This is a genomic window from Amphritea sp. (genome assembly GCF_048266285.1).
Classification (GTDB): Bacteria; Pseudomonadota; Gammaproteobacteria; order Pseudomonadales; family Balneatricaceae; genus Amphritea.
The window spans coordinates 1-44,693 of sequence record NZ_JBLWZV010000028.1; the positions used below are offsets into that span (position 1 = coordinate 1).

The 44,693-nt window shown below is 48.7% G+C and carries 36 protein-coding genes; 10 read left to right on the forward strand and 26 right to left on the reverse strand.

Annotated elements, in window-relative coordinates; all coding sequences use genetic code 11:
- Window positions 1-442 precede the first annotated feature (442 nt).
- Window positions 443-1,138: a hypothetical protein gene (locus tag ACN0T0_RS18745; protein WP_417228262.1), complete on the forward strand. Its 696-nt coding sequence runs from the start codon at window positions 443-445 to the stop codon at window positions 1,136-1,138.
- 245 nt (window positions 1,139-1,383) lie between these two features.
- Here ACN0T0_RS18745 and thiM read toward each other — a convergent pair whose 3' ends face one another.
- The 3 genes from thiM to ACN0T0_RS18760 are packed head-to-tail and all read right to left on the reverse strand — an operon-like array spanning window position 1,384 to window position 3,177.
- Entirely contained in the window at window positions 1,384-2,202 is an 819-nt protein-coding gene (gene thiM, locus ACN0T0_RS18750) for a hydroxyethylthiazole kinase (protein WP_417228263.1), read from the reverse strand.
- Window positions 2,203-2,222: 20 nt separating this feature from the next.
- Complete coding sequence (locus tag ACN0T0_RS18755) at window positions 2,223-2,867, reverse strand: LuxR C-terminal-related transcriptional regulator (RefSeq protein WP_417228264.1); 645 nt, start codon at window positions 2,865-2,867, stop codon at window positions 2,223-2,225.
- 10 nt (window positions 2,868-2,877) lie between these two features.
- Window positions 2,878-3,177, reverse strand: a complete 300-nt coding sequence (locus tag ACN0T0_RS18760) for a DUF6506 family protein (RefSeq protein ID WP_417228265.1) — start codon at window positions 3,175-3,177, stop codon at window positions 2,878-2,880.
- Between the two features lie 300 nt (window positions 3,178-3,477).
- Between ACN0T0_RS18760 and ACN0T0_RS18765 the strand changes: the two genes are divergently transcribed.
- Window positions 3,478-3,615, forward strand: a complete 138-nt coding sequence (locus tag ACN0T0_RS18765) for a hypothetical protein (protein WP_417228266.1) — start codon at window positions 3,478-3,480, stop codon at window positions 3,613-3,615.
- 1 nt (window position 3,616) lies between these two features.
- On the opposite strand, the gene pta is transcribed toward ACN0T0_RS18765, so the two are convergent.
- The 4 genes from pta to ACN0T0_RS18785 all read right to left on the reverse strand — a co-directional run bounded on the left by pta (window position 3,617) and on the right by ACN0T0_RS18785 (window position 10,190).
- The gene (gene pta / locus ACN0T0_RS18770; RefSeq protein ID WP_417228267.1) at window positions 3,617-4,615 is read right to left on the reverse strand and encodes a phosphate acetyltransferase; all 999 of its coding nucleotides are present in this window, start codon (window positions 4,613-4,615) and stop codon (window positions 3,617-3,619) included.
- Between the two features lie 238 nt (window positions 4,616-4,853).
- Window positions 4,854-6,617, reverse strand: a complete 1,764-nt coding sequence (gene xsc, locus ACN0T0_RS18775; protein ID WP_417228268.1) for a sulfoacetaldehyde acetyltransferase — start codon at window positions 6,615-6,617, stop codon at window positions 4,854-4,856.
- A 338-nt stretch (window positions 6,618-6,955) separates the two neighbouring features.
- Entirely contained in the window at window positions 6,956-8,431 is a 1,476-nt protein-coding gene (locus ACN0T0_RS18780) for a PLP-dependent aminotransferase family protein (RefSeq protein ID WP_417228269.1), read from the reverse strand.
- Window positions 8,432-8,798: 367 nt separating this feature from the next.
- Entirely contained in the window at window positions 8,799-10,190 is a 1,392-nt protein-coding gene (locus tag ACN0T0_RS18785) for an aspartate aminotransferase family protein (RefSeq protein WP_417228270.1), read from the reverse strand.
- 350 nt (window positions 10,191-10,540) lie between these two features.
- On the opposite strand from ACN0T0_RS18785, the gene thiS reads away from it, so the two are divergent.
- Both thiS and ACN0T0_RS18795 read left to right on the forward strand, forming a co-directional pair.
- Complete coding sequence (gene thiS / locus ACN0T0_RS18790) at window positions 10,541-10,744, forward strand: sulfur carrier protein ThiS (protein ID WP_417228271.1); 204 nt, start codon at window positions 10,541-10,543, stop codon at window positions 10,742-10,744.
- Between the two features lie 51 nt (window positions 10,745-10,795).
- Window positions 10,796-11,593 carry a thiazole synthase gene (locus ACN0T0_RS18795; protein ID WP_417228272.1) on the forward strand — a complete coding sequence of 266 codons (798 nt, stop codon included), beginning with the start codon at window positions 10,796-10,798 and terminating at the stop codon, window positions 11,591-11,593.
- Window positions 11,594-11,665: 72 nt separating this feature from the next.
- Here the strand turns inward: ACN0T0_RS18795 and rarD are convergent, their stop codons facing one another.
- Together rarD and ACN0T0_RS18805 are read right to left on the reverse strand one after the other, a co-directional pair.
- Window positions 11,666-12,571: an EamA family transporter RarD gene (gene rarD / locus ACN0T0_RS18800; protein WP_417228273.1), complete on the reverse strand. Its 906-nt coding sequence runs from the start codon at window positions 12,569-12,571 to the stop codon at window positions 11,666-11,668.
- Window positions 12,572-12,921: 350 nt separating this feature from the next.
- Window positions 12,922-13,953 carry a YeiH family protein gene (locus ACN0T0_RS18805; RefSeq protein ID WP_417228274.1) on the reverse strand — a complete coding sequence of 344 codons (1,032 nt, stop codon included), beginning with the start codon at window positions 13,951-13,953 and terminating at the stop codon, window positions 12,922-12,924.
- A 308-nt stretch (window positions 13,954-14,261) separates the two neighbouring features.
- On the opposite strand from ACN0T0_RS18805, the gene thiC reads away from it, so the two are divergent.
- The gene (gene thiC, locus ACN0T0_RS18810) at window positions 14,262-16,163 is read left to right on the forward strand and encodes a phosphomethylpyrimidine synthase ThiC (protein ID WP_417228275.1); all 1,902 of its coding nucleotides are present in this window, start codon (window positions 14,262-14,264) and stop codon (window positions 16,161-16,163) included.
- Window positions 16,164-16,584: 421 nt separating this feature from the next.
- Complete coding sequence (locus ACN0T0_RS18815; protein ID WP_417228276.1) at window positions 16,585-16,935, forward strand: DUF3127 domain-containing protein; 351 nt, start codon at window positions 16,585-16,587, stop codon at window positions 16,933-16,935.
- 104 nt (window positions 16,936-17,039) lie between these two features.
- Here ACN0T0_RS18815 and ACN0T0_RS18820 read toward each other — a convergent pair whose 3' ends face one another.
- Window positions 17,040-18,944, reverse strand: a complete 1,905-nt coding sequence (locus ACN0T0_RS18820) for a diguanylate cyclase (RefSeq protein WP_417228277.1) — start codon at window positions 18,942-18,944, stop codon at window positions 17,040-17,042.
- Between the two features lie 546 nt (window positions 18,945-19,490).
- Between ACN0T0_RS18820 and ACN0T0_RS18825 the strand changes: the two genes are divergently transcribed.
- The gene (locus tag ACN0T0_RS18825) at window positions 19,491-21,425 is read left to right on the forward strand and encodes an FAD-dependent monooxygenase (protein ID WP_417228278.1); all 1,935 of its coding nucleotides are present in this window, start codon (window positions 19,491-19,493) and stop codon (window positions 21,423-21,425) included.
- Window positions 21,426-21,903: 478 nt separating this feature from the next.
- On the opposite strand, the gene ACN0T0_RS18830 is transcribed toward ACN0T0_RS18825, so the two are convergent.
- The 5 genes from ACN0T0_RS18830 to ACN0T0_RS18850 all read right to left on the reverse strand — a co-directional run bounded on the left by ACN0T0_RS18830 (window position 21,904) and on the right by ACN0T0_RS18850 (window position 27,120).
- Window positions 21,904-22,557 carry a peroxiredoxin gene (locus ACN0T0_RS18830; protein ID WP_417228279.1) on the reverse strand — a complete coding sequence of 218 codons (654 nt, stop codon included), beginning with the start codon at window positions 22,555-22,557 and terminating at the stop codon, window positions 21,904-21,906.
- 168 nt (window positions 22,558-22,725) lie between these two features.
- A complete protein-coding gene (locus ACN0T0_RS18835) occupies window positions 22,726-24,444 on the reverse strand; it encodes a SulP family inorganic anion transporter (protein WP_417228280.1) in 1,719 nt (572 codons plus the stop codon).
- Between the two features lie 25 nt (window positions 24,445-24,469).
- A complete protein-coding gene (locus ACN0T0_RS18840) occupies window positions 24,470-24,892 on the reverse strand; it encodes a TIGR01244 family sulfur transferase (RefSeq protein WP_417228281.1) in 423 nt (140 codons plus the stop codon).
- Window positions 24,893-24,905: 13 nt separating this feature from the next.
- On the reverse strand, window positions 24,906-25,796 hold the full coding sequence (locus tag ACN0T0_RS18845) for an MBL fold metallo-hydrolase (RefSeq protein ID WP_417228282.1): 891 nt from the start codon (window positions 25,794-25,796) through the stop codon (window positions 24,906-24,908).
- A 112-nt stretch (window positions 25,797-25,908) separates the two neighbouring features.
- Window positions 25,909-27,120, reverse strand: coding sequence for a TsoY family (seleno)protein (locus tag ACN0T0_RS18850; protein WP_417228283.1), 1,212 nt, complete (start codon window positions 27,118-27,120; stop codon window positions 25,909-25,911).
- 433 nt (window positions 27,121-27,553) lie between these two features.
- Between ACN0T0_RS18850 and ACN0T0_RS18855 the strand changes: the two genes are divergently transcribed.
- A complete protein-coding gene (locus tag ACN0T0_RS18855; RefSeq protein ID WP_417228284.1) occupies window positions 27,554-28,147 on the forward strand; it encodes a class I SAM-dependent methyltransferase in 594 nt (197 codons plus the stop codon).
- A 184-nt stretch (window positions 28,148-28,331) separates the two neighbouring features.
- On the opposite strand, the gene ACN0T0_RS18860 is transcribed toward ACN0T0_RS18855, so the two are convergent.
- The 5 genes from ACN0T0_RS18860 to ACN0T0_RS18880 form a co-directional block, all read right to left on the reverse strand.
- Window positions 28,332-29,909, reverse strand: coding sequence for an aldehyde dehydrogenase (NADP(+)) (locus ACN0T0_RS18860; protein WP_417228285.1), 1,578 nt, complete (start codon window positions 29,907-29,909; stop codon window positions 28,332-28,334).
- A gap of 119 nt (window positions 29,910-30,028) precedes the next feature.
- Window positions 30,029-31,558: a tripartite tricarboxylate transporter permease gene (locus tag ACN0T0_RS18865; protein ID WP_417228286.1), complete on the reverse strand. Its 1,530-nt coding sequence runs from the start codon at window positions 31,556-31,558 to the stop codon at window positions 30,029-30,031.
- A gap of 3 nt (window positions 31,559-31,561) precedes the next feature.
- Complete coding sequence (locus ACN0T0_RS18870; protein ID WP_417228287.1) at window positions 31,562-32,041, reverse strand: tripartite tricarboxylate transporter TctB family protein; 480 nt, start codon at window positions 32,039-32,041, stop codon at window positions 31,562-31,564.
- A gap of 54 nt (window positions 32,042-32,095) precedes the next feature.
- A complete protein-coding gene (locus tag ACN0T0_RS18875) occupies window positions 32,096-33,061 on the reverse strand; it encodes a Bug family tripartite tricarboxylate transporter substrate binding protein (protein ID WP_417228288.1) in 966 nt (321 codons plus the stop codon).
- A gap of 116 nt (window positions 33,062-33,177) precedes the next feature.
- On the reverse strand, window positions 33,178-33,897 hold the full coding sequence (locus tag ACN0T0_RS18880) for a ribonuclease activity regulator RraA (protein WP_417228289.1): 720 nt from the start codon (window positions 33,895-33,897) through the stop codon (window positions 33,178-33,180).
- Between the two features lie 383 nt (window positions 33,898-34,280).
- On the opposite strand from ACN0T0_RS18880, the gene ACN0T0_RS18885 reads away from it, so the two are divergent.
- A complete protein-coding gene (locus ACN0T0_RS18885; RefSeq protein ID WP_417228290.1) occupies window positions 34,281-34,985 on the forward strand; it encodes a FadR/GntR family transcriptional regulator in 705 nt (234 codons plus the stop codon).
- 145 nt (window positions 34,986-35,130) lie between these two features.
- On the opposite strand, the gene ACN0T0_RS18890 is transcribed toward ACN0T0_RS18885, so the two are convergent.
- From ACN0T0_RS18890 to ACN0T0_RS18915, 6 genes are all read right to left on the reverse strand, one after another.
- On the reverse strand, window positions 35,131-35,562 hold the full coding sequence (locus ACN0T0_RS18890) for a universal stress protein (RefSeq protein WP_417228291.1): 432 nt from the start codon (window positions 35,560-35,562) through the stop codon (window positions 35,131-35,133).
- 71 nt (window positions 35,563-35,633) lie between these two features.
- On the reverse strand, window positions 35,634-38,261 hold the full coding sequence (locus ACN0T0_RS18895; RefSeq protein WP_417228292.1) for a TRAP transporter permease: 2,628 nt from the start codon (window positions 38,259-38,261) through the stop codon (window positions 35,634-35,636).
- 158 nt (window positions 38,262-38,419) lie between these two features.
- Window positions 38,420-39,403, reverse strand: coding sequence for a TAXI family TRAP transporter solute-binding subunit (locus tag ACN0T0_RS18900; RefSeq protein WP_417228293.1), 984 nt, complete (start codon window positions 39,401-39,403; stop codon window positions 38,420-38,422).
- A 93-nt stretch (window positions 39,404-39,496) separates the two neighbouring features.
- Window positions 39,497-40,315, reverse strand: a complete 819-nt coding sequence (locus tag ACN0T0_RS18905; protein WP_417228294.1) for an enoyl-CoA hydratase-related protein — start codon at window positions 40,313-40,315, stop codon at window positions 39,497-39,499.
- Entirely contained in the window at window positions 40,312-42,456 is a 2,145-nt protein-coding gene (locus ACN0T0_RS18910) for an acetate--CoA ligase family protein (protein ID WP_417228295.1), read from the reverse strand. The genes ACN0T0_RS18905 and ACN0T0_RS18910 overlap by 4 nt, the downstream gene beginning before the upstream one ends.
- A gap of 1 nt (window position 42,457) precedes the next feature.
- A complete protein-coding gene (locus ACN0T0_RS18915; RefSeq protein ID WP_417228296.1) occupies window positions 42,458-43,252 on the reverse strand; it encodes an enoyl-CoA hydratase/isomerase family protein in 795 nt (264 codons plus the stop codon).
- 201 nt (window positions 43,253-43,453) lie between these two features.
- Between ACN0T0_RS18915 and ACN0T0_RS18920 the strand changes: the two genes are divergently transcribed.
- Window positions 43,454-44,359 carry a MurR/RpiR family transcriptional regulator gene (locus ACN0T0_RS18920; protein ID WP_417228297.1) on the forward strand — a complete coding sequence of 302 codons (906 nt, stop codon included), beginning with the start codon at window positions 43,454-43,456 and terminating at the stop codon, window positions 44,357-44,359.
- Window positions 44,360-44,693 lie beyond the last annotated feature (334 nt).

Genomic DNA, 44,693 nt, shown 5'->3' on the forward strand with positions numbered 1-44,693 from the left:
GGAAAGTATTTCGATCCACAGAATTCCGCCACAGGCGCAACACTCGATACCGGCTGCGGGCTTAGCTTTACCGGACGAGGACTTTCACCTCGCAAGATGCACCAAGCTTTGCTTGGCGCTCTAACATTTTAATCGCTGGTATGTGCATTATGCCAATTTCAATAGCCCGACAATTTTGGAGGAAGGTTTTGATTAGAAAGGAAAAATCCATTTTTTGGCCTGACGGTTTCCCTGCTAAATACGCATGCGCGTTTTCACCAATAACAGTGCGCCTGTTCTTTAAAGCACGGTTTTCATAATGCATTGATTTTACAGCTTATCCAATTTCTGCACGCTGGTAAACCGCGGACGCTTGGCCCTAAGCAGAACCTTAAGCTGGTGCTTGGGCAATAGCCTGGGTATTTTTATAGTGTGATATCTTTTGACAACGAGTGACCAGATAATGAACACAGATATCTGTAAAGTAACAGCCCAACGCACAATCGAAGAATGGCATCAGCCTAGCCCACGCGTTGGCAGTGGCCATGATGCCCGCAGTAGCAGTAACGGTTTACTGTCCATCTTTTATGGCAGCCTTGAACATGCGGCGCATTATCAGTGGCTTAACGCCGGTAGAACCCTCGTTGATAAAACCTATCTCAATATTCTGTGGCAAGCGGCCGAGCTAGCGCATAACGGCTATGACTTTACCAACATGGCCTCAAACTTAGACGCCTTTGTGCGCGCACAACTTGAGCCTATCTGGTACGAGCTTGACCTACTCAGCCACGAGGAGAAGCAGCAACAAGCAATCAAGTTGATTCAACAGGCGGCGGCCGAGGTGTTTGGCAGTGGCTACCATGAACAACATGCTGCTTGGCTACTGTTCTATCTCTGCCCTCAGCTGCCGGTCTTCCCTTTTAACGCTGCGCTACAAACCCGCATCAGCACACGCTTACATCAGCCACAAAGCGCCACGAATTACCTTGAATACCAGCAGCAGTGTCGCCAGCTCTATTCTCGGATGCTGCCCTTGATTCAAGACTTCAACGCCAGCGTGGAATACGGCAACGAACAGGAGCGAAAAACGGTTAGCAAGGTTTTGCGAGGCAGTGACTGGTGGCAACGCTACTGTTTTATAAAGCAGCTATTAGCCTAACCGGCGAGAGCTTGGGACTATTCGTTCTATTGTTACCATTCGGGGGGTATGAGTGGCCGACTAGCCCAAAATATGCTGCATAAAGACTTGGCACGCTAAGAGCGAACCAACCTTTTATTTACCAACAGGCTCCGTTATCACCTTCACCAAGCAGGCCCGATAGCGTTGTGATGAGTTAACGCTATCGGGCCTACCTTTGACGATATGAACATTCAAAATCCAACAATAAAACGTCTATCGCCGGCTTATGCCGCCACTTCTTCACATTTCAGCAAGTGACAACGGCTCTCCAACTGTTCCTGATTCAGCCCATAGAGCGTATCCAAAATATGCATCTGCAAACTGCCTGGCCCATTGGCGCGCTGCGCGGCAATTTCTGAAGCAACCGAGATCGCCAGTAATGCCTGTACCGTCGCATCAAACGCCCGGCGATTGACCGATAAAAAGGTAGCGATCAGCGCCGTGGCGGCACAGCCGATCGCAGAGACCCGGGTTAGTAGGTGATGACCATTGGCAATCACCAGTGTGGTATTACCATTGGTTACCAGCACCGTATCACCGGTTTGTGCGACTACCGCGCCGGTTTGCTGGGCGAGCAGCGATGCAGCTTCCGGCGTATCCTGACCGAGCAGTGCCTTAATCTCAGCACTATTGCCCCGAATCACCGTGGGCTTAAGCTCGAGTAATTCCCGGGCATAATCGCAGCGGGTATTTGACGCTTGCACTGAAACCGGGTCGAGCACCCAAGGGCGCTGATAATCCAACGCAGTTTCTATCGCCGGCTTGATAGCCATCTTCCGCGCACTATCTAATGTACCGATATTGATACTCAAACCGTCGCTGCTAGCGACAAACTCTCGAATTTCATCAATCCCCATCGTCAATGAGGGTCGGGCACCCACAGCCATCAAAATATCCGAGGTAAAATCCATCGCCACGGTATTGGTAATACACTGCACCCGCGGCTTCTGGCTAACAATGGTCGCCAACATAGCCGCACAAGAACGGGCATAATCAATATTACTCTGGGGTTCAATATCAAATGTTTTAAATGTAATCGGCATAAGTCACCTTTGAATCAATATTAGGCCGTTGCAGACTGCGGCTGATCGATATCAACCCGTTTAATCGCCACCACCAGCTGGGTTCGATTTTCTATCTCGAGCTTGCGCAGGATATTCGACATATGCGTTTTAATGGTGTGTTCGGTTAACGCCATCTTGGAAGCAATTTGCTTATTCCGTAGCCCAGTACAAGCAAAGCGCAGCACATTATTTTCCTGATGGGATAACTTCTTCATGGCATAACCTAAACGCCCTACCGGATCAACCTTAGCGCCTTCGCTGCCCAGTGCATAACCCCAGCGATGCCCCTGCAGCACCGCTTTAATCGCTTGCTGTAGTTCCTCAAGTGGGGCCGTTTTGGCAACCGTACCCTGAACCCCGTGAGCCAACAAACGACGCATAAAGCGAAGATCTTTATGATCCGAGAGCATCAGCAAGCGCCCACGACGCTCACCTAACAACGATTGCAGTTTTTCGAGGCTATCTAGCCCCGGTAACCGCGCATCAACGATCATCAGCACCGCCCCTTGCCGCTGCGTTAGTGCCTGCTGCAGGGTGTCAAAATGACTAAAGGATGCAATCGCCGCCGCTACCCCCAGCTGTTTCAGTAACTGCTCAATACCGGCACAGTACAGAGGGGAGTTATCCGCGATATAGATCTTCATAAACACCGGATCAACTCAGCTCTTCAGCCAAGCGCTGCCGCTCTGCTTCACTATATTGCACCACCCCAACCGGGATATGATCATTAATCGCATCACGCACTAACTGAGCATCATCGGTGGAAAACCCACCGCACATCTCGATTAGCTGAATACCTTTGGTGATCATCTCTTGGGCGACCATCTGTGCCTGAGCAACATCGGCGACACCGGCAATCGACATATCAAAATTGTCACTGTGCAGCCGTGAGTGATGTTTGAACATTTCAAGGTCTGCGCTTTTAACGATAAAACCGTAACGACTTAAAGCCATCGTTAATCTCCTAGTCTGATTATTGTTATTGTCTGTCGATGTCTGACATTAAAGACCGGTTGCCGCAGCCTGATTAGTGCCAGTCTTTATAAGACTTTAGAACCAACAGCTGCAGAGCTTATAGCGACGTTATTTGGCCCTCTAACGAACGCCGTAATGAGATCAGCACCAGAGTGTAGCGATCATCGTTTGCGGCTTGCATTAGCAATGCTGTGCATTAAAAGGTTTGAATGAGGAGGGGTTAAATAAAGGCCAGCATTCAGAGCGGTAGGTTCAACAACGAGGAATGAAACAATTTTAGTGGCGGCACTCAGCATACTGCGCGCTGAAATTGATGCACTTCGCGAATTCAACGCCGAAGTGCGATACAGCGACCCTACCGGGTATAACTCCCTCGATGGGCAGACAGGCGCAGCCAGTGAGCCTGCCCCAGTGTAGATTAGAGGCTCTGTGACTGCACCACCGTAATCGCAATCACATTCACAACATCGTTGGCACTGCAGCCCCGAGAGAGGTCATTAGCCGGTTTTTTCAGTCCCTGGAGAATAGGCCCAATAGCATCAGCCTGACCAATTCGCTCGGCTAACTTATAGCCGATATTACCCGCCTCTAGATTGGGAAAAACAAGCACATTCGCTTTGCCATGCGTGGCAGAATCGGTCACTTTGCGCTCGGCAATCTCCGAGACAATAGCGGCATCGAGTTGCACGTCACCATCGATCGCCAAATGAGGCATCTGCTGCTTGACGATCTTAGTTGCTTCGACCACCTTATCCACGGCAGCATGGTGGGCACTTCCGCTGGTCGAGAAAGATAACATGGCCACTCTTGGCTCTTCATCCAGCAAGGTGCGGGCACTGTTGGCCGCTGACATCGCGATCTGTGCTAACTGTTCTTTATTGGGATCGATCACCAAACCGCAGTCGGAGAAGATCACCCCACCTTTCAATTGATGAAAAGGCTCACACAGCATCATCAAGAAAAAGCTTGAGATCATCTTCGCATTGTCGGCCATACCTATAATCTGAATAGCCGCGCGCACAGTTTCGCCCGTGGTATAAACAGCACCACACACAGAACCATCCGCATCATCGAGATGCACCATCATCTGGGCGTAATGCAAAGGGTCTTGCATCAGTTCTACCGCTTTATCGAAAGAGATCCCCTTGTGCTTACGCAATTGATAAAAGGTTTTAGCGTAATGCTGGATAGCATCAGACTCAGGTGGGTTGATGATATTAATACCATCGAGGCTATATCCCGCCGCCGCCACTAGTGAGTTAATTTTATCAGCGTCACCTAACAAGGTAATCGCGGCGATACCCCGCTGGGTCGCCGTGACTGCTGCGGCAATAATACGAGGGTCTTCGCCCTCAGCTAACACGACACGCTTTGGGTTCTCTGCAGCCCGAGTAAAAATTTTATTTAACGCTTTCATTCGCAGCGGCCTTAATTTTAATTGTTATTAAGAAGATACTTCCAAGAAAACCTGTGAATAAAATACTGAAACCGCATGCTGTCAGTCGTCAAAAAACCGGAAGCAAAACTTATATATCAATCACTTATTCGCAGAAAACTTGAAAAATCGGAGACCATAAGCCTCCGATTAAAAACCTGTGAGTCTCCATTGCGAAGACTCTGACGCTAGGTTTTAGACGTTATATAAGTACTGTGACTTATACGTAGTCTTTATATTTTTCCAGATGACGAACAGGCTTAGACAGCGCATCACGACGGAACGGGTCGCCCAGTTCACGGGTACACATGATCTCGATAACAGTCGTTTTACGGTTTTCCATCTGATCGTTCAACGCCGCTTTCAGCGCTGGACCGACGTCTTCCAGTTTATCGACGGTTACACCCTGAGCACCCATAGAGCGGGCAATCTCAGCAAAGCTTGGGTTTTCCAGTTCGCCAGCAACGAAGCGACGGTTGTAGAAATCAACCTGGTTCTTCTTCTCAGCGCCCCACTGACGGTTATGGAACACGATAGAGGTGACCGGAATATCTTCACGGACACAGGTCATGATCTCCATCATCGACATACCCCAAGCACCATCACCCGCGTAGGAAATCCCTGGGCGCTCTGGCGCAGCAACTTTAGCACCGATCATCGTTGGCAGAGCGTAACCGCAGTTACCGAAAGCCATTGCCGCAAAGAATGAACGTGAACGCTCAAAGCGTAGGTAACTATTAGAAACAGAGTTGATGTTACCGATATCGGTAGACACCATCACGTCGGCAGGCATCGCTTTTTCAAGCTCACGCAGCACCTGACGTGGGTGCAGGTAGTTACCCTCTTCACCAGACTGCTCTTCGATCATCTCCATAGAGTAATCGTCGCGCTCGTGGATCCACTCATCCAGCTCTTTTTCCCATGCCGCTTTTTCCGCTGCCACTTCAGCTTCACGTTCAGCGCGGTTTTCCAGACACTTAGCCTGCTTGCCTTCCATTAAGCCCATGATCGCTTGAGCGGCTGCTTTAGCATCACCACAGATAGCCACATCAACTTTCTTAACCAGACCCAGCATTTTAGGGTTGCAGTCGATTTGGATGATCTTAGCGTCTTTTGGCCAGTAATCGAGACCGTGCTGAGGCAACGTACCGAAAGGCCCCAAACGCGTACCCAACGCCAAGACAACATCGGCCTTAGCGATCAGTTTCATACCGGCTTTAGAACCCTGATAACCCAGAGGACCACACCAGTTAGGGTGAGATGCTGGGAATGAGTCATTATGCAGGTAGCTGTTTACTACCGGCAGACCCAGCTGTTCAGAAATAGCGATCGCTTCATCATAGGCATCGCCCAGAACCACACCACCACCGGAGATCATCACTGGGAATTCAGCATTCGCCAGCAGTTCTGCCGCCGCTTTCAGTGCTTCAGCACCACCAGCAGCCCGTTCGATACGGATCGGTTCTGGAATTTCACAATCGATATCGCCGTAGAACAGGTCACGAGGAATATTCAGCTGAGTTGGGCCGTTTTCCAGCATCGCACGATCGAAGCAGCGCGCGGTATATTCAGCCATACGACTGTTATTTGTTACGGTCACTTGATACTTGGTAATGGTTTCGAAGAATGGCAGTTGCTGTGCTTCTTGGAAGCCACCGAGCCACTGAGTGTTAGTACCGGTTTCCGGGGTAATACAAACAACCGGAGAGTGCGCCCAATATGCCGCGGCGATGGCGGTAACAAAGTTAGTGATACCCGGTCCATTCTGAGCAATACACACACCATGACGACCTGATACACGGGAGTAGCCGTCAGCCATATGGCCTGCACCCTGCTCGTGTACAACCGGAATCAATCGGATACCCGCTGGAGTAAAGATGTCCATTGCGTCCATAAACGCTGAACCCATGATACCGAAACTGTCGGTTACACCGTTAGCAACGAGGGTTTCTACCATCGCTTCACTAGGAGTCATTCGAGCCATATTTGAATTCCTTATTATTGTACTAGACGAAGGGGCAACCATCGCCAAAGCCAAATTAAACGATTTAAGTGCTACAAGGCTGCGATTCACCTTAGAGCAACGATAATTTCCGTCCCGGGGCTAATGCCAAACAGCATCGCTTTAACGGATAACGTGATTACAGATTAGGAGGCGGGCCGAATTCTCAGTAGAACCAGATTTGAGAAACAGGTTGAGCCAGACTAGATAAGCCTGACTTAAAACAGGTAAATCTTTATAAAACAGTTAGTTAACCAATAGAACCAGATTCAGACTACCGCCTACGCCAGACGGTAGTGTGTACCTGTATGAGCGAACAATTAGCTCATTTCATGAATAAGCTCAGCCAGTTTGGCAATCCCCGGCTCAATCCTGTCGGTCGAAATGGATGAGTAACCTAAGCGAAAATAGTTCTTAGGCGCAGGGCTTTGCAAAAAGTGTACTTCGCCGGATTCGATCAAGATTGAATGCTCCCGCGCGCGGCGACGCAAGGCATCGGCATCTAAACCTTCCGGGCCTTTAACCCAGAAACAGGAGCCACCAAAGGTAGGCAGGTTATGGGACTCAGGCAGGTGCTTCGTCAGAGCTTCGTCCATGGCACGCCAGCGGGTCTGATAGTTACGGGTGATATTCATAATCAGTGAGTCGTGATAGCCCCGTTCTAAAAACAGCGCCACCGAACGTTGATTATTGGCGGCCGGATGACGCACCATCAGCCGACGCAATGCCCGCGCCTCTTTAATTAGCTCGGCAGGCCCCACCAGATACCCTAAACGCAAGCCCGGCGCCAGGGTCTTCGATAAGCTACCGATATAGAGCACCCGATCATTCTTATCCAAGCTTTTTAAAGCCGGTATTGGGTTCGATTTAAAGTTGGTTTCACTCTCATAATCATCTTCGATAATCAGAAAGTCATCTTCATTGGCCCGGCGTAATAGTTCATAACGTCGCTCGATCGGCATCGTGACGGTGGTTGGGCACTGGTGGCTCGGGGTGGTGTAAATAAGATCGCAATCACTGAGCCGTTCATCAACCAACATGCCATCCTGATCAACGGGTATCGGCTTTATCTGCGCTGGATTGAGGCTGGCGATATTACGAATATCCACATAACCCGGGTCTTCCAAGCCGATGGTACTTTGTTTATCTAGCAACAGTTTGGCGATCATATAGAGCGACTGCTGCGCCCCTACCGTTACCAAAATCTGATCCGCCGAAGCCCAAACACCACGACGGGGTAATAGTCGAGTTCTAATCTGCTCCACCAGCATCGGATCATCATTATCAACCCGATCAGCGGCCCATTCACTGATTGAAGGGCCACTGACCGCATCCCGACAACATTCACGCCAGTTGATCGTAGGAAACAGCGAGGCATCGAACTGTCCGTAGATAAACGGATATTCATATTTTTGCCAATCACGGGGTTTAACAATATTAGTTTGCTGGCTAGGACGAAGTTTAAAACGCTGATCCCAATCGGGTGAAGAGTGCTCACCAACGTCATCATCGCTACCAAGCGACGCTTCAGTCTTTACCTGGCCGTTGAGAATATCACCATTAACATAATAACCGCTGCGCTCGCGCGCAATCAGATAGCCATCATCGAGCAGGTGCTCGTATGCCAATACCACAGTGTTACGTGCAACATTTAACTGTTGCGCTAGCTTACGGCTGGAGGGCAACGAACGGTCCAACGGAATATTACCGTTCAGAATAGCCGAGGCAATCTGTTCCCGTAACTGCTGCTGCAGGCTTCCGCCCTGCTTAGGTGTCAAATGGAAGAGCTGAAACATGGAATCTACCTTTTTCAGTAGCACATTCATCAACCGGCCAAACACTCAGGCATTGGGACTTATCTATCAGCTTCTTCCAAATAGCTGAGAAACGATAAATCCGATTACTGCGACTCAGTACTGCGGGTTGTTGTGCTTTTTATTATTGTGAATATCACCACTTAACAGTGATACAGAGTCTATCGCTAATAACAGTGACGACTCAAACGATTAAGCATAGCCTTCATATATATAGAAAAACCGACGCTTTAACCAGCGCTTGGACGCATAAATCCGGCCCAGGTGAACCCCGTCCGGATCTATAAAACCGCCGCCTCAGCGTTGTAACAACCTGAGGCGACGGCCTAACAAAGAATACTCTCAGAGATTAGCTATTCGGTGCTAAATCCGCCAATGCGTTATCCAGTGCATCCACAATCTTATCGATATCAGCGCGCGTAGCAATTAGCGCAGGGCTCAAACAGATCGTATTGTTGTACTCTTTAAACGAGCGGTTAGTACGACCAATGATCACGCCATTTGACATACAGTGCGCCCCAATCTGCATCGACAGCGCCTCATCAACAGGCTCTTTGGTTAAGCGATCCTTCACCAGCTCAAAGCCTGCAAACAAACCTTTACCACGCACATCGCCGATCACCTGATATTTGTCCATCAACTGATGCAAACGTCCACGAAGATACTCACCCTGCTCAACCACGTTATCCAGCAGTTTTTCATCTTCGATAATCTGCATGTTAACCAGTGCCGCTGCAGGCCCAGCAGTACAGCCGCCAAAGGTTGAGATATCACGGAAGTAATCCATCCGGCCATCTTCAGGCTCTTTAAACAGGTCGAATACCGCTTCAGTGGTCACCGTACAAGAGATGGCTGCATAGCCAGAAGCCACACCTTTAGCCATCGTGACCATATCCGGCTTGATACCATAGTGCTGATAACCAAACCATTTACCGGTACGACCCAGCCCACACACGACTTCGTCGATATGCAGCAACACATTATATTGCTTGCAGATCTCCTGCACCCGTTCCCAATAGCCATGAGGCGGCTCAATCACACCACCACCTGCGGTAATAGGTTCAAGACAAAGGGCGCCAACAGTATCCGGTCCTTCAGCGAGAATGACTTTTTCAATCTGATTGGCCGCCCATACGCCGTAGTTTTCCAGATCGGCACCTTCCTGAGCACGATACTCACAGCAGTGCGGCACTTCAACAAAGCCAGGGGTAAACGGGCCATATTGATTTTTACGCTCAAACTGACCGGTCGCACTCAATGCCGTAATGGTCGTACCGTGATAATCACGCTCACGGAAGAGAATTTTATGCTTCTTACCGCCGTAGTTCTTCTCGGCAATTTGGCGCACCATCTTAAACACTTTCTCGTTCGCTTCAGAACCCGAGTTTGAATAGTAAACCCGGCTCATGCCCGGCATCTTATCAATTAGTTTCTCAGCAAACTGTGCTGCTGGGACGTTACCGGCGGTCTGAGCAAAGTAGTTCAAGGTAACCAGCTGGTCACGCACGGCATCGGCAATTTCAGTACGGCCATAACCGACGTTGACTGTCCATACGGCACCGGAAACGGCATCCAGATATTCATTGCCTTTCGCATCCCATACCCGCATCCCTTCGCCCTTAACAATCACCATCGGGTCATTTTCTTCATAGGGTTTATGCTGCGAAAGGTGATGCCAAACGTGCTTACGGTCGTTATTAACTACTTCTTTCGCATCAAATTCGTTAGAGCTATAAGTCATACAAGCCTCCACTGAGGGTACTGTGTTTCATACGAGCCTGTGACTTCAATGGCAGGCTGTATATTCAGAGGAGAGAGCAGCAACACTCCCATTCCTATCACTCGGTTAGTCATAAGGCACTGTTGCGTCCCTACTTCGTATCCATGCTTATAAACTACTTGGCTTGAGTAAAACCCCGTTAGAACCAGTTAACTGACTGATATGATGCCAGCCGCCATAACCGGCGAATTCACTTGGCTGGACTCACCGGGAGAGAATATCTGGCTCTTAAAGATAAGCCCGATATTTCCGAGTATGACTACCAGAAAAGAACAAAGCGCCATTACATAGCGACAACATGAGGTTCCACCATGATTCACATCACCGTTAATGGAGAACAAATGCAGTGGGCCAGCAGCAAGCACTTACAAGAATTAATTGACGCGCTTGAACTGACAGGCAAACGTATTGCGGTTGAGGTTAACCAGGAAGTCATTCCCCAGAGCCAGCACTCAAATACTCACTTGAGTAGCGATGATCGGATCGAAATCGTTACCGCCATTGGGGGCGGTTAATCGCCATTCACCCCCGCTATGTTTCGTAATCCGTGCCCGCAGGAGCCCCCCATGTCCCATGATTTACAGCGTAATGATCCACTCATCATTGGCGAACGCCGCTTCAATTCACGCCTGATGGTAGGCACCGGAAAATATCGTGACCCGGAAGAAACCGGGGCCGCTATTCGCGCGAGTGGCGCAGAAATTGTCACCGTTGCCCTGCGTCGTACCAATATTGGCCAACACCCCGATCAGCCCAACCTGTTGGATGTTATCTCACCGGATGAATTCTGCATTCTACCGAACACCGCCTTCTGCTATACCGCCGAGGAAGCGGTGCGCACTTGTCGATTAGCACGAGAACTGCTGAACGGACACGACCTAGTTAAGTTAGAAGTGCTCGGCGATGATAAAACCCTCTATCCTAATGTCACCGAAACACTGGCGGCGGCGGAAACCCTGATCAACGATGGTTTCAAAGTGATGGTTTATACCAGTGATGACCCGCTCATCTGTAAGCGTTTAGAAGAGATGGGCTGCGTCGCCGTGATGCCTCTCGGCGCCCCGATAGGTTCAGGACTGGGACTGCAAAACCCTAATAATATTCGCTTGATCTTAGAAAATGCCAAAGTGCCGATCATTGTCGATGCCGGCGTTGGCACACCCTCCGATGCCGCCCTCGCGATGGAGCTCGGCTGTGAAGGGGTTTTGATGAATAGCGCCATTGCCCATGCTAATAATCCCGTATTGATGGCGCAGGCGATGCGTAAAGCGGTGGAGTGTGGCCGAGAGGGCTATCTGGCCGGACGGATGGCGAAAAAGATGTATGCTAGCGCGTCATCGCCGATTGACGGCGTCATTGGCTAATGTTGTTTAGCGTTGGGCAGTGATTTCCAGCACAGCCCAACGTTAAACCGTAGACTAAGCTCAAACCTAAGTTCAAGCTTCAGCTAGCAGCAATCGACGTGCTTTACGGTGACGATGCAGACTATCCAAGGTAAATAGAAAAAAGCCCACCCAGACCAAACCAAAGGTAATCAAGCGGTCATTATCCACCGCTTCTTTAAACACAAACACCGCCAACAAAAAGTACAGTGTCGGCTCAAGGTATTGCAGTATCGCGATACTGGTTAGACTCTGCATCCGCTTAACGCCAAACGCAAACAACCCCAGCGGCAGAATGGTCATCGGTGCCGTGAGCATCAATAAGATTCTTACATCTCCCTGGTTCTCAGCATAACTCCTGCTGCCCGCCACGCCGATCAGATAGAACAGTGCAAAAGGCACCATCAAAATTGCTTCTGCCGCCAAACCATTGAGCGTATCGATCTTTACCTGCTTTTTAATCAAGCCATAACTACCGAATGACAGCGCAATCCCGATGGTTAACCAAGGAAACGAATCCAGGCTGACACAGGCATAGAGAAAGCCGCCTAAGCAAAACAGTAGTGCCAATAACTGAAACGGCGTTAACCGCTCTCGCAGATAAAATACGCCAATCAGAATACTGATCAATGGCGTGAGAAAAAAAGCGAGACTTACCAGCAATACCTGCCCGTGGGTTACCCCCCAAGTGTTTAAAAACCAACTCGTTGAGATACACCCTGTCGATAAGAACAACCAGAAAAATGTGTGGGGCTCCCGTAGTAACATAAACACCCGTACCGGCGTCACCGTTAGCCACAATAATAAGATCATCAACGGCACCGACCAGAGCACCCGAAACGCAAAGATTTCCATCGCCTCAACACCTCGCAAGTATTGATAAAACAGCGGCATCAGCCCCCAAACGATATAAGCTAAGGTCGTCCAAAACATACCGTTTTGATCATTCTGCTGTGACATTCAGGGGCTACCATTGATGAGGTTAAAACTAAACGAGGACGGCATTATCCGAGTACTGCCGTCAGAGTCAATTCAACAACCGTGTATTCGCCATAAAACCGACCTATATCCCCATAAAAGAGTACCTCTCATCACGGCACAATGGTAAACGACTCGTCAGTAACGTATTAAAATATTGGCAAGGCTAATCTAATACCGATAAAACACGGTTTTAGTCTTTTGCGGGATGAATAAAAGGCCGCAAGAAACGGCCATTGGTAGGGCTGCATCAGCAACGGTATTAGAAACGATAGCCCTTTTGACAGAGTGACAGACACATCCACTCTGCCGCAGGGGCAAATGGGCGGTACTTAACGCGCCGCGAACAACCAGATTGTGACCAGCACCGCAAGAAAGACGGTTTCAGAAATCAACAGTGCGATGGGTTTCCAGCCGAGTTCTGACAACTCTTTAAAAGACGCCTTCATACCCAGACCCACCATCGCCGTTACTAAACACCAGCGTGATAATTCAGTCATACCATCCAACACTGGCTGAGGAATATAACCGGTACTGTTGACCGATACGATAATAATAAAGGCAACTAAAAAGCCCGGTAATGGCAGCTTCGATGCGCCCTCTTTTTGTGCCCCACCCCGGCGGGATACAAGCAGCGAGATCACAATCACCACCGGCACCAAGGCGGCTACCCGTAGCAGTTTGGTAAAGGTCGCCACATCACCAACACCGTCAGACATCATATACCCGGCACCGACCACCTGAGCAACATCATGAATCGTTGCACCAAGGAAAATACCACTCTCCGTCTCGGAGAGATTCAACCCAGTAACGATCAGCGGATAAGCAATCATCGCGACCGTACTCAGGGCAGTGACGCCAATCACCGTAAAAATCAGATTACGCTCAGAGTCTTTATTCTCGGGTAATACGGCAGAAACCGCCAAGGCCGCCGACGCGCCACAGATACCGACCGATGCGCCTGATAAAATACTTTGCGACTTACTCAGTTTTAACCAACGGCCACAAACATAACCAAAGAGAATCGTCGCAGGCACCCCCACCATGACAATAGCGATCGGCGTAAAACCAAGGCCGAGCAACTGTTCAAAGGTAATACGAGCGCCGAGTAAGGCGATGCCAAAACGAAGAACCGACTTCGCCGCAAACTGAATTCCCGCCATGCAGCGACCTTCCTGCGACAGATAATTAAGCGACATCCCCATCAGCAAGGCATACAAAATAATCGGGCCGCCGTAGTGTTCCGAGACAAATTTCCCAGCCATTCCCACGACAAGACAAAGCATCAAGCCCGGCATAATTAAAGCGAGCCACTGTTTTACTGCTGTATTAGAAAACGGCAGCGCCTTCTGTATAGCCGACATAGGTACCTCCTAAACGTTGGGGGGAATCAATAAATTGATTCTGATTCGCATCCCAGTATATGGAGCTGCGTCAAAAGCCATAGAGACAGAACCCAGTCGCATATAGTGCCAGTCATGCCCACTAGCATAAGATCAGCTGCTCAATCGATACCGTTAGTAACTGGCCCTGAGCAGCAACCATTTCTGGCACTAATCAGAGAGCTGCCGGTGTCGTTATAGTGATTCGCAAGAGCGACAGATTTACCTAAAGGCCAGTTAATCTCTGGCTAGCTTCATCAATAACAACAAACAAATAAGGTGGTTGTACTATGTCCGATAACGCTACAAGCCAAAACCATAGCACCCTCGCGCTTAGCCGCAGCGCACAGGTCGACGAAGCATCCGTGCAGCCTTTCCCCTGCTCGCGTAAAGTGTTTATTGAAGGCAGCCGTCCCGATATCCGTGTACCGATGCGTGCAATAAGCCTCGATGACACCCCTACGGATATGGGCGGCGAGAAAAACGAGCCCTTATACGTTTATGACACCTCCGGCCCATACACCGACCCGCAAACTGAAATCGATGTGCGTAAAGGTCTACCGACGCTGCGAACCGCTTGGATTAAAGAGCGTGACGATACCCAACAACTCGTGGGGCTAAGCTCGGAATATGGCCGTGGTCGTGAGCAAGACCTACGCCTTGATCATTTACGCTTTGAGCTGACCCGCAAACCGCTCAAAGCTAAGCCCGGTGAAAACGTCACCCAGCTACACTATGCCCGCCAAGGGATTATTACCCCAGAGATGGAGTTCATCGCCATCCGCGAAAACATGAAACTGGCTAAATCCCAAGCTGAAGGCAATATTGTCGCGCAGCAGCACCCAGGCCATAGCTTTGGCGCGAAACTGCCTGATCAAATCACCCCTGAATTTGTTCGCCAAGAAGTGGCCGAAGGCCGAGCGATTATTCCTGCCAACATTAACCATCCGGAACTGGAGCCGATGATTATTGGCCGCAACTTCTTGGTGAAAATCAATGGTAATATCGGCAACTCGGCGCTAAGTTCGTCGATTGAAGAAGAAGTTGAGAAGATGACTTGGGGAATCCGTTGGGGTTCTGACACCATTATGGATCTGTCCACCGGTAAGAACATCCATGAAACTCGAGAATGGATTCTGCGCAACTCACCCGTGCCTATCGGCACAGTACCGATCTATCAAGCACTGGAAAAAGTTAGTGGCGTAGCCGAAGACCTGACCTGGGAAGTATTCCGCGACACCCTGATTGAACAAGCTGAACAGGGAGTCGATTACTTTACCATTCATGCTGGTGTCTTGCTGCGCTATGTACCGATGACTGCGAAGCGGATGACCGGTATCGTCTCCCGTGGTGGCTCTATCATGGCTAAATGGTGTTTGGCGCACCACAAAGAGAACTTCCTTTACACGCACTTTGAAGATATCTGCGAGATCTGCAAAGCCTATGATGTCTCGTTCTCACTCGGGGATGGCCTACGTCCGGGTTCTGTTTACGACGCCAACGACGAAGCTCAATTTGCCGAACTCGAAACACTAGGCGAACTGACCAAAGTAGCCTGGAAACATGACGTGCAGGTGATGATTGAAGGCCCAGGTCATGTGCCGATGCACATGATCAAAGAGAACATGGATAAACAGCTGACCGAGTGCCAAGAAGCGCCCTTCTATACGCTTGGGCCCCTGACTACCGATATTGCACCCGGCTATGATCATATCACCTCAGGGATTGGTGCAGCGATGATCGGCTGGTATGGCTGTGCCATGCTTTGCTATGTAACACCAAAAGAGCATCTTGGGTTACCGAATAAGGACGATGTTAAAACCGGCATTATCACCTATAAGATCGCCGCTCATGCTGCCGATCTGGCCAAAGGCCATCCCGGTGCACAGATCCGTGATAATGCAATGTCCAAAGCACGTTTCGAGTTCCGCTGGGAAGATCAATTTAATATTGGTCTAGACCCGGATACCGCCCGCGCCTACCACGATGAAACCTTGCCGAAGGAATCCGCGAAGGTGGCGCATTTTTGCTCCATGTGTGGGCCAAAGTTCTGCTCCATGAAAATATCCCAAGAGGTTCGTAATCTCGATGCTAGCCAGATCGCAACACTAGAGGCCGCGGCCGATAAAGGGATGCAGGAAAAATCGCAGGAGTTCAAAGAAACCGGCGCTGAAATCTATCATAAGGTCTGACGCAACCGCCGAATCAAATCCACCATAGCGGAGCCCGTAGATGAAAACGGGCTTATAAAGACCCGCTTCATTCTCTTCCGCCCTTAGCCATTCTGGCCACACCCTCACGCCGCATCACTTCCCAACGCGCGTCGTGAGAGTGTTTTTTTAATGCCAACAGATGCTTACCACCAAACCTACAACACCGTTTAGAGCCCTTAAGTTTTATCTCGGCGGCCTAAATCCCCTCTCTTTCGTCATCACTGTTGATACATCCAAACACCATCTATCAAGCATATAGCCCTCTCAACCTAGTGAGCAGGCTGACATAGCGAGTTAAACCCTCGCCCTTAAAACAGGTATAAAGCAGAAGCAATATGCGTCACTTTCTGGTTTAATTCATTCTCGAAAGAGACTTATTAAAAGTAGGGTGCAAGTAATAATGGCTTACGAATTGTCAGGCAAAGTTAAAGTAATTCAAGACCCCCAAACGTTTAACAGCGGCTTCACAAAACGGGAAATGGTGGTGACCGTCGAGGATGGTAAATATCCGCAGGACATAAACCTTGAGTTTGTTCAAGATAAGGTAAGCTTGCTTGATTCACTGCAGATAGGACAAAGTGTCACCGTAACCTTTGATATCCGCGGGCGCGAGTATAACGGCCGCTATTTCAACAACCTTCAGGCTTGGAAAATTCAAACCGAAACCTCTGGCGGTCAACACATTGATCAGCAACCCGCCTATGATCAAAGTGTGCCCGATGTCACCTTCGATGACGACGTGCCGTTCTGACCGATAGTGATGATGCCCACCTAGCGCTGGGAGGGCATCATCACAGCAAGGCAATCGTACATTAGTACGCGTAAGTAGTTATCCAGCTATCTATTATCACAACCTTAAGCTTTCTTTTCTAAATGACCGACGTTAGATACCTGCTCGGAGGCATCCGCTTGCTCAACACGATTGCGGCCATGGGATTTAGCACGATAAAGCGCGGCATCTGCTCGATGCATTGAATCAGCTAGCGATTCGTTGGCGACATCAACCGCCGCCACACCGAAACTGGCGGTGACGTTAAGTGTCAGTTCACCGACACTGACCTCCATCTGCGCTAGCGCCAGTCTGAGGCGTTCAGCTAGCTCGGTTGCATCATTCAAACTCGTCTGCGGCAGAAGCACGGCAAACTCTTCACCACCAATACGCCCAATAATATCGACGTCGCGCATGATCGTTTGTAGTGCATTGATTGCCGCCATCAACACCATATCCCCTGTCGCATGGCCGTAGTTATCATTGACCCGCTTGAACATATCTAAGTCAATCATAACCACCGCCAGCGACGTATTAAACCGCTGGGCCCTGCTGACTTCTCGCTCACTAAATTCATAGAAAGCTCGGCGATTAAAGACTCCGGTTAACGAGTCAGTCTGCGCCAGCAACTCGGCATGCTTCATCGCCTTTTCGAGCTCTACCGTTCGCTCCGACACCAATCGCTCAAGCATCACCTGTTCCTGCTGTAGGTGCTCAATATGCTGCAGCTCTGCCGTCTCTTTCTCTTGTGTCAGATGGTTAATACGATCCGCTAACGCCAAGGAGAGCAGCACCCCCTCAATACACAATCCCAGCGGCGGGGAAAAGTTGGTACTAAACTCAGCAGGAATGAGACCAACATTACGCGTCACGGCAATAAAAACGGCCAAACTCCAAACACTCCAACCCAGCACATAAAACCGAGCATCCCCCCTACCCTTTTTATATTGCCATATTCCAATCAATGGAAATAACACCGTCAACAACGCATATAGCAGGGTAAGCTTTAACGCATTTTCTCGACCACCCAAAAGATAACAGAGCACGCAGAGGCCGCCTAAAACCAGAAGGAATTGCAGTAACCGATCAACGACCACTGACTCTCGGGTGTTCAGAAAACAACGTGTAAACTGCGTTGCCAACACCAGCGTCAACACGGCAAAAATGATCGGAGCAAAATCGGCAAACCAATGATACTCTTGCCACAAATAACGATAGCCAAGGCCAGTATTGGTCAGCAACACCAGCATCGCCGAGATAATGTATAAGGTATACCATTTATATTCCGGCAGACGTGTGGAATAACCAATCAAGAAATTAGAGAACACCAGCAGCAGACCGATGCCGATAAAAGTGCCAATAACGAAATAACGATTGGCGTAGTGTTGCGAAAAGGCATCAGGGGTCCATAGTAATAGCTGCGTCTCAGCCTTGCCGGGTTGTACGTAGGAAAGCTTAACCCATATTCGCTGTACCGCACCGGCGGGAGTGTTCACAGGATAAAGATTGCTTTCGGCAGCGACCGCACGTTCCACAAATGGGATATGATCGCCGCCTATTTGGGGCGCAACACCTTGCCTATAAAAGGTGACGAAATCCCAGTTGGGGTGAACCACTTCCAACAACCATGATAACGGTTCCTGACCGCTATTTTTCAAATCAATACGCAACCAGTAATTGGCACCTGTGATACCAAAATTACTTTTATTATTCGGCAACGGCGCAAAATGTGAAGCCAGCGGCTCGCTCTGCACTTGCTCGAAGGTATAAGCTTGGCTGGCATCTTGGAGATAAAACACATTCATACGGGTGCCAACCCCTGCCATATTCGATGACAAATTGATTGGCGACTGAGCCTGACAAACAGCACTGAGCATAAGTAACATGAATAGCACGCAAACGCGCGTTAGATGCTCAGCCAAAAGACCCACACGAAGTCGGTTACTCATCTCCCGGCGGCCATTGATAATACTAAAATCTGGAATACCCATGATTATAATCAAAATGCCTAAAAGTGCGGTTCGGATGGGTATAACTATGAATAACCAACAAGTAGCATCATATAACCCTCAGCCTATTGAGACTCTCTGGTAGACTATCACTGACTTAGTACTGATTAGCCCCCTTCATGCGTTTAGTCTCTCCATTTTGGGTACTCTATTCACTGGATCGATTTAACCGAACCTAGTTCATGGGCCTCTTGGCTGGCGCATCACTATTTAGCCAACGCCTCGCTGAGGTGTCACAAAGGTAAAATTAGAAGCGCAATCCAGGCTAATCGATCAGATCAACTGCACTTGTTCATCAACCTATAGCCAAGGTGCTTGAGGGTTTGAAACAATAGATAGTCTCTTTGATACTCCGAAAACGCTTACTGGTAACGCTCCGACGGCCCCGCACCCGGCGATGAACTACACTTTATGATACGCCACTGCTCATAATGTACTTGCATTGTGTAGCACTCTCTTAATATCATTAATATATTAACTACTGGTCAGTACATCAATAATAAGGCCATAAATAAGGAGGATCGCGTAATGCAATATCATCTGAATGGGTTCAAACCCGGTAATTACCAGGTTCCCGATGAGGCTCGAAAGCCATACCCTGAGCCACCGATTGTAGACCTACCTAATGAAGTTGATGTGCTGATCATCGGTACTGGGCCTGCGGGTTTGACCATGGCTCGACAGTTATCTGAGTTCTCCGACATCAAAACATGTATTGTTGATATGGCTCCGGGTCCTCTACTGTTTGGCCGCGCGGACGGTATATCCTGCCGTACCATGGAGATCATGGAAGCCTTTAATAGCAGCGAAATGGTGGTTAAAGAGACCTACCAACTGAAGCAAAACACCTTCTGGGAGCCGGATGAGGCCAACCCTGAGAACATCAAGCTCACGCACAAGATTGCCGATGCTCGTGCTGGGCTTTCCGAGTTTGTTCACGGTATTGTCAACCAAGCACGCCTGCATGAGCTACTGCTTGATGGCATGGAAAGGTCGGTTTCCCATCTCCGTCCTCATTACAGCCGCGAACTGATAGAGCTGAAGATTGACGACAATCTCACCCAAGACCTTGATGCTTATCCGATCACAGCAACCTTCAAGAGAGCCGATAAGGCTGGCGCGGGTAAAACAGAAACAATTAAAGCCCGCTACATCGTCGGCTGCGATGGTGCCAGAAGTAATGTTCGTAGAAGTATGGACATCCCGCTAGAAGGAGACTCCGCCAATAAAGCCTGGGGCGTTATGGATATTCTGTTGAATACAGACTTCCCAGACATCCGCGTTAAGAGCTTTATCCAGTCCAAAGATCATGGAGCTGTCATGACTATCCCACGTGAAGGCGGCTATCTTTGCCGGTTCTATGTTGAGATGGATTTACTGGGTAAGGACAAACGCGTTAAGGATACCAACCTGACCGAACAAGACCTCATCGCCAAAGCTCAAAAGATTTTTCACCCCTACACTCTCGATGTAAAAGAAGTGGCTTGGTGGTCGATCTACGAGGTTGGCCAACGCTTGGCAGAGCGCTTCGATAACCGCCCAGTCGGCAGTTCAGACGATATTATCCCCCGTGCATTTGTCGCCGGTGATGCCTGTCATACGCACAGCCCTAAAGGCGGCTGGGGGTTGAACACCTCTCTGCCTGACACCTTTAACCTAGGTTGGAAGATGGCTGCGGTACTCCAAGGGAAAAGCCATCCCAAGTTGCTCAGCACCTACAGCACGGAGCGACGCAAAGTAGCGCAACAGTTGATCGACGCTGACCGCGAACTGTCTAGACTGGTGGCAACACGTCCTACCGCAGGCGATGACTCTCAGCAATCAACCGTGGATACGGCCAAAATCGAAGCCTTCATGAAACGACAAAGCGGCTTTGTCTCTGGCACATCGATTGAATACTTCCCGTCCTACATTTGCACACATCAGGAACACCAACATTTAGCCAAAGGCTTCCACATTGGCCAACGTATCCACTCCGCTGAAGCGACCCGTGTCGCTGACGGTCGAAGTCAGCACTTGGGTCACTTGGTAAAAGCGGATAGCCGCTGGAGGATCTTCCTGTTTGGCGATACCCAAGACCCGAGAGAGCCTTCATCAGCGGCTTACCAACTCATCGACTTTTTGGCCAACGATGAGTCTTCACCAGTGCAAAAATACACACCAAAAGGTGCTGACGTCGATTCGGTAATTGACACCTATGCTGTATTCCAGCAGCAGGATTTGTCGATGCATGAGCTGCATGACTTCCTCTGGCCGGCTAAAGGAAAGTACGGGCTGCGTGACTACGAAAAAGTATTCCAAGCGGAACCAAGCAATGACATCTATGACCTACGCGAAATAGACCGCTCCGCGGGCTGCATAATGATTGTCAGACCTGACCAGCATATCGCGTCTATCCTACCCTTGACGGCACATCAGGAGCTTAAGCAGTTCTTTGATGTCTTTATGATTGAACAGAAATAACCCAACCATCCTGACATAAAATGCACATCTAAGCCCACCAGGTAGAATCTTGTGGGCTTTTTATTTTCCAGTAGGCGCAAACTTCCACTACAACACTATCGAATACAGCGATTAGCATTATCAAATTGCTTATTAAAGCGGCCACCTTTCTACAAATGCCTTAACTTCAAAATTTGCCAGTAACCGCTCTACTCGACATAAAGGCTGAGGACTTTTAAGAGCCAACGGTGATTAAGACGCTAAGAAGATCATTAACTAACCCGAGGAAAGCGTAGGAAGGGACTAATACGTATTAAAGTAACTGACATTGACACCGACACACTGGTTTGTCTACGAGTTGTGAGCTCAACACTGTCACGACTGAAGAAAGGCCCGACTAAAGAAAGGACAGTACGAGTAACCCACAGATACAAAAACGCCCTGTCAGCAAACCGAAGCGGCAGACAGGGCGTTCAATTTTGCCATGCTAACTAAGCCATTATGATGGCTGTTTAGTCGTACGCAGGTAAGGCAGTTTTACATCGATATTACCGAACTTAGCCTTCGCTTCATCATCATTCAGCGACAGACCTACGATCACATCTTCGCCTGATTGCCAGTTAGCCGGTGTCGCGATCGGTCCTTTAGCGGTTGCTTGAAGTGCATCCAGAGCACGCAGGACTTCAGCAAAGTTACGCCCAACAGACATTGGATAGGTCATCGACAGCTGCAGCTTTTTATCTGGGCTGAAGATAAAGACTACACGTACACTGGCAGAGTCAGCAGCGGTGCGGCCATCCGGCAGATAAGCATCCGCTGGTAACATATCTAATGCTTTGGCAACCGCCATATCGTCATCCGCAATGATTGGGAATTTCGCCGGTGCGCCAGAGTATTTCTCAATATCCGCTTTCCACTTAACGTGCTCATCAACGCCGTCTACCGACAGGCCGATCACTTTAGTGCCGCGCTTTTCCCACTCAGCCGCTAGCTGAGCTACTGCGCCAAACTCAGTTGTACAAACAGGTGTGAAGTCTTTCGGGTGGCTGAATAAAATAGCCCAGCTGTCGCCGATGAAATCATGTAATTTGAAGTCGCCTAGATCGGTTTTCAAATCGAGGTTAGGTACGATGTCATTGATTCGAAGTGCCATCTTTCATTTCTCCAGTAGTGTTACTTTAGTGGGCATATTTGCCCTTGATTAATAACATAATAATATAAGCTTATAACTCAAGGAAATTAAGTCTAGCAATACACACCATAGTCGAAACTTATCATCTGATTGCTATGCATCCTTAAAGCCTCTAACTAAACGCGACGGTTAATCCTTACCGCCGCTCTTCAGACGCTCCCAAGCAGCAAACGTACTGATAAATATTTCACCACTAAGCCGCTCGGGGAATTCAACCAACGCCAAACGATCCATAACCGGCCCCTTCACTTCAGCTAAGTGCAATTGAATCCCGGTATCTTTCAAGCGAGCATTGATCGACTCTAAGCTATCGAGTGCTGATGCATCGATCAGATTGACCGCCTGACAACTGATTACCAGATGTTTAAGGGCTGGGTTTTGACTCACCAGCGCCTGTATCTGATCCTCCAGATAACGAGCGTTAGCAAAATAAAGACTTTCATCGACCCGGATGATCAGCATGTTTGGGCTGGTTTCCACCGCATGTCTCTCGATATTACGAAAGTGCTCACTACCAGCAACCCGTCCTACGACCGCCGTATGCGGACGACTGGTACGATAAATGTGTAACGCTAGCGATAACCCCACACCGGAGAGAATACCTGCTTCAACCCCTTGCATCAGCGTGATCACGACCGTTAGCAGCATCGCTGAGAAGTCAGCCTTGGAATAACGCCAAGTGTGCTTGATCGCATGGATATCAATTAAAGAAAGTACCGCGATAATAATCGTCGCCGCCAAGGTGGCGATAGGCAGTGTCTGCAGTAAGGGCGTTAACCAGAGAATAACCACCAGAATACCCAAGGCGGTAAAAGCACCTGCGGCGGGAGTACGTGCGCCAGCATCAAAGTTGACCACCGAGCGAGAAAAGCCGCCTGTTACCGGCATACCCGTACTAACGGCCGCACCAAGGTTGGCGCAACCAAGACCGATCAATTCCTGATCTGGATCGATACGTTCGCGCCGTTTGGCAGCCAATGTCTGCCCTACTGACACCGACTCGACAAAGCCAACAATACTGATCAACAACGCCCCAACCCAGAGCTGCTGCCAGAGGTTGATATCAGAAGACGGTATCGCCAAGGGCGGCAAGCCTGCCGGCACATTGCCGACCACCGCAACCCCCTGCTCATTTAACGAAAAATAAGCGGCGATTCCCGTGGTCGCAACCACCGCTAGGATCGGCGCTAAGCGTCCGACACTGCTGGCGATGGTTCGGCTAAAACCTAATTGAGTCAAAAGCGGTCCTAGCCAACGCCGACTTGCATATAGAAACAACAAAGTACCGCTGCCCAGTAAGAGCGTTATCATATTCAGCTCTGGTAACGCCTTAACCAACGCGAGCAACAACTCCGGAAGGTTATGACCACTCACCGAGACACCTAACAGATGCTTGAACTGACTGACAGCAATGATGATTGCAGAAGCCGTGATAAAGCCAGAAATCACCGGATGACTGAGAAAGTTGGCAAGAAACCCCAGACGAAATAACCCCATCAAGGTCAACATAATACCGGAGATAAAGGTCAGCAAAATAACTGTGGTCAGGTAAGCATCACCCTCTGGCGAAACAATACTGCCCGCGGTCGTGAACGTCATCAAGGCAATAACCGCCACCGGCCCCACCGATAAGGCACTACTGGTGCCTAAAACGGCATAGATCAGTAAGGGGGCAATACTCGCATATAGCCCCACTTCGGGCGGTAGACCTGCCAACATGGCGTAAGCCAATGACTGCGGAACTAGCATTACCGTCACAATCATGGCCGCCATCAAATCCTGATTAAAGATGGCCAAGCGGTAGTTCGGTAGCCATGCCAAAATCGGCAGGTATTTTTTAATATTCACTTAAACCCCTTACGAGCACTCAAGATCAGCCCTTAATAAAGCTATCCTTTTCTGCATGTAAATCATGACCGGCAGCATGGGCCGCCTGCAGTAATTGCCCAATATCACAGTTTTCCTGCTGCACTTGATTATGAACCCAGAGGGACACCGCGCGGCGGCCACTGCGGCAAAATCCCAGAATAGGCGTCGGCAGCCGATCAATAGCGGCACCAAAGGCCTCAATCGCTGCCGGTGTATATTCACCCGGCGTCACAGGAATCTCGACCCATTCAATACCCTCAGCCTCTGCTGCTTGGCGTAGTGCAGAATCGTCAATATGATCATCCGCTTCACCCGGTTGACGATGACAAATAATCGCCCGAAAGCCTTGTGCTTTCAGCGCTTTCATATCACTTGGGTAAATCGCATGGCAGATGGAAAAACCAGGCTCAAGTAACTTTATATCCATAAATTCCTCGGTGTTATTTAAATAGGTTAAGCGGTATTTTTAGATACACTTGGCCGTTATCGTCTGCCGGTGGCATTTCACCCGCTCGCATATTGACCTGTACCGATGGCAAGATCAGTGTTGGCATGTCCAACGTTGCATCACGCTCGGTGCGCATGCGCACAAACTCAGCCTCGGTAATGCCTTCATGCACATGCACATTATGCTGGCGCTGTTCAGTCACACTTGTTTCATGACAGTACTCTTCACGTCCCGGCGCTTTATAGTCATGACAGAGGAAGATCCGCGTTTCACCCGGCAAACTGAGCACTTTTTTAATCGAGTGAAACAGCGTACGGGCATCACCACCGGGAAAATCACAACGGGCGGTGCCGTAATCCGGCATAAACAAAGTATCGCCCACAAATGCCGCATCACCGATCACATAGGTCAAGCAAGCTGGCGTATGTCCCGGTGTATGCAACACATACCCTTCGAGCTGGCCAATACGGAAACCGTCACCCTCCTCAAACAGGTGATCAAATTGACTACCATCACGCGCAAACTCAGTACCGGCATTGAATGCCTTGCCAAAGGTATCCTGCACCAGAGTAATCATAGCCCCGATACCTGTCTTACCACCCAGCGCTTGATGCAAATAAGGCGCTGCCGACAGATGATCTGCATGCACATGGGTTTCCAAAATCCACTCAACCGAGAGATCGTTATCACGCACATAAGCAATGATCTCATCTGCCGAGCGCACATCAGTACAGCCACTGGCATAATCAAAATCCAGCACCGAATCGATAATGGCACAGGCATGAGAATCAGGATCCCGCACCACGTAACTGAATGTATTCGTAGGCTCATCGAAAAAGGCTTTCACCTGAGGCACACACGAGGAAACTTGTACTTCACTCATGGTATATCTCCTGCTGCTTAATATTAGATAATGCTAATATTAAATGAAATAGTGGAAGCTGTCTGCTTTGCACCATTTAAATTTAACTATGACCCTAATAGCTACAGTACATCTACTCCATCGATGCGATCTGAATAGATTTATGTCTCAGCAAGCGATGGCTGAGGCGTAGTAATGCCGCCAGCGTTAAAAATTGCACTACCGCTAACACCGCAATACCTAACCAGTAGACCACCCCAAAAGCAGTAACGATTCCCCCTTGCACCCAGACCAAATGCCACCAGAACATGCCCATTACAAACAGCGCGACACCGGGGCAGATCAGCCCGAAACTAACGGGATGACGCTGCCCACCTAAAAGGTGGGCGGTCAAATAACCATTCAATTGCATAACACGATAACCCAACAACATAACGCCTAGCTGCAACATGAAAATGGCCGTTAGCACGACAAACAATTTCCCCTGTTCTACGGGTGCCGCAAAGTGATGACTCAAACCGTGCTGTACTCGAACCCACTCAATCCCAAGCAATGTCATGATAGGAATCAACATCCAGATACTAGGAGTCGCCTGCGTTTGTAAACCATACTGTAGCATCGCTTGTAGGCCGGAGATCAAAATCAGCACACCGGAAACCACCGCGATCACTAGAAATAAAATCGATAGCGTCGCCGCTAACGCGGCCACCAACACGGAGTGGGACATGGCTGCGGGTGCAGCAAAACCAACAGATAACATGGAAAAGGTAAAAACAGCCATTAACGGAGAAAGGTGATTGTGCTCTTCCTGTCGGTAACCGCCATTAACTAGCATCCGACTCAGGTAACGGCCATAGAGTTTAAGCGACCAAACACCGATAGCCGCAAAAGCTAACAAAGCGATAGGAAACAGGTATTCCACAATTGCCCATAAATCCGGTACACACAGCGCACCCAATGCAAAGCAAACATTGACGGTCATCGCAAACGTCAGCGGTTGAGTCATCAGTTGCACTTCGCTCGGAGAATCCAGTAACCGTTGATATGCATCGGTTGTCCGGGCCGCTCGGTACTCACGAATATTCCAGATCAGCAGCGTAAAGTGCAACAAGGCCAGTAACAGCATTAACAACGTCGCCACTATAGCGACTGATCGCACCCCTGCTGGCAGTGATGTATCCCCCGCTAGCAATGCGTCAAGATGCTGCCACGTTGGCATAGGAAACCCCTGATGAGGGACTAGCCACATCAGATACATAAAAAATGAGATAGAAAGTCCACCAGCTCCTAGCGCTGCTAGCCAGTAGCTAGGGTGCCAGGGTTGGTCCAGATCTCGTCTTAACATCAGCAATCTCCTTATCCTTGAAGTTGTGCCGAACAAGAGTCAGAAGTCATTGAGGGTTCAGCCACAATCATCGGACTCCATAGGTCGAAGCTTACGGGCTAATAACATCCAATCATGGTTGAGTCAGCGGTTATCAACTTAAGCCTGTAATGGACCAAACGCAGACGAATACATTACGCAAGCGTTGCTATAAAACATAGTATATTAGATTATCTTAATACCAAATCACTGTATGACAATACGGTGATATTGATCAGTGAATATCTTCAATTTTCACACGGTAAAAGTAGGTTTACGTATTCAACATAGCAACCAACAATAAGACCTATCTTGAGACTGACTCCCGATGAGGATCGACCACTATCAGTGGTTGACGCTATTGAGGCAAAATTCACGTTCAAACATGCACGTTTAACGCACTAAAGAGGCACCTATGTGGGATCAACGTTACAGTGGTAATAGTTTTGTATATGGCACCGAGCCGAATGAGTTCCTAGTAGAGCAAGCCTACCGAATACCACGAGGAGCTGTCCTTTGCCTAGCAGAGGGTGAAGGACGCAATGCGGTTTACTTAGCACAACAAGGCTATGACGTGTATGCCATCGACCAATCAGCAGTTGCTCGCGATAAAGCAATGAGCTTGGCGACAAAAACAGGCATGAAGATACACTACGATGTCGGCGATTTGACCCACCTTCAGATTGCCCCAGAAAACTGGAGCGGGATTGTTTCAATTTTTGCCCATAGCCCTTCGCCTTTACGGCGAGAGCTACATCAAAAGGTTGTTTCAGGCCTGCAACCTGGAGGGGTATTCATTCTCGAGGCTTTTAGTCCCAATCAACTGAATAGCCGCGGTTTAGGTGGCCCCAAAGACCCCGATATGCTGATGGCACTGCACGATTTGAAACAAGAACTCGCCGAACTAGAACTCATAATTGCCCGTGAGTGTCTTAGACCCGTCAACGAAGGCGAGCTTCATCGTGGCGAATGCAGTGTCATTCAGCTAGTCGGCATCAAACCAGACTGATAAAGCTAAAAATGTAAAAATAGAGGGGTTAAAATAGAAGCGTTAAAGCAGCAATCGCACGGTCGTTGCACAAATTAGATGAAGGGGCGATGCAACATCACCGCTTGGTAAACAGTGGATGCTCACTAAACGATGATGCTCAACTCATGCCTCCCTAACTTCAATCCATGCTTCAATCCATGCTTCAACCCACCCGTTTACCGTCCATCAAATAGGAACTTGCCACGAGATTCTCTTCACGTAGTGTTTCTGGCAACAATCCCTGAGGTAGGTTTTGATAACAAACAGGACGTAAAAAACGCTGGATGGCAACACTACCCACCGAACTTGTTCGTGCATCAGAGGTTGCCGGGAAAGGCCCGCCATGCACCATCGCATGACACACTTCAACACCGGTTGGCCAGCCATTCACCATCACACGGCCCGCTTTTTCCTCCAACACTGGCAGTAACTTTTTAGCCGCCTCCAGATCGTCATCATCCATTTGTAATGTAGCGGTTAACTGCCCTTCTAACTGCGTTGCAACCTGTGCCATTTGTGCCAAATCATCACAAACGACAAGCAAAGAACATGCACCAAAAACCTCATCGGTTAGACTTTTATCCGCTAAAAAATCATTCGCGGTGGTGGTAAACAGATGGGTTTGACACAGGTTTGGCGCAAGGCGGATTTCACCACAGCCCTGCAGCTTAACCTTAGCATTATTCGCTAACGCACTGACTCCCTGCAGGTACGCCTTATGAATACCGGGTGTCAGCATCGTTTGTGCCGCAACATTAACAATCGCTTTACTGGCCGCCTGCAAAAAATTATCCAGCGCTTCGCCGCGCACAGCCAAAAGCAAACCTGGGTTAGTACAAAACTGCCCTGCCCCCATCGATAGCGAACCGATAAAACCTTCGGCAAGCTCAGCGCCACGACTGGCCATCGCCTGGGGCAATAAAAACACCGGATTGATACTACTCATTTCGGCATACACCGGAATCGGCTGCGGACGCGCCTGAGCCGTTGCCATTAATGCCAAACCGCCCGAGCGAGATCCCGTAAAGCCTACCGCTTTAATGCGAGCATCCGATACCAACGCTTGCCCCAGTACAGTGCCGGAACCATACAATAAAGAAAAAACACCTTCGGGCAGATGACACTTCGCCACCGCCGTTTGGACCGCACGCCCAATCAACTCAGAGGTACCCGGATGAGCCGAATGCGCTTTAACAACCACGGGGCAGCCCGCTGCTAAAGCCGATGCTGTATCACCACCTGCAACACTAAAGGCCAGCGGAAAGTTGCTCGCACCAAACACAGCAACGGGACCCAGCGCTATATTTTGCTGCCGTAAATCGGCGCGTGGTAACGGTTGTCTTTCAGGCATAGCAGGTTCGATACGTCGATCAAGCCATTCACCCGCACGCACCACCGATGCAAACAAGCGTAACTGACCACAGGTTCGGCCACGCTCACCTTCAATACGGGCCTGCGGCAAACCCGTTTCTAACATGCAGCGCTCAACCAGAGGCGCACCGATCGCTTCAATTTCGGCAGCGATTGTTTCTAAAAAAATCGCCCGTTGCTCTAAAGAGGTATGACGAAAAGCAACGCTGGCCGCCTCGGCCAATGCACAAGCTTGGTCGACCTCTGGAAGACCACCACCATGATAACCGGGTTCAAGTTTTTCACCGGTCGCGGGATTAGTCGCCCAAACTTTATCGCCGGTTGCAACAAGGTTATTCTGACCTATTAGTAATTGGCCCGTTAAATTCATGTTCTACTCCTAAATACTTAATAAAGATGACCTTTCGATCGTTATAACTTATCGACTAGGCGTGCGCAGACGCCCAACCAAAAATCGGTACGGAATGGATTAATAAGCTAGCCCTAAAGTTAATTAACGGCGGCTTTTTTTATAGGGCTTTTCAGTGGTTTTTTAATCGCTAGGAAATAAACAAATACCAGCGTCAGAACAATAAAGAACAAGCTATCTAGGTTAGTGAAAAAAGTCATTGGATTGCCATTTGACAGCGCTAATGAGCGACGTAAAAACTCCTCTAGATTGGGACCAAGAATAAAACCTAATAGTAAAGTTATAATCGGAAAATCATTTTTCCTGAGGTAATAGGTTAATACCCCTAATGCCAATGCCATCATCATCTGAAAGCTAGAGTAAGTGGCGACATAGCTGCCCACGACTGCAAGCAAAGCGATCATGCCATACAGTACATCTTTGCGAATTGAGACAATTTTAATAAAGTAAGGACCCAGTAAAAATAGGGTTAAGGGAATCAAAACAACCGCGCTGAATAACAACGAAGCCAGCATTGGAGCAATTAACTCCGCTTGGCCAGACATCAGCTGAGGACCTGGCTGAATACCATTAATTACTAATACGCCCAACATGATTGCCGTAATCGGATCACCCGGAATACCAAAGGTTAACATAGGTACTAAGGCACCACCGCACACCGCATTATTAGCACTTTCTGATGCCGCAATACCTTTCGGATTACCCTTACCAAAGCTCTCAGGGTTAGTCGAGGTGCGTACGGCTTCAGCATAGGCAAGGAAGCTGCCCATCGAACCACCTGCGCCGGGCAGAGTTCCAACAAAATAGCCAATTAAACTCGATTTGATATAGCACATCACGCCGATTTCACGAATGGAAGACAGCGGTGGAATAAAATCACGACGTCGAATCTTCACTTTTCTAAAGGCTTCAGCGGCCTTTTTTGTATCGACCGACGAGTTCGCTTGAATCAAAATTTCGCTAATCGCAAAGGTACCGATAATCACTGGCATCAGATCAATACCGGCAGTTAATTCACTCAATCCGAAGGTAAAACGCGTGACGGGCTCCATCGCATCCAAGCCAACCGTTGCTAACATCAAGCCTATACAAGCGGCCATTGCCGCTTTAATCATCTTGCCACGTTGCGCAATGATAATAATGACGATCGCAAAGGCAAGTAACGAGAACTTACCCGTCGTTTTAACCAACAATGAAGCTTCAGCAACAAATGGGGCCACCGCAATTAGCAATATCGCACCCAATGCACCACCAATCATCGAGCCAACCGACGCGTGCCCCAAAGCCAATGCCCCTTTGCCCCGTTGCTGCATAGGGTAGCCATCGAGCGCGGTCATCATTGATGACGGAGCACCGGGAATATTAATGGTTGTTGCCGTAATACTACCGCCACACATACCCGCCATATAGATACTGGCGCAAGCCATCAGCGCGGTAGTCACATCTAAGCTATAAGTTAACGGTAATAACAGCGCTAACGCCAAAGTTGCCGTTAAACCGGGAATCGCCGCAAAAATTGTTCCGATTAAAAAACCGGCCACAATATAAGCAAGATTTAACGGTTCGAACAGCGTGCCAAAGCTGCCCACCACCAGATTCATAAATTCCATCACTTACCCCCACAACGCTGGGAGTCTAACACCGAATATCTGTTCAAAAAGCAGATACCCGACAAAGACTATAGTTATTGATATCAGTAGTTTCTGTATTATCTTTTCTAACGATGAGAAAATAACAATAATAGAAAGTACAAACAGAAAAGATGAAATAAAATATCCAGCTATCGAAAACGCAAGAATGTACAAAAAGATCGATAGTATGATAAGAAGAGGAGCATACTCCGTCTTATTACTCATCTTCTTCTCTTCTTTTCCCGACTGAGAAAATTTGATTTTCTGCTTGATTAAAACAATTTCTTTAAACAATAAAACAGTACTAAAGATAACCGCAAAAAAACCAACCAATAACGGAAAAAACGAAGGTTCAAGTCTATTATTAGACAGTGGCATCCCTAAGTTCACCGCCGTTAACAAATAGCCAACAGAAAACAAAAAAACCAAAAATTGAAACGCAAACCTTTTGTTTAATAACATCATAATCTACCTTATAAGTGCCCCGACATAAGCCGGGACTGATATCGTTAATCCCTACAGGTTTAGATCATCCATTACTTTAAACGTGCTGGTTTGCAGTTCATCAATCCAATGTTGAACATCAACAGAACCTAACCAACTTGGGGTCACACCAACGGTTGCCACCCACACTTGGAATTCTGAGCTGTCAAAAGCGGTTTTAAAGGCAGATTCAAGCTTAGCCAGTGATGCCTCTGGAGTGTTTTTAGGCGCGGCGAGTAGAATAAAACTACCGGTTTCTAAATGATAGCCGAAGGTACTAACAGGGGGGACATCAGGAAACGATGGGTTTTGTTCAGAAGTTAATTCAACCACCCCTTTGGCATCCCCAGACTGAATGATGCCACTGAAATCACCTAGGCTTGAGATTGCAGCATCAAGTTCACCGGAGAGCAAGGCCTCTGCTTCAGCACTCGATGAGCCAGGATAGGTAATCACATTAAAGCGAACACCGGCTTCTTTTTCTAAGCGGCGTACCGCAAGATAGGGGCCTGATCCTCGAGGTGCAACACCAACACGCACAGTATTAGGGTTTGCTTTTGCCGCACTAATCAGCTCATCAAAGCTGTTATAGCCCGAGCGTTTAGACACCACTAAGGCATCTGCCTCACGGGTAATACGGGCGATCGGTTGCATTTTTTCTAGCGAATAGCCCGGCACCATTTTACCGCGTGGCAGAGTGATAACACTGTCATAGGTTAACACGCCGATAGTATGCCCATCTGGGCGAGCACGGGTCATTTGCATTAACCCAGTGGCAGTGACCGCACCACCTATATTCTCTACGTAGATCGATTGCGTCAGCTCTTGTTCCGCAATACTACTGATTTTACGTGAAATCGCATCGGCTCCACCACCTGCAGGCCAAGGCACAATCAGACGAATATCTTTTGAGGGAAAATCTGCAGCAGAAACAGTAGAACTGAGAACGCACGCACTAACAGCACAAAGCAGCGCTTTTTTTATTTTTTTAGTTAACATAATAATCTCTTTTTTTTACTTATTATTAGGGTCGATATGGGTAAAAAATTATCTGTTATTTGAACAGATTGAATACAAAAAATAATCCGTATTCATACGTACTCGCTAGGTTCACCTTAGCCTGCAATAAATTTATTATACTCGTCTTGAGCCGTCTCATTTGGCGGATAAAGGCCAATAACAGGGCTACCTGTGCGCACTTTACCGATAACGTAATCTTCAAAGCGTTCCATTCTTAACGCCTCTTGTGAAATTTCATCAGCTAACGCTAATGGAATCACAATCACGCCGTCACCGTCACCCACCAACACATCACCAGGATAGACCGCAACACCGCCACAACCGATTGGCACTTCAAGGTCAACACCATGGTGCTTGGTAAGGTTGGTTGGCGCGCTAGGCTTAGTACAAAAGATAGGCATCGCCATATCCATCGCCGTATCAAAATCACGAATGCCGGCATCGGAGACAAAACCACCACACTGACGCGTTTCAAGTCGTGCTAACAGAATACTGCCGGCACTCGCTGCCGATGCGTCTTGCCGACAATCCGACACCATAATCATCCCTGCAGGCACGGTTTCAACCGCCAGCCTCTGTGGATGCTCAGGATCTTTAAACGCCGCCACGGTATCTAAATCTTCTCGCGCGGGGATATAACGTAACGTAAATGCTTGTCCTACCATTTTCACTTTCTGGCTGTTAACTCGGCTGGCCCCTTGAATATAGGTATTGCGCAAACCTTTTTTAAAGAGGGCTGTATGCAACGTGGCCGTTGACACGGCTTCTAGTCGCTCGAGTACATCACTAGCCAGCTTTTGATATTTTTCCGTCATCGTTCTTCACCTTGATCTCTTATTTTTTTACAACGCCGAACAACAATACCTTCACAAAAATGACAAATCAAACTAATTTTTACAACTATTTACTAATTATCGATTCTAACAACACTTTTCGCCTCTATTAATGCCTTGTTTTTAAAGCTTTGTTTGTATTTTCAAGATAGAGAGGATAAAGTTGTAAAAATAAGTTAATTAGCCAGTCGGGTTTGTATTGCATTGGTAGCGGTTAAAGCCAAGGGTAAATCAGGGATACGTTGTTGCCAGCCCACAGCATTGTTAGCGCCTATCGCCGCCAGACTGACTGAATAAAAAGCCAAGCTGAAAGCGTAACCTCAGCGGCTTTATCACAACATTTATTAAATATCGGTGAACAGATGATGAGTAAGGTAACTACTCAAAAAAAGACCCAACAATCACTTGGCGCCATGGTTTATGAGCAAATACTGGCCGTTATCATGGACGGTACCTACGCACTCAATACAAAACTGCCGTCAGAGGCCCTGTTATGTAAAGAGTTCAACGTCTCTCGGCCTATTTTACGTGAAGCCCTAGCGCGGTTACGCGAGGATGAATTGATCACCTCGCGACGGGGTTCTGGCAGCTATGTAATCAAAAAGCCGGATAATCGAGTACTACAGTTCTCTCCGATATCCAGTATTGCCGATATACAACGCTGTTTTGAATTCCGCTCCAACCTTGAAGCAGAAGCGGCGGCACTTGCGGCAAAACGAAGAACCAGTGCCCAGTTAGAAGCCATTGAAAAAGCGTATGAAAAAATGAATGATGCCAATGCATCAAGTAAGCTAGCGACCGATGAAGACTTTGCTTTTCACTTAGCCATTACTGAGGCGGCTAATAACCATTTCTATAATACGGTGTTGGAATTGCTCGAAGATAGCATCAGGGGCGGCATTAATATCACCCGAAATCTATCGTTGTTAAAACCTGCCTCCCGCTTACAGCTAGTGCAACAAGAGCACCACGCCATCGTCACCGCCATTAAAGAGGGCGATTCAGCCGCTGCCAGAGCCGCAATGAAAAACCATTTAGACAGTGCGCGTATCCGCATGTTTGAAGGCTAAATTTAACCTTATAATTAATGCGCCTACTCTACTCGATCTAAGGTTATCACTTAACACGACACAGAGTTCTCACTCGTCAATTCAGGGCTGGTTTTGCACCAGCGCCTCTGGTCGAAAAGTCTAGCCTAGCAGCAATAAGTTAGCCTTAAGGACGCAACACCAATACCGAGCAACCCGCACGCTCAACCACTCGCGAGGAGTTAGACCCCAGCAAAACGTGATCAACTTTGCCACGGTGATGTGCCGTCATAATAATCAGATCAGCATTGCAGCGCTTGGCCTGTTTGATAATGCGCTCAGCCGGATTACCCTGATGAACTGAAAGGGTGCGATTAACCTCCGCCGGTAACATTTTCTGAGCCAGTGCTTGCAGCTGCTTTTCGACCGCTTCGTGCGCCTTCTCAACCACTGATTTTTTAAAGTAGGAGGCAACCAGCGGTGAATTAAACCCAGGGATAACCGTCATCAGGTGGATGGTGCCCCCCGCGCTATCCACTTCCCGCAACGCCAGTTCAATCGCCTGATCCGAAAAAGACGGTTCTTCAATATCAACCGGAACAATAATTTGCTTAAACATAAATCCTTCCTTTACCACAAAATATAGCAATCGAAACCGAGGTGCCTAACAAAAGCCACCTCGGTTTTAGCTTAAGTATTTGCTGGGATCGGCGCCTGATCATCGTCAACCCGACGGCGACGACGCTGGAACAGCACAACAGGTATCAGCAGTAACAACGCAGGGATAAACATCAACTCTTTAGGCGGCTGACCCTGTGGTACTTCCACCTGCCCTATTTGCTGATCAAACATCAAACCCGCTTTCTCTGCATGACTGTCAAAGCCCACCATATCGACCACCACCTTGCCATCAAGATCAGCCAGTTCTAAGCCGGCATTGACCAAGCGTTCCTGAGTATTCGCCCCATCAGACAGCTCAAAGAGCGCGACAAAATCACGGGGATTACCCACATCATCCTCACCAATCAGATGCAGCCGCAATTCAGCGCCAGCAGGAAGATCCAAGTTATTACCCATCAGCTCACTGGCGGCGACCATTTTAAATGGCGGTGATACCATGTCCATCCAAAAACCGGGACGGAATAGTGAGAAGGCAATCAGAATCAGTAGCGCCGTTTCGTATAAACGGTTACGCACCAGAAAATGTCCTTGGGTCGCAGCGGTAAACAACAAAATCGCCGCCGTCGATACCACGAATACCATAATGCCCTGCCACCAGGTCACATCGATCAATAGCAGATCGGTGTTGAAGATAAACAGGAACGGCAAAATAGCGGTTCGCAAACTGTAGAAAAATGCGACAAACCCGGTACGGATGGGATCACCACCAGATACCGCCGCCGCGGCAAAGGATGCGAGTCCCACCGGCGGTGTCACATCGGCCATGATGCCGAAGTAGAACACGAACAGATGCACGGCAATCAAGGGGACGATCAGGCCAGACTCTTGACCCAAGGTCACGATCACCGGTGCGAGTAAAGATGACACCACAATATAGTTGGCGGTCGTCGGCAAGCCCATGCCCAGTATCAAGCTGAGTACAGCGGTCAGAACAAGCATCAACAACAGGTTACCCATCGACAACACTTCAACCAGATCGGCCAGCACTGAACCTACCCCGGTTTGCGATACCACACCGACGATAATACCGGCGGTCGCCGTCGCGATACCGATGCCTATCATATTACGGGCACCGACGATTAGGCCATCAATCAACTGATTAAAGCCCTTCCTAAACTGTCGACCCAGACCTCCCTCATTACGGAAATACGCAAATAAAGATTTTTGGGTCAGTAGGATAAAGACCATCAACATGGTTGCCCAGAACGCCGAGAGCCCAGGCGACAAGCGCTCAACCATCAGACACCACACCAGCACAATGACCGGCAGAATAAAATGCAATCCAGACTTAACGGTTGGCCCAACTTCCGGCAGTTCTACCACATCAGAGTTAGGATCATCCAATTCAAGGTCGGGATAACCTGCAGAAAAACGCACCAGCAAAACATAGACAATCAACAACAAGACGCCAATCACTAGGCTGGCGTATTGACCAAACAATGGTTTGATCCAGCCAATACCGTAATAGACCACCATCGACACGGCGGCGGTGGCAAAAAAGCCAATCAACACGCCCATCAAGCGCGCCATCCAAGGCTTAGCTGCGCTACGCCGAGGCAGACCATACATATTCTGTTTAAGTGCTTCGAGATGAACGATGTAAACCAGCGCGATATAAGAGATCAATGCCGGCAGAAAGGCATGTTTGATCACCTCAACATAGGAGATACCCACATACTCAACCATCAAAAACGCAGCAGCGCCCATGACCGGTGGCATAATCTGGCCATTCACCGACGAGGCTACTTCGACCGCGCCGGCTTTTTCCGCGCTGAAACCCACGCGGCGCATCATTGGAATGGTAAAAGTACCGGTGGTGACCACGTTAGCGATGGAAGAGCCGGAGATCAGCCCGGTCATACCCGACGCAACAACAGCCGCTTTAGCGGGGCCGCCACGCAGGTGCCCCAAGAGTGAAAAAGCGACTTTAATGAAATAGTTACCGGCACCGGCTTTATCCAGCAAAGCACCAAACAAGACAAACAGAAACACGAAACTCGTCGATACGCCCAGTGCGATACCAAACACACCTTCGGTGGTGATCCACTGGTGATTAACCACTTCTTTTAGACTGGCGCCCTTATGGGCAATAATTTCCGGCATATAGGGGCCGGCAAAGGTATAAAACAAAAAGAGTGACGCAACGACCACGAGCGGTGGCCCGAGTGCACGCCGGGTTGCTTCTAACAAGAGAATCCCGCCAGCAATAGCAACGGCGATATCTAACGTCGTCGGTAAACCCGGACGGTCAGATATTTGTACATAGAAGATAAACAGGTAACCGGCGCAAAAAGCACCTAATACCGCCATGATCATATCCGGCAAAGGCACTCGTTCACGAGGAGAGCCGCCCAAAGCGGGATAAGCCATAAAAGAGAGGAATACAGCAAAGGCAAGGTGGATCGAACGGGCTTCGGTATCGTTAAATACACCAAAACTGCCGATCAACGGCCAATCATAAAACGGTAGCGGCGAGGCGATCCACAGTTGGAATAGTGACCAACACAGCGCAGCGGCTAACAGTAAAAGACGTTGAGCACCTTTAGGGTCGCGGGCACCACTATCCGTCGACGCGACTAAATCTTGGAGCTCTGCTTCGCTGAGTTTAGTAGGTTCTTTTGAATTCAGTTCAGTCATAATACTCTCCGATCCAACACTCCCAGCGTTACCGCCGGTAAATATTAGTACGCTCCAGCAAGGCCCAAAAGGTCACGCCAGAACTGAGAAAGGACTATCCCAGGGGTACTCTGGGATAGTCGAGATAGACGGCGGAGCCGCCGGTCAGGAGTGTATTATTACATCCAGCCACGTTCTTTGTAGTAACGTATCGCGCCTTCATGCAACGGAGCAGACAGACCATTTTTGATCATATTCGCAGGTTCAAGATTGGCAAAGGCTGGGTGCAAACGCTTGAAGCGGTCAAAGTTATCAAACACGGCCTTAACAACTTGATAGATCACTTCAGGATCAGCTTTAGTTGAAGATACGAAAGTCGCACCCACACCAAAGGTAGTAGTATCAGCCTCATTACCGTTATACATACCACCGGGAACAATCGCTTCAGCGTAGAACGCATTATCATCGATCAACTTAGTGATCTCTGGGCCGGTTACCGGTACCAATACTGCATCACATGATGTTGTTGCTTCTTTGATCGAACCATTAGGGTGCCCAACAGTGTAGATGATGGCATCAACCTTATTGTCACACAGTGCTTGGGATTGTTCAGATGCTTTTAGCTCGGAAGCCAGTTTGAAATCATCTTTAGTCCAACCCTTACGCTCCATGACCACTTCCATGGTGCCACGCTGGCCAGAACCGGGGTTACCGATATTGACCCGTTTGCCCTTCAGATCGTCAAAGCTCTTAATGCCAGCATCAGCTCGAGCAATCACGGTAAAGGGTTCAGGGTGAACAGAAAAGACCGCACGGAGTTCTTTGTTAGCACCCTGGTCGGCAAATTTACTAGTGCCGTTATAAGCGTGGTACTGCCAGTCAGACTGGGCCACACCCATATCTTGGTTGCCCGCACGAATGGCATTCAGGTTAGCCACTGAACCACCCGTAGACGGTGCAGTACATTTAATACCATGATCTTTATTACCACGGTTAACCAAACGACAGATAGACTGCCCTACCACGTAATAGACGCCCGTTTGGCCGCCTGTACCAATCGTTACATAGGATGACGGTGGCGCAGCAAATGCGGCACCACTTTGAATCCCTATCGCGATGCCAGCAGCAACCACGGTATTAGTAAATAGTTTCTTTAATTTCATTATTTGCATCCTTATTGTTATATCGAGCCGGTATAACCGGCTACATTCTTACTTACTTTCTACTTCTCGTTAAGCAAGGTGAAACCCTTTCTGTTAATTTTTCGCCATTGATGCCAACATTTTATTCACTGCCGTCAAATGCTCAGGTTCATTGTGGCACATACCCTGAAATACCGCACAGACATCGAGGAAATCTTTTAACTCCATCCGCTGTGCCATCTTCATTAACCGCTTGGTCAAACGAGTCGCTTTAGGTGGTTGACTCGCTATACGGGTAGCCAGTTTCATCGCCGTTGGCAGCAACTCATCGGCAGATACCACTTCCATCACGATCCCCAGCTCTTTGGCCTCCGCCGCGTCGATAACCCGACCAGATAGCGTCAGTTCAAACGCTCGCTGGTAACCGATCAAACGTTGCATTAGCCAAGCACCGCCATCGCCGGGAATGATCCCAAGATTAAGAAAGGTTTCACCGAATTTGGCTTTCTCGGAAGCAAACCGAACATCCGCCATATTCGCCAGATCGAAACCCGCACCGATGGCCGCACCGTTCACGGCAGCGATAATGGGCACTTCAACAGCTTGCAGAGCCAAAGGAATACGCTGTATCCCCTTGCGATAGCGGTCAGCGCATTCTGCGACGTCACCCGCAAAATCACCCCCACGCTCTGCCATGTCGCGGATATTACCACCGGCACTAAAGGCTGATCCAGCCCCCGTTATCACGAGTACGGAAACTTCATCACAATGATTCACCCACTCGGCCACTGCGATAATATCTTCGATTAAATGCGACCCTGTGAGGGCATTGCGCAGATCATGACGATTGAGGGTTAGGATCGCGACACGATTGTCCAGCGTAATCAAAGCATCGGTCAGTTGTGGCAAGTTATTCGTATTTATCGAGCTCATGAGTGTGTCTCCTGATTAACAATGACGCGGGCATCGACCACCGCATAACCATCGTTGTAAGCAATAACGGGGTTAAGATCGAGCTCAGCAATCTCGGGATGAGCCTCAACAATGGCAGACACTTTCATTAACAAATCAACCAATGCTTCTTTATCAACCGCCGCTTCTCCACGAGCGCCGTCGAGAATCTTACGAGCCTTGATCTGATCGATCATCGAACGTGCATCATGACGGCTCAGGGGAATCGCTCGGAACGTGACATCCTTAAGAATCTCGACAAAGATGCCACCCAGACCAAACATCAATACCGGACCAAAGATCGGATCTTGGCTCATACCAATAATGACTTCAGTGCCTTTGCGGGCCATCGGCGTGACTAGCACACCTTCTATCTCGGCATCGGTTTTATAATGCTGACAGGAGGCCAGAATCTCATCGCGGGCGACGTTAAGTGCCGCTTCACCCACGACATTCAATTTAACGCCGCCGGCATCGGACTTATGTAAGATATCTTTGGAAACCACTTTCATCGCCAATGGCGTATTGCCAAACTCATTGATCACGTCAACCAATTCAGCCTCGCTGCGAACAATCATCTCCAAAGGCACATCGACGCCGTAACCACGCAGCAAAGACTTTGCCTCAAACTCAAATAGATCACGCCCTTCGGCGCGAGCTTTACGAAAGCTGGCTGAACAATCGTCATAAATTACTAATGGCACGTTATTTTCAGCCTGCTGACTGCTTTCAATATAAGCTCCCCGCTCGCCCAGCGCCGCCATGATCTTTACCGCATGCTCAATCGAAGCATAGATCGGCAGTCCCGCTTCACGCAGACGTTGCAAGGGTGCCGGTTTGATATGCGCGTAGAGGCTATCAATAATTAAAGGTTTGCTCATGCGCTTGGATAACTCGATAATCGCATCCGCACCAGCCAACTCTTCTTCTTTCAGTTCTTCAGCGAAACGAATACCGTAGCCACCGAACATACCTACTAAAAAGACCATATCAACATTGTCGTCGGCGGCTAGAATCTCCATGCAGTCGGCTAACAACGCCGGATGTGCATCGGTACTCCCCGCGACATCAATGGGGTTTGCTAGGGATGCCTGAGGAAACAGAATACTGGCCAATGCTTGACGTGTTGACTCGGTAAGTTCCGCCAGTTCAAGTCCGGCTTCTGAAATTCGATCGGACGCAATAGTCGCCTGCCCCCCCCCATCCGCCAACACTGCAACCCGTTTACCCGCCGCTTGCTGCAACAGACCTAAACCTTCAGCAACCGGTAAAATTTCATCTGAATTTTCGACCACATTGACGCCGACCTGTCGCAATAGATCGACTGTCATCTGATAGCTGCCCGCAAGGGCACCGGTGTGGGAACTCGCAGCTTTCTGCCCGGCTTCTGTACTACCCGATTTATACACAACCACAGGTTTGTGTTTCGATGTTTGTCGCGCGACATCTAAAAAGGCACGGCCATTTTTAAAGCCTTCGACATAAAAGGTAGCCACACGGGTGTTTTCTTCTTCACCCAGATACTGAAGATAATCAGCAAAGTCGACATCGGTTTGATTGCCCGGCCCTGCATAGGTGCTGAAGCCGATATAACCGTTATGCTGTGCTTCCAGCGCCAGCGACAACAACATATTGCCCGATTGAGAGATAATGCCGATATCGCCGGGTTTAACGTTATCCAACGCCAGCAAATTAACTTTCTTATGAAGGTTGAAAATACCCGACGTATTTGGGCCGACAATACGCACACCGGCTTGCTGAGCCGCTTCAAGAACCTGTTGTTCAAGCGCTGCACCCGCTGCATCCACCTCAGCAAAACCACTGGCCAGAATAATGGCGCCTTTAACACCATTCTCGCCGCACTGTTTTAACAAAGCGGGGAGTGTTTTCGCCGGAGTACAGATCAACGCCATATCCGCGGCAGCCGGCAGATCTGTGAGCGAAGCATAAGCTTTGACGCCCATGATCTCATCGACTTTCGGGTTGATCGGATAGATCGTGCCCTGATAACCATCATTCAATAGACCAACCATCGCCTTATAACCCCGTTTAGTGGGGTCTGCTGATGCGCCAACAATTGCGATTGAGTTAGGGGCTAGAAAATCATGTAGTGAACTTTTCATCTTAGTGCCCCTTAAACGCGGGTGAACGTTTTTCAGCAAAAGCATCAACGCCCTCTTGCCAATCTTTCGTGGTTGTACAGGTGAACACCCCATCTAACTCCTGCTGCAGTTGAGCATCTAAATCGGTATGCGAAGCATTGTTTAATAACTTTTTAACAAACCGCATTGAGATCGGCGCTTTCGTCGCCAACTCTGCGATAAAGGCTTCTGCTTGTTGCTGTAAATCATCTGCTGGCACTGAACGAATCACCAGACCAATAGCCAGCGCTTCATTGCCATCGATCTTAGTGCCGAGGAAAATAAGTTCGCGAGCTTTTGCTAGCCCCACCAACCGGGTTAAAAACTGCGTAACACCACCGCCGACACAGGTGCCAATACTGACTTCAGGGAAACCAATTTTTGCGCTTTCAGCCATGATTACAAAATCACAAGAACACGCCATTTCGGCACCCGCGCCTAAGGCATAACCATTAATGGCGGCCACCACCGGTTTAGTGGCGCGAAAAATCGCTTCGCATACATCATTACCTAATTGCAGATATTCACGGCGTTGGTACTGGGTACGCTCACCCGCCCCATGCTCTTTCATATCAGCGCCGACACAGAAGGCACGGCCTTCACCGGTCAATAAAATCGCCCGCACATCAGCATCAGCTTCAGCTTGAGCCAAAGCACTGAGCAGTTCTTTATAGAACTGTTCAACAACAGCATTTAGACGATGCGGTCGATTGAAACGAATCTCTGCATAATTCTGTTGCTTCATGTAGATCAGCGTTTCATAGCGGGGTGTAGTCATCAGTAGTACCTGTCTAATTTATTATTGTGATTGTTACAAAACCCACAATAATACATATGCGTTTATATTTGAATAATAGAATACATATGTATCATGTCAATACAAACGTATCAAAAAAACATTTATGTGTTTTATCTGTGTGATCTCGTTAAAATGAGGTGCATAGCTAAACGTGAATAATGCAGAGATCGAAGTAAAACGATGACGACAGAAACCAGCCAGCCACAGCACATAAGTGATGCCGATCGAGTATTAAAAGAACTCTCTTCGCTTTACCCAACACTGACACCACAACTGAAAAAAGCGGCTGATTTTGTCCTAGAGCATCCGGTGGAAATCGCGTTGCTGTCTATCCGTAAAAGTGCCGAAACCGCATCCGTCACCCCCTCAACCATGACACGGCTGGCGAAAACGTTAGGCTTCGAGCGTTACGATAGTTTCAGACAGTTGTTCCAAGAAGCGATACACGCTAAAGCGCCCTCATCGTTCAGCCAACGTGCGGAGTCATTACAAAACCTCGCCAGTAATAACACTGAAAACAATGTGTTATCCGAATTTTCCACCACCACCTTCAACAATCTAGAGCACTGCTTTGAGGAAGAGACCTTAGCTAAATTAGAACTCGCGGCACCTATGATTGTTAATGCCCGTAAAGTCTTCGCGATAGGTTTTAGAGATACCTTTGCTTGCGCCCACCACTTTGCCTATGTTGGCAAAATCGCATTCCCGCATATCAATCTCATCCGCGGCTATCAGGGCACATTATTAAGTGAACTGGCCGAGATTAATGCGCAAGATGTAGTGGTCGTGTTTGGTTCAGATCCCTATGCCATCGACACGGTTAATGCGATCAAGATCGTGCGGGAAGCCAGCGCGAAAATCATTGCCGTGACCGACAGTCTGCGATCTCCCCTCGCCGCCGAGGCCGAGATCGTTTTCACCCTGAACAATGAAACACCCCATTTTTTCGGCACACTCGTGCCCGTGATAGCACTCATTGAAGCGTTACTATCTGTTTGTGTCTCGTTGGGAGGAAGTGAGATAGTGCGTAATATTGATCAATTTGAAGAAAACCTTCGCCGTTTAGGTGGTTATTACACGCCTTGATGACTGTAACGTCCGACAGCCTGAATCATAAAAAGTGACTGGTTACACCTCTGAATTTTTCAGTCATCATTGTAGTGGCATAGTGAATTTGGCCACCTCACACCTACTTAAGAGCCCATTTACGAAAAACCGCCTTAACCTGGGCCTAACGCAAACTGTTGCTATCCAGAGCCACAGGGCAAAATGGCTGAGTATCCTCTGCATCCACTTTGAATTGATAGAGTAATAATCGTAAGCGTAGACTGCTCACACCTTAAATCGCTTCGGTTACCTGAGAGTCATTGAGATTGATATTCCAAGGCAGCAGACTTTCAATATCTGTGGTCTTGGTATT

Excerpts from the sequence above, each read along its gene's own strand:
- ACN0T0_RS18745 (WP_417228262.1), top strand. The coding sequence starts at position 443 with ATGAACACAGATATCTGTAAAGTAACAGCCCAACGCACAATCGAAGAA.
- thiM (WP_417228263.1), bottom strand. The coding sequence starts at position 2,202 with ATGCCGATTACATTTAAAACATTTGATATTGAACCCCAGAGTAATATT.
- ACN0T0_RS18755 (WP_417228264.1), bottom strand. The coding sequence starts at position 2,867 with ATGAAGATCTATATCGCGGATAACTCCCCTCTGTACTGTGCCGGTATT.
- ACN0T0_RS18760 (WP_417228265.1), bottom strand. The coding sequence starts at position 3,177 with ATGGCTTTAAGTCGTTACGGTTTTATCGTTAAAAGCGCAGACCTTGAA.
- pta (WP_417228267.1), bottom strand. The coding sequence starts at position 4,615 with ATGAAAGCGTTAAATAAAATTTTTACTCGGGCTGCAGAGAACCCAAAG.
- xsc (WP_417228268.1), bottom strand. The coding sequence starts at position 6,617 with ATGGCTCGAATGACTCCTAGTGAAGCGATGGTAGAAACCCTCGTTGCT.
- ACN0T0_RS18780 (WP_417228269.1), bottom strand. The coding sequence starts at position 8,431 with ATGTTTCAGCTCTTCCATTTGACACCTAAGCAGGGCGGAAGCCTGCAG.
- ACN0T0_RS18785 (WP_417228270.1), bottom strand. The coding sequence starts at position 10,190 with ATGACTTATAGCTCTAACGAATTTGATGCGAAAGAAGTAGTTAATAAC.
- thiS (WP_417228271.1), top strand. The coding sequence starts at position 10,541 with ATGATTCACATCACCGTTAATGGAGAACAAATGCAGTGGGCCAGCAGC.
- ACN0T0_RS18795 (WP_417228272.1), top strand. The coding sequence starts at position 10,796 with ATGTCCCATGATTTACAGCGTAATGATCCACTCATCATTGGCGAACGC.
- rarD (WP_417228273.1), bottom strand. The coding sequence starts at position 12,571 with ATGTCACAGCAGAATGATCAAAACGGTATGTTTTGGACGACCTTAGCT.
- ACN0T0_RS18805 (WP_417228274.1), bottom strand. The coding sequence starts at position 13,953 with ATGTCGGCTATACAGAAGGCGCTGCCGTTTTCTAATACAGCAGTAAAA.
- thiC (WP_417228275.1), top strand. The coding sequence starts at position 14,262 with ATGTCCGATAACGCTACAAGCCAAAACCATAGCACCCTCGCGCTTAGC.
- ACN0T0_RS18815 (WP_417228276.1), top strand. The coding sequence starts at position 16,585 with ATGGCTTACGAATTGTCAGGCAAAGTTAAAGTAATTCAAGACCCCCAA.
- ACN0T0_RS18820 (WP_417228277.1), bottom strand. The coding sequence starts at position 18,944 with ATGGGTATTCCAGATTTTAGTATTATCAATGGCCGCCGGGAGATGAGT.
- ACN0T0_RS18825 (WP_417228278.1), top strand. The coding sequence starts at position 19,491 with ATGCAATATCATCTGAATGGGTTCAAACCCGGTAATTACCAGGTTCCC.
- ACN0T0_RS18830 (WP_417228279.1), bottom strand. The coding sequence starts at position 22,557 with ATGGCACTTCGAATCAATGACATCGTACCTAACCTCGATTTGAAAACC.
- ACN0T0_RS18840 (WP_417228281.1), bottom strand. The coding sequence starts at position 24,892 with ATGGATATAAAGTTACTTGAGCCTGGTTTTTCCATCTGCCATGCGATT.
- ACN0T0_RS18845 (WP_417228282.1), bottom strand. The coding sequence starts at position 25,796 with ATGAGTGAAGTACAAGTTTCCTCGTGTGTGCCTCAGGTGAAAGCCTTT.
- ACN0T0_RS18850 (WP_417228283.1), bottom strand. The coding sequence starts at position 27,120 with ATGTTAAGACGAGATCTGGACCAACCCTGGCACCCTAGCTACTGGCTA.
- ACN0T0_RS18855 (WP_417228284.1), top strand. The coding sequence starts at position 27,554 with ATGTGGGATCAACGTTACAGTGGTAATAGTTTTGTATATGGCACCGAG.
- ACN0T0_RS18860 (WP_417228285.1), bottom strand. The coding sequence starts at position 29,909 with ATGAATTTAACGGGCCAATTACTAATAGGTCAGAATAACCTTGTTGCA.
- ACN0T0_RS18865 (WP_417228286.1), bottom strand. The coding sequence starts at position 31,558 with ATGGAATTTATGAATCTGGTGGTGGGCAGCTTTGGCACGCTGTTCGAA.
- ACN0T0_RS18870 (WP_417228287.1), bottom strand. The coding sequence starts at position 32,041 with ATGTTATTAAACAAAAGGTTTGCGTTTCAATTTTTGGTTTTTTTGTTT.
- ACN0T0_RS18875 (WP_417228288.1), bottom strand. The coding sequence starts at position 33,061 with ATGTTAACTAAAAAAATAAAAAAAGCGCTGCTTTGTGCTGTTAGTGCG.
- ACN0T0_RS18880 (WP_417228289.1), bottom strand. The coding sequence starts at position 33,897 with ATGACGGAAAAATATCAAAAGCTGGCTAGTGATGTACTCGAGCGACTA.
- ACN0T0_RS18885 (WP_417228290.1), top strand. The coding sequence starts at position 34,281 with ATGAGTAAGGTAACTACTCAAAAAAAGACCCAACAATCACTTGGCGCC.
- ACN0T0_RS18890 (WP_417228291.1), bottom strand. The coding sequence starts at position 35,562 with ATGTTTAAGCAAATTATTGTTCCGGTTGATATTGAAGAACCGTCTTTT.
- ACN0T0_RS18895 (WP_417228292.1), bottom strand. The coding sequence starts at position 38,261 with ATGACTGAACTGAATTCAAAAGAACCTACTAAACTCAGCGAAGCAGAG.
- ACN0T0_RS18900 (WP_417228293.1), bottom strand. The coding sequence starts at position 39,403 with ATGAAATTAAAGAAACTATTTACTAATACCGTGGTTGCTGCTGGCATC.
- ACN0T0_RS18905 (WP_417228294.1), bottom strand. The coding sequence starts at position 40,315 with ATGAGCTCGATAAATACGAATAACTTGCCACAACTGACCGATGCTTTG.
- ACN0T0_RS18910 (WP_417228295.1), bottom strand. The coding sequence starts at position 42,456 with ATGAAAAGTTCACTACATGATTTTCTAGCCCCTAACTCAATCGCAATT.
- ACN0T0_RS18915 (WP_417228296.1), bottom strand. The coding sequence starts at position 43,252 with ATGACTACACCCCGCTATGAAACGCTGATCTACATGAAGCAACAGAAT.
- ACN0T0_RS18920 (WP_417228297.1), top strand. The coding sequence starts at position 43,454 with ATGACGACAGAAACCAGCCAGCCACAGCACATAAGTGATGCCGATCGA.